This window comes from Goodfellowiella coeruleoviolacea (assembly GCF_024171785.1).
In the GTDB taxonomy this organism is placed as follows: Bacteria; Actinomycetota; Actinomycetes; order Mycobacteriales; family Pseudonocardiaceae; genus Goodfellowiella; species Goodfellowiella coeruleoviolacea.
This window is the reverse complement of record NZ_JAMTCK010000006.1, coordinates 283518-340206: the sequence shown is the minus strand read 5'-3', so window position 1 is coordinate 340206 and position 56689 is coordinate 283518. Positions and strand designations below refer to the sequence as shown.

The window sequence follows — 56689 nt, the reverse complement described above, 5'->3', positions numbered from 1 at the left end:
CGAACGAGTTCGCCTACCCCGCGATCAACGTGACCTCGTCGGAGACGCTCAACGCGGCCCTGCGCGGCTTCGCCGAGGCCGAGAGCGACGGGATCATCCAGGTCTCGACCGGCGGTGCCGAGTTCCTCTCCGGCACCAAGGTCAAGGACATGGTCACCGGCGCTGTCGCCCTGGCCGAGTTCGCCAAGGTGGTCGCCGAGAAGTACCCGGTCAACATCGCCCTGCACACCGACCACTGCCCCAAGGACAAGCTGGACGGCTTCGTCCGCCCGCTGCTGGCCATCAGCCAGGACCGGGTCGCCCGGGGCGAGAACCCGCTGTTCCAGTCGCACATGTGGGACGGCTCGGCCGTGCCGATCGACGAGAACCTCCGGATCGCCGCGGAACTGCTGGAGCAGGCCGCCAAGGCGAAGATCATCCTGGAGGTGGAGATCGGCGTGGTCGGCGGCGAGGAGGACGGCGTCGCCAACGAGATCAACGAGAAGCTGTACACCACCGGCGAGGACTACCTGAAGACCCTGGAGGCGCTGGGTTCCGGGGAGCGGGGCCGGTACCTGCTCGCCGCGACCTTCGGCAACGTGCACGGCGTGTACAAGCCGGGCAACGTCAAGCTGCGCCCCGAGGTGCTCAAGCAGGGCCAGGACGTGGTCGCCGAGAAGCTGGGCCTGCCGGCCGGCAGCAAGCCCTTCGAGCTGGTGTTCCACGGCGGCTCCGGCTCGCTGCTGGAGGAGATCCACGAGGCGGTCTCCTACGGCGTGGTGAAGATGAACATCGACACCGACACCCAGTACGCGTTCACCCGGCCCGTCGCCGGCCACATGTTCAGCAACTACGACGGCGTGCTCAAGATCGACGGCGAGGTCGGCAACAAGAAGGCCTACGACCCGCGCAGCTACCTCAAGGCCGCCGAGCAGAGCATGGCCGCCCGGGTCACCCAGGCGTGCGAGCACCTGAAGTCGGCCGGCCGCATGATCGCCGGCTGACGGCCGACAGGCACCGGACCAGTGCCCCTGGCAGCGACCCGCTGTCCAGGGGCACTGCCCGTTTCCGGGCGGTCGCTGGACGGTTCCGGTCAGGCGGCGGTTCCCGGTCAGGCGGCGGTGGCGGCCGGGCCGGGCTGGGGCGCCTCGGGCCGGGCCGGCCGCAGCGCCGCCCAGCCGCGCCGCGCCACCACCCGGTCCGCGACCAGCCACAACACGGCCAGCAGCGCGAACGCCGCGGGCAGCCAGCGGTAGTCGACCGGTGGGCCGCCCAGCAGTTGGCTCTGCACCCAGAAGCCGCCGTAGCCGGCCGCGCTCACCAGCAGCGCGCCCACCAGCGCGGTGACCGGGGCGGGTAGCCGGAGCAGGAACGCCACGTCCACGGCCACCCCCAGCAGCACCGCGAACAGCGGCACCACCGAGGGCGGGAACGCCGCGCCAACCAGCAGCGGCCAGACCAGGCACCGGTAGGCCACGTAACCGCTGATCACCGCGGTGGCCGCCCAGCGCAGCCCGGTCATCCGGCGGGCCAGCACCAGCACCAGCCCGGCCGCGGCCACCGCCCAGCCCAGGTACACCCAGTCCGGGATCGGCATGGCGAAGTGGGTGACCGCGGCCCGGTCCACCGGCCGGCCGATCTGGTCCGCGGCGAACTGCAGCAGGATCGGTTCGGCGTAGGGCTGGCCGCGCTCCCACGAGGCCAGCTCCAGCACGCCGTACTCCTGCTGCTGCTCGGCGAACCACACCCCCTCCAGGAACAGGCACCACAGCACCAGCAGGCCCAGCGGGTAGGCGCGGCCGCCGCGCGGGTGGTGCAGCACCCAGCCCCGGATCACCCCGGCGATCATGATCCCGGTGCCGACGTAGAGCAGGGCGTGCGACGGGCTCCACGCGGTCAGATCCAGCCCGTTGACCCGGTGGTTGATCACGTCCAGCGGCGCGGCCAGCACGAACACGCCCATGCCCCACTGCATCAGCCGCAGCGTGGTGCGGTCGGCGCCGTAGCCGGTGTAGGTGTGGAACAGCACCAGGGCGATGGCGATGACCGTGCCCACGGTGTTCACCAGGTGCGGTGGCGCCAGGTCGTCGCGCAGCCACCGGAAGTGCCAGGACACGTCCCAGGTGGAGCCGAGCAGCTTGAACGCGAACGCGGCCAGCCACAGCCGGTACAACCCGACCGCCAGGCCCGCCGGCGTGTCCCTGCCGGGCAGGCCACGCTCCCAGTATTGGTCTCCGAACCGCGCGAGGCGCGCCGCAACCCCCGTACGCACCGCTACATCATCCGGGTCGGCCCAGGTGAGCGGGAAAGCAGCCCGCCCGGAGCGGCCGTCGGCGGGCCGGTGGGCGGTTGTCCGGGCCCGCGGGCGGGTCGGGCACGATGGCGCCATGGCACTGGATTCCAACCTGCTCGGCCCCGAACCGACCCGGCTGCCGGAGCGGCCCGACGCGCAGGCCGCCCTGGCCGGCGGCACCGACCCGGCCGAGGTCGTGCGCGCGCACCCCGACTTCAGCGAGGCGTGGGCGGCCCTGGCCGAGCGCGCGCTGCGCGACGGCGACCCGGTCACCGGCTACGCCTTCGCCCGCACCGGCTACCACCGCGGCCTGGACCAGCTGCGCCGGGCCGGCTGGAAGGGACACGGCCCCATCCCCTGGGCGCACCGGCCCAACCAGGGCTTCCTGCGCGCGCTGGCCGCGCTGGCCAGGGCGGCCGAGCAGATCGGCGAGGTGGACGAGCAGCGGCGCTGCGCGCAGTTCCTGGCCGACAGCGACCCCGAGGCGGTGACCGCCACCGGCCTTGGCAGCGCCTGAGCCGGACTGAACACCACCGCGTCGGGGCACCACCGCGTCGGGACACCACTGAATCGAGCCTGAACCGGGAGTTCGCTCACTCGACCAGGTTTGGTCCGGCGCTATCCGGGTGAGAATTCAGCGCGTGAACGCACTGGGTGAGGTGTTGGCCGGTCGGTTGCGGCGTTGGCAGCGGACCGCGCTGCCGATCGCGCAGGCCGCGCTGGCCGCGGGGCTGGCCTGGCTGCTCGCGCACGACGTGATCGGGCACAGCCAGGCGTTCTTCGCGCCGATCGCCGCGGTGGTCTCGCTGGGCATCTCACTGGGCCAGCGGCTGCGCCGGGTGGTCGAGCTGATCGTGGGCGTGTCCCTGGGCATCGGCGTGGGCGACGTGCTCATCTCGGCGATCGGCACCGGGCCGTGGCAGGTGGCCCTGGCCGTGGCGCTGGCCATGTCCGCGGCCGTGCTGCTGGACGGCGGCACGGTGATCGCGCTCCAGTCGGCGTCCTCGGCCGTGCTGGTGGCCACGCTGCTGCCGCCCAGCTCGGCCGCGGGGCTCAACCGGATGGTGGACGCGCTGGTCGGCGGGTTGGTGGGGCTGGCGGTCGCCGCCCTGCTGCCGGCCAACCCGCTGACCGTGGCGCACCGGCAGGCCAAGGCGGTGCTCGGCGAGCTGACCACGGCACTGCGCGGGGTGGCCGACGCGGTCGCCGAGCACGACGCGGTGGCCGCCGCCGGTGTGCTGGCCAGGGTGCGCAGCAGCCAGAGCACCGTGGAGGAGTTCCGGTCGGCGCTGCAGACCGGCAGCGAGATCGCCTCGATCGCGCCGATCCGCTGGCGGCGGCGGCACGAACTGGGCGGCTACCAGGCCGCGGCCGTGCCGGTGGACTACGCGCTGCGCAACACCCGGGTGCTGGCCAGGCGGGCGCTGGCCGCGCTGCGCGACGGCGAGGAGGTGCCGGAGATCCTGCCGGACGTGCTGCGCCGCTACGCCGACGCGGTGGACCTGCTGCGCACCGAGCTGGCCGTGGGCGGCGAACCCCACCAGGCGCGCGCCGCCGTCCGGGACGCGGCCCGCCTGGCCACCACCCACCACCTGGGCAGCGGCGGCTTCTCCATGCGGGTGGTGCTGGCCCAGGTCCGGTCGATCGCCGTGGACCTGCTCCAGGCCACCGGGCTGAGCCGGAGCGAGGCCACCGCCGCGCTGCCGCCGCTGTCCCGCCAGCAGCCGGACTGAGCCGAGCGGGTTGGCGCGGACGGGCCTTGCTCACCCGCGAGCGGTCAGCCGGCGGGGCGGTTGAGCACGTTCTGCAGCAGGGAGTGCACGGCGGCGTGGTCCCGCTGGTCGGCCAGCCGGCAGGACCCACCGCGCAGCCGGTACCACTCGTCGGCGCCGGCGTAGCGGACCTTGGCCACGAGCACCCCGTCCCCGGTGACCACCGTGCGCAGTTCCAGGTCGCCGGTGATGACGCCGACCTCGTCGGTCATCACCCCGCCGGGCCCGGCGTGGAACGGAGAGGAGTACTCACGCATTGATCAACACCTACCGAGCATGTTTTCCAGGGTGGATTTCTCCGTGGGGTTCACCGTCAGCGACCAGGTGAACTTCACGTGCACCCACATTTTGGCGTACGTGCACCAGTACGTGTTAAGCGGTGGCTTCCACTGGTCGGGTGTCTGGTCACCCTTTGCCTGGTTCACCGTGTCGGTGACGGCGATCAGCTGCGGGCCGGACAGGTCGTTGGCGAACGCCTCGCGCCGCTCGGTGGTCCACCGCGCCGCGCCCGAGCGCCACGCCGCGGCCAGCGGCACCACGTGGTCGATGTCGAGATCGCTGGGGTCGGTCCAGGTCGCGCCGTCGTAGGGGCTGCGCCAGGTGCCGGACACCACCGTGCACGCCCCGTCGGTTGCCACCTGCTCGCCGTCGCGTTTCAGCACTTCCTGACGGGTGGTGCAGCCGCCGGACACGGTGTGCCAGTGCGGGAACAGCTCTCGGCTGTAGCCGGCCATGGAGCCGTCCGCGGCCACGGACAGCGCGCCCAGTTCCGACCGGGCCGAGGCCGTGCTGGTGATGCCGGGCGGGGCGGGCGCGGCGGCACCGGCCGGTGCGACCGGACCGGCCCCGGCGGCCAGCGCGGCGGCCAGCGCGGTGAGCAGGCCGACCGGTGCGCGGAGGGCCCGGCCGGCGCGAATTCTGTGCAGAACCATCGTCACTCCACCGTTGTCGGAAAAACGTTGGCGAGACGACTTTCAGTGCGGCGCGCACTGATCGCAATTCGTCTGAGTGACGATTCGCTGACGTGCTGTGCCCAATCGTGTGGACAAAATCCGATTCGGTGCCCGCTCGGGTGAATTTGACGTAACTCGGTCGGGTAAATCCGTTCTGTCACACCAGGCCGCGGACCAGCCGCAGGTCCTCGGTGTGCCGGTACCAGGTCCACCGGTTCACCAGCCGGGGGTGCCGCACGCCGTCGCTGATCGGGGTGACCGGCAGGCAGCCGAGCTGGAACGCGCGGCCGGGCGTGCTGGTGGCGCGCTGGACCAGCAGGCGCCGCCGCACCACCCGGACGACCAGGCCGGCGCCACCCGCCGGGTCCGGGGTCACCTCGATCCGGCTGGCCTGGCCGCGCAGCACGAGTTCGTCGTCGCAGTAGCCGACGCCCCGCACGGGCGCGAGCACGCCCCGACCGAGGAGCACCCCGCCCACGTCGTCCCGGATCAGCGGTACCGGATCGGGCTCCCCCGCCAGGGCGAGCCGCCACACCTGCTCCGGCCGGTCCGGCAGCCCCCACAGGCCGGCCACGGCCGAGTCCGGCTCCGCCGGCACGTAACCCACGGCCACCTCGCCCAGCCGCTCGGTGCGCAGCAGCCGCAGCGCCACCGCGGCCAGGTCCGCGTCGGTGCCCCAGACCACCAGCCGGCCCCCGGCCAGCTCCGCCAGCACCGGATCGACCTCGGCCTTGCCCGGTCGGGCGGGCAGTTGCCGCACCGCGAACTCGTCACTGTGCGCAACCGACGGCAACTGATTGTCGATCGCGGTGTTTCCGCAGGCCAACACGATTCCGCGCACCATCAGCTCCTGGTCTACCCTCGTGCACCGGCATTTGCCCGTCCGTCGAATCACCTGGGAGTTTCACATGCCGGCCATCGTGTTGATCGGGGCGCAGTGGGGCGACGAAGGCAAGGGCAAGGCCACCGACCTGCTCGGTGAGCACGTCCAGTGGGTCGTCCGCTACCAGGGCGGCAACAACGCCGGGCACACCGTGGTGCTGCCCGACGGCCAGGACTTCGCCCTCAAGCTCATCCCGTCGGGCATCCTCACCGAGGGAGTGACCAACGTCATCGGCAACGGTGTGGTGGTGGATCCGGGTGCGCTGCTGGGTGAGCTGGCCGGGCTGGAGGAGCGCGGCGTGGACACCTCGCGGCTGCTGCTCTCCGCCGACGCGCACCTGATCATGCCGTACCACGTCGCCATCGACAAAGTGACCGAGCGCTACCTCGGCAAGGCCAAGATCGGCACCACCGGCCGCGGCATCGGCCCCTGCTACCAGGACAAGGTCGCCCGGGTCGGGGTGCGCGCCCAGGACCTGCTCGACGAGAAGATCCTGCGGCAGAAGGTCGAGGCCGCGCTGGACTTCAAGAACCAGGTGCTGGTCAAGGTCTACAACCGCAAGGCGCTCTCGGCCAACGAGGTGGTGGACACCGTGCTGGCGCAGGGCAGCCACTTCGCGCACCGGATCGCCGACACCCGGCTGCTGCTCAACCAGGCCCTGGAGCGCGGCGAGACCGTGCTGCTGGAGGGCTCCCAGGGCACGCTGCTGGACGTCGACCACGGCACCTACCCGTTCGTCACCTCGTCCAACCCGACCGCCGGCGGGGCCAGCGCCGGGTCCGGCATCGGCCCGACCCGGATCACCACGGTGATCGGCATCCTCAAGGCGTACACCACGCGGGTGGGCTCCGGCCCGTTCCCGACGGAGCTGCACGACGCGTCCGGCGAGTACCTGCGCAAGACCGGCGGCGAGATCGGCGTGAACACCCGCCGGCCGCGCCGCACCGGCTGGTTCGACGCGGTGATCGCCCGCTACGCCAGCCGGGTCAACGGCATCACCGACTACTTCCTGACCAAGCTGGACGTGCTGTCCGGGCTGGAGAAGGTGCCGGTGTGCGTGGCCTACGACGTGGACGGCACCCGGGTGCACGACATGCCGATGACCCAGACCGACGTGCACCACGCCATCCCCGTCTACGAGGAGCTGCCCGGCTGGTGGGAGGACATCAGCCAGTGCCGCAGCTACGAGGAGCTGCCGGCCAACGCGCGCGCCTACGTGGACCGGCTGGAGGAGCTGTCCGGGGCGCGGATCTCCGCGATCGGCGTGGGCCCCGGCCGGGACCAGACCATCGTGCGCCACGACCTGACCGGCCGCTGAACCCAGCTGGTCGCTGAACCGATCGGTCGCTGGACTGGGCCGGCCGCTGAACCGGGCCGGCCGGTGCTCTCGGGCTGGCCGGCGCGCCGGTGCCGGCGCCCGCGTCACAGCCGGCGCTGGCCGGTGCCGGACACCGCGGCCTCGGTCAGGTCCAGTTCGTGCAGCACCTTGCGCATGACCTCGTCGTCGAGCCGGCCGGAGTCGCGCTCGTCGATCAGGGCGGCGCGCTGCGCGGCCAGCAGCTCCTGGCGCATCCGGCGGAACGCCCGGTGCTTGCGCCGCTTGGGGTCGTCCGGGTCCAGCTCCAGCCGGTCCACCGCCGCCCTGGCGTTGAGTTCGACCAGCTCGTGCAGTTGCGCGGCGATGTGCTTGGCGGCCTGCTCGGGCACGTGCGCGCTGTGCTTGGCCAGCACCTGGTCCAGCCGGGCCAGCGCCGCCTTGGCCGTGGCCCGCCTGGCCGCGACCTCGGCCCGCTGGTCGCGCTCGGCCTCGTGCGGGTCGGCCACGTGCAGCACCCGGATCAGCCAGGGCAGCGTGGTGCCCTGCAGCAGCAGGGTGCCGATGGTGACCACCACCGCGAAGAACTGGATCGGCCCCCGGGCCGGGAACGGCGCGCCCGACTCGGTCTCGAACGGGATACCGGTGGCCGCGGCCAGGGTGACCACGCCGCGCATGCCGGCCCAGGAGAGCACCCCCACGCTGCCCCACGGCCAGTGCCGGGCGTCGGACTCGCTGGACAGCATCCGGACGGGCAGCAGGCGCGCCAGGTGCACCCACAGCGCCCGCACCGCGATCACCGTGACCAGCACGGCGCCCGCGACCAGCAGCAGCTGCCAGGTCGGCTCGCCGAACTCGGGCAGCCGCTCGATCACCCACCGGGTCTGCAACCCGATCAGGCCGAACACCAGCGCTTCCAGCAGCAGGTCGGTGGCGTTCCACACCGACTGCTCCTGCAACCGCATGGAGAACCCGGCCTTGGGCGAGTGGTGGCCCAGGTACAGGCCGGCGGCCACCACCGCAAGCACGCCCGAGCCGGACAGCTCCTCGGCCAGCAGGTAGGCGGAGAACGGCACCACCAGGCCGAGCACCGACTCCATGGTCGGGTCGCTCAGCCGCACCCGGACCGCGTGCACCACCAGGCCGATGACCAGGCCCACGACCACGCCCACCACCGTGGCCAGCGCGAACACCCGCAGGCCCAGCCCGAACGAGCTGCCCGCGCTGACCACCGCGGTGATCCCCACCCGGTAGAGGGTCAGCGCGGTGGCGTCGTTGACCAGGCTCTCCCCGGACAGCACGGTCATCAGCCGGCGGGGCAGGTTGAGCTTGCGGCCGATGGCGGCGGCGGACACCGCGTCCGGCGGGGCGACCACCGCGCCGAGCACCAGGGCCGCGGCGAACGGCAGGGTGGGCATGAGCAGGCTGGCCACCAGGGCCACGGCGAACGCGGTGACCAGGACCAGGCCGACGCCCAGGCTGAGGATCGGCCGCACGCTGGCGCGGAAGCTCAGGTAGGAGCTGTCCAGCGCGGCGGAGTAGAGCAGCGGCGGCAGCACCACGGTGAGCAGCAGTTCGGGGTCGAGTTCGATGCGCGGCACGCCCGGGACGAACGAGACCGCGACGCCGACCGCGACCAGCAGCAGCGGCGCCGGCCAGTCCCGGCTGCGCGCCACCGCGCTGACCGCGAGCGAGCCGACCAGCAGCGCCACGATGTGCATCGCGTGCACGCGCCATCACCTGCCGTCCCACCTGCCGTCGGCTGCCCGACCGGGGAGTGCCCGCCCTGACCGGAATCAATCATTGTTGGTGCAACTAATCCCCCCCGTGCTGGCGCGGGGCGGTGCAGGACGGGTCCAGCCCGGGCGCGGCCCACCTGACCACCCGGCCGGCTGACCTGGCCGTGCGCCGTTCGGAGCACGTGGTTCGCGGTCTCGGGCCAGTGCCAACTAGGCTCCTTCACCGTGCGTGTCCTGGTAGTCGGGTCAGGTGCCCGGGAGCATGCCCTTGTCCTCGCGTTGTCGCGGGACCCCGAGGTCACCGCGCTGGCGTGTGCGCCCGGCAATGCCGGTACCGCCGCGCTGGCCGAGTCCTACGGGGTTGACGTGACCGATCCGGCCTCGGTGGTGGGGCTGGCCACGCAGTGGCGGGCCGACCTGGTCGTGGTCGGCCCGGAGGCCCCGCTGGTCGCCGGGGTCGCCGACGCCGTGCGCGAGGCCGGGATCGCCTGCTTCGGGCCGTCCAAGCAGGCCGCCCGCATCGAGGGGTCCAAGGCGTTCGCCAAGGACGTGATGCGGGCCGCCGGCGTGCCCACCGCCCACGCCGAGGTGGTGGACAACCCGGCCAGGCTGGACGCGGCGCTGCGCAGGTTCGGTCCCACCTTCGTGGTCAAGGACGACGGCCTGGCCGCCGGCAAGGGCGTGGTGGTCACCAGCGACCTGGCCGCGGCGCGCGCCCACGCCATGACCCTGCTCGACGGCGGCCACCCGGTGCTGCTGGAGTCCTTCCTGGACGGGCCGGAAGCCTCGCTGTTCTGCCTGGTCGACGGCAAGACCGTGGTGCCGCTGCTGCCCGCGCAGGACTTCAAGCGGGTCGGCGACGGCGACGCCGGCCCCAACACCGGCGGCATGGGCGCCTACACCCCGCTGCCGTGGGCCCCGCCCGATTTGGCCGAGCAGGTGGTGGCGCGGATCGTGCAGCCGGTGGTCGACGAGATGGCCAGGCGGGGCACCCCGTTCTCCGGCCTGCTCTACGCCGGCCTCGCGCTGACCTCCAACGGCCCGTCCGTGATCGAGTTCAACTGCCGGTTCGGCGACCCCGAGACCCAGGCCGTGCTCGCGCTGCTGCGCTCGTCCCTGTCCACCCTGCTGCTGGCCGCCGCCACCGGCACCCTGGCCGACCAGCCGCCGCTGGAGTGGGCCGAGGGCGCCGCCGTGACCGTGGTGATCGCCGCCGAGGGCTACCCGGGCCGGCCCCGGGTCGGTGACGTGATCACCGGCAGCGAGGCCGAGGGCGTGCTGCACGCCGGCACCCGCCGCCGCGAGGACGGCGCCGTGGTCTCCGCGGGCGGGCGCGTGCTGTCCGTGGTCGGCACCGGCCCCGACCTGGCCGCCGCCCGCGACGAGGTGTACCGGCGGGTCAAGGGCGTGCACCTGACCGGGTCGCACCACCGCACCGACATCGCGCTGCGCGCGGTCCAGGGCGACATCAGCACCCCACCGCTGGGCTGACGGACAACGGGTCGAGACCGGAGGGAACCGGACCTCTGGTCTCTTCGTCCAAACTCAGGTACGGCTCACACCGTCGTTGGTAGCCTGCGAGTCGAGACCGACCCGTGACCGTGACGCAGCAGGGGGTAATCGTCGTGGCGTCCGAGCAGCCGGAACAGGTAATCCAGTCCCTCACGGCCATGGCCGTGGCCAACCCGTTGGCCGCTCCCGCCGCCGCCGCCCGCCTGGCCACCGCGCTGGCCGACCAGATCCCCACCACCGGTTCGGGAAAAACGGTCAAGGTCAACCCGGACAACGTCCTCCAGGCCGGCAAGATCATCAACGAGCAGGTCGAGTCGCTGCGAACCACGTTTGACGCGGCCAGCCGCGACCTGATAATCGACGCACCTGGCGGTGACATCGTCAGTTCCGAGGTGGCCGCCGCGTGGAACTCCCGTCTGGCCCAGGCCGATGATTCCTACGCGAAGCGAGTCCAGCAGTACATCGACAGCCTGGACAAGCTGTGCGCTCAGATGCGGGAAGCCGCCAAGCAGTACGGGTACACCGAGGAAGACATCACCGGTTCATTCGGAGCGGGTAGTGCGTGATCGTGCACGACTGAGTGCGGCCATTGCCGCGTTGGCCATGATTTCCCTGGCGGGCTGTTCCACCACCGAGGACGGGCAGGCTGTGGCCGGAGGTGAGAGCACGAGCGCTGGCCGTTCGGGTTCCACAACGACTACCAGTACGACGGAGTTGAGCAGACCCCGTCCCAAGGATCTTCCCGTTACCTCAGTCGACACCTGCAGTTTGCTGACCGATGTTCAGCAGAGGGAACTCGGCATCGACAAGGCGCCATACAAGATGGAGGGCTACCAAATCCCGAGCTGCCGCTACTCGCACGGTTCCAGCGAACCCTTCTACCAGTACCGCGTGTCCGCCAACATCAACGAGAACATCTCGGCCTGGTCCAAGCGGAACGTGGACGTCGAATCGATCGATGTGGCGGGCTTTCCGGCGGCGAAGTTCACGCTCCGAGGCACTCAGGCGGACTGCGTGGTGGCCGTGGATGTCGCCGAAAACCAGTCAATTGAGGTCCAGTACACGCAGACGGGCCTCAGGAGCCCGGAGCTGTGTCCCAAGTCGCTCCAGGCGGCCGAGATGGTCATGGCGACGTTGCAGACGGGCAAGTGAGGGGGAGTTATGTACCTGAGTGGGCACCCGGAGATCAGGGACCACCGTTTTCAGGGGTATGACAACGCCGCGCTCGCCGATCTTGTGGACCGGTTCGGGCAGGGCTCCGGGGTGGAGGGGCTGGAGCGGGCCGGCGACGCGCTGCGCAACATCGCCAACAGCCTGGCCGACACCGACCGGGTGCTGCGCGAGCAGCTGGCCGCGATCGGGGTGGAGTGGGAGAGCGGCGCGTCGGACATGGCGCAGTCGATCATGCTCGGCTCGGCGGAGTACGGCGCGGACGCGGACACCAAGGTGACCATGTCGTCCAAGTCGGTCCAGCAGCAGAGCGCCGCCTACAGCCACACCAAGTACAGCCTGCCCGACTCGGAGCAGCTGCGCGGGGACACCGAGAAGAGCTGGGTGGACAAGGGCGCCAGCCTGTTCGGCTACACCACCGACCACGCCAGGGAGGTCGAGCGGACCAAGGCGGCGCGCCAGCAGGCCATCGACTCGCTGGACCAGTACACCAGCGCCAGCCGCGAGGCGTTGCACCGCTACCAGGGGCTGGAGCAGCCGCCCGCGTTCGACCTGCAGGTCAGCCCGGCCGCGGACAGCACGTCGCTGAGCGGGGTGCACGGTTCGACCGGGCAGGTCACCGGGGTCGCCAGCGCCGGTGTCGGCGGTGGTGCCGGGTTCTCCGGCGGTGGTGCCGGCGGAAGTGGCGTGGCCGGGGTCCCCGGGGGTGGCAGCGGCTCGCCCGTGCCCACGCCCGGCGCGCTGCCCGGTGGCGGTGGCAACACCGGAACGCCGGGGCAGCTGCCCGGCAGCTACAGCGGCACGCTCACCCCGGGTGGGGGTGCCAACCAGGCTCCGGCCGCCGCCAACTTCGGCACGACGGCCAAGCCGACCGGCAACTTCGGCCTGGGCATGGGCTTCGGGGTGGCGGCCGGCGCCGGGCTGGGCGCGGCAGCGGCCGGCGCGCGGGGCGGCCAGGTCGTGGGGGGCGGCCGAAGTGGTCGGACCCCGGGCATCGGCGGCTACCCGAACACGCCCGAGGGGCGGGCCGCGGCGAACCGGGCCGCGGGTGGCGCGGCCGGGGCGATGGAGGAGGAGCACCCGCTCAACCGGAACTCGGCGCAGGCCGGCCGGGGCGGCAAGGCCGGGTCGTCGTTGATGCAGCCGGCCGCGGCCGCGGGGCGGGGCGGCAAGCCGGAAGAGGACGAGGAGCACGTGCGCAAGTACGGCATCGACTCCGACGACGTGTTCGGGGATGGCCGGCTGGTGGCGCCGTCGGTGCTCGGCGACGACGACATGAAGGACAAGTAGGCAGGGTGACCTCCACCGGCAGCGTGGTGCTCTCCACGCTTGAGTTCGACGTGGTGTGGGAGAGCGAGCGCCTTCCGAACCGGCATGTGGCGTTGGACGTGCCCAGTCCCGGCATCACCCACACCGAGCGGGCCGCGCTCGTCGGCGGGGCGTGGGAGTCGCTGGAGGGGCGTGGGCTGGCCAGGTCCGGACGGGTCGTGCCGGAGCTGGCCGACCGGCTGGCGGTGCTGGCGCACCCCGCGGTCAGCGTGGACTGCTGGGTCTGGGCGGACCGCAAGATCTCCGCGCTGGCCGGGGCGGCCGGGAACGACGCGATGCTGGCGGTGGTGGACCGCGACGAGGTGTGGCTGATCGACACCAGGGCGAGTGCGCTGGCCGAGGCGGCGGTGTCGGTGGCCGGCGACATGCCGGCCGGCGGCGGGCGCTCGGTCAGCCTGCCCACCGACGAGCTGCAGCAGGCCGCGGCCGAGGTCGGGGACGACCCGGAGTTGCTGATCACCGCGCTGGCGCGGCGGGGGGTGCCGCTCAGCGAGGCGCAGACGCTGGCCGGGATGGTCAGCGGGATGGGCACCAAGGGCCAGTTCGGGGCGCAGCGGGCCGGACGGCAGGGGCCGCCGGAGCGCGCCGACCGGGTGATCGCCTTCCACGACACGCCGGCCGGGCGCTACCTGCACCAGATCCGGCCCAGCACGGACGGCCGGCGGTGGAGCACCATCACGCCAGCGGACAACCAGCGGTTGGCCAGCTGCGTGTGGGAACTCCTCGACGAAATATGAATCTTTTTCGCGAAAATCAGCGGGTGAAAACCGCGAATACCGAGGGCGAGCACGGCGGAAACAGCGGGTGAGGCGCGCCGGCCAATGCGGCTCCCCGCGCGGCCGGTGAACCGGGCCACGGGCCCGGAATCTCAAAAAATTCTGACAAAGTGCCTGGTCAGGCACAGCAACAAATAACCAGAACACTTCTCGCGCGCGGGGAACCGGCGCGAGCCGGTCGGCGTCACTCTCTTTCGACCGTACGCGCGGACGCGCGTTGCCCACGGCGAATGGAGTGACGGCCGTTGACCGTTGAGCACAGAGCGGCGGAACTCAGTGCGACCGCATACGAAGTTGCCTGGGAACATCTCAACCTGGGGGCCATGCCGATCGTGCTGCATGTGCCGAGCGAGGGAACGCAGCCGGAGGAACGCGCACTGGTGCTCGACGCGGCGTGGACCGAGTTGCGCGAGCGCGGCCTGGCCAGGGGCGAGGACCTGGCCCCGTGGCTGGTCGACCACCTCTGCCTGCTGGCGCGCGCCGAGAACGTGATCGACGCCCGCATCGGCATGGGCAGCGGCGCGGTGCGGGCCATGGCCGCGGCCAGGGTCTCCACCGGGGTGGCGCCGGCCGCCGGCGTGCTGGCCGTGCTGCGGGCCGGCACCCTGACCGTGCGGGAGGTGCCGGTGGACGGGCTGGCCGAGGCCGTGGTCGGCCTGCTGCCCGCCGGGCACCCCGGTCCCGGTCGGGCCGTGACCATCCCGTTCGGCGAGGTCGACGCGGTGCTGGGCAGCGACTCGCTGGTGGCGCTGACCGAGCAGCTGCTCGGCCGGGGCGTGCCCGCCGACCAGGCCGAGGCACTGGCCAGCATGGCCGCCGGCGCGGTGCTGCACGGCCAGTTCGGCGCCGCCGCCAGGACCCCGGCCGGTGTCCGCCGCCGGGCCTGCCGGGTGGTCAGCTGCTACGACACCGCCGCCGGTCGCTACCTGGTCGAGCAGGTGCCCTCGGCCAGTGGCCGGCCCAGGACCACGGTGGAGCCGGCCGACCAGCGACTGCTGGTCCAGCGGGTCGGCGCGCTGCTCGCCGAGGTGAGCACGCGGGGGTGAGCGCCCAGGTGCTGACCGCCCGGGTGTGATGGCGCAGGGGGAGACCGCAGCGGGGGGACTGCGCAGGCCGGGTGACTCCCGGTGAACGCCGGACCACGGGTTTCCCGCCCGGCCTAGAGTGCTGGCGGGCGGGAACCGCGTGGTTCGGTTCCGCGTCCCACGCGTGGAGCAACCGCGTTGACGCGGGTCGTTGGCAAAGGGGGATGCGGCAGTGGCAGTCGTGAAGTACAACGCCGAGGCGATGGAGCAGTGCCGGAGCACGGTCAGCAGCCAGGCGGGCCAGTTCGGTGGGATCGGGGACGGGTTCTCCGGCCAGGGCGGCAGCGGTGACATCTTCGGCAAGCTGCCCAGCTCGGCCGGGTTGTCCGGGGCGGTCGACTCGTTCAACTCGACCATGGGCGCGGAGTTCGCCGCGGCCGAGTCCGTGCTCGGCAAGGTGGAGCGGGCGCTGGACGCGGTGGAGCAGACCGTGGCCGACACCGAGCAGGCCAACACCAACTCGCTCACCGCCGTGTGATCGCGGTCAGCAGGTCAGGGCGGCACGAGCGAGGTGGGCAACATGAGCGAGTCGACGCGAGAAGAGTCGACGCGGCAAAAGTCGACGCGAGAAGAGTCGACGAGGAAACCAGTCAGCGCGGTCGCGGCGTGGGCGCGGCCGTCCCGAGCCGGTGAGGTGGGGGCATGAGTGCGAAGGACGAGGTAGCCGCGCTGCCCGGGGGGCAGGCCCTGGCCGCGCTCGCCGACCAGGTGGACAGCGCCCAGCCGGACGGCGTGCGGGAGATCGCGGCCAGGTGGAAGGAGGCGGCGGAGTCCTGCGGCAACTCGACGAACACCGTCAACCAGTCGGTCAACCAGCTCGACGGCGCCTGGGAGGGCGCCTCGGCCGACGGGTTCGTCGCCTACATGGGCAAGTTCGGCCAGGCCGGCGCGTCCACCCAGGAGGCGCTGGCCGCCGCGGCCGGCGACCTGGACAAGGCGGCCGACGCCCTGGAGTCGGCCAAGACCTCGGTCAACCGGATCTGCGAGGACCTGCTCAGCCGGGTCCGCCAGCTCCAGCAGCAGCCCAGCACCGACCCGGCGGCCGAGGCCGCCAAGATCGCGATGATCACCGCGATGTGCGCGGAGGCGGCGGCCGACGCCAAGCCCAAGGTCGACGAGGCCGACCAGGCCGTGAACGCCGCGGCCAGCGCCCTGGGCGGGCGGGGTGAGGCGGTCAACCCCAAGTTCTCCACCCTGGAGGACCCGGGCACGCAGGCGTTCACCCCGGGCAACGGCAAGCCGATCGACTGGAAGGGCACCCCGCCCAGCGACGCCACCTCGACGCAGGGCACGCACGCCGGCTCCGGCCAGACCGGCGCCCAGGGCGCTGGCGGCTCGGGTGGCGCTGGCGGGTCGGGCGGTTCCGGTTCCGGCTCCGGTGGCTACGGCGGCGGTGGCTACGGCGGCGGTGGTGGCGGCGGCACCGGTGGCGGTGGTGGCGGCGGAGGCGGGGGCGGCCTCGGGCCCAGCGGTGGCCCGCCGTCCGGCCCGGTGCCAGGCAACGTCGAGGAGTGGATCAAGGAGGCCATCAAGATCCTCCAGGCCAACGGCGTGCCGGTCACCGACGCCAACATCAAGGACATCTGGACGATCATCCAGAAGGAGTCCGGCGGCAACCCGCACGCGATCAACAACTGGGACTCCAACGCGGCCAAGGGCACCCCGTCCAAGGGCCTGATGCAGTGCATCGACCCGACGTTCCAGTCCTACAAGCTGCCCGGGCACAACGACATCTGGAACCCGGTGGACAACATCATCGCCGGGGTCCGGTACACGTTCGCCCGCTACGGCGGCTTCGCCAACCACCCGGGCCTGAAGTCGATGGCCCACGGCGGCGCCTACCAGGGCTACTGATCCCCGCCGCGGTGATCCGCCGAGGCGAGCCAGCACCGGCCGGGGAACTCTCCGGCCGGGCTGATCGTTTTAGTGACCAAGAGTCTCGCGCGAGCGGTCGAAGTCGGGCCGCTCCCGCGTGACGGGAGCACGGGACCGGGGAGAACGGCATGTGGCGGATCATCGGGGTGCTGCTGGTGGCCTGGCTGGCGCTGAGCGTGCTCGGCGCCGTGGTCAAGGGCCTGTTCTGGCTGGCGGTCATCGGCGTGGTGCTGTTCCTGGGCACGGCCGCCTACGGCGCCATCAAGAACAGCGGGCGCAAGTCCATCCGCTGACCGGGAGCGCCGGTGCGCGACCGGGCGCCCGGCCAGCGGGGCGCCCGGCGGTGGCACTCAGCCGAGCAGACCGAGTTCGACCAGGCGGGCGCGGATCGCCACCGCCGAACTCCAGCGCTCGGCCAGCAGCCCGGCCCGGATCGCGCCGTCCACGTTGACCTGCCGGTCGTCCAGGAACAGGCACTCCCCGGGCGGCACACCCAGCCGGTCGGTCAGCTCCACCCAGATCCGCGCGTCCGGCTTGGCCATGCCCAGGTCACCGGAGAACACCAGGTGCCGGAAGTACCGGGCCCACGGCTCCCGCTCGGCGGCCCGGCCGAACTCCGACGGCGCGTTGGACAACAGCGCCAGCGGCACGCCGGCGGCCTCCAGATCGGCCAGCAGGTCCAGGGCGGCCGGGTCGGTGTGCAGCCAGCCGGCCACGTCGGCGTCGGTCAGCGCCGCCGCGACCGACTCGCTCACCTCGACACCCAGCCGGGCGCCCACCGCCCGCCAGTAGTCCAGGGCGGGCCGACCCCGGTCGTAGCTGTCCCGCTCGGCCCAGTAGGCCGCCGCGAACGCCTCCGTGTTGTCAACCGTGTCGACACTCTCAGCTGGCTTCGCCAGCTGATCCGCAGTGCCGAGGCTCTCAGCTGGCTTCGCCACCTGATCCGCGCCCGCCGCGAGCAGGGCGGCCAGTTCGGGCAGCGCCTTGGTCGCCCGGCTGATCACCTCGCCGTAGTCGAACACGATCCAGCGCACGCTGTTGCTCACTGCCGGTCCAATCTGCCGTTGTGGACGGGTCGGGTCGGTTGGGCGCCGGGGCGGCCGGCTCAACCGGTCTGGCGGGTCTCGGCCCGGCTCTCCGCGGTGGCCAGCCGCCGCAGCACCTCGGCGATGTCGGCCTTGGTCACGTCCCGGTGGGTGACGAACCGCACCTGCCCGGCCATCGGCCCGGCGGCCACCCCCAGCCGGTCCAGCTCGGCCAGGGTGCCGGCCAGGTCGGGCACGGCCGCCAGCACGATGTTGGTCTGCGGCGCGCGCACGTCCCAGCCCAGCTCGGCCAGGCCGGCGGCCAGCGCCGCGGCGTTCGCGTGGTCCTCGGCCAACTCGTCGATCCGGTCCAGCGCCACCAGCCCGGCCGCGGCCAGCACGCCGCCCTGCCGGACCCCGCCGCCGAGCATCTTGCGCACCCGCCTGGCCTCGACCACGAACTCGGCGCTGCCCGCCACCACCGACCCGACCGGCGCGCCCAGGCCCTTGCTCAGGCACACCTGCACGGTGTCCACGCCCTCGGCCAGCGCGGCCGGCGGCCGGCCCAGGGCCACGGCGGCGTTCCACAGCCGCGCGCCGTCCAGGTGCACGCGCAGGCCACCGGCCCTGGCCGCGGCCACCACCTCGGCGTGCTCGGCCGGCGGGACCACGCTGCCGCCGGCCGCGTTGTGCGTGTTCTCCACGCACAGCAGGGTGGTGCGCAGCGCGTAGTACGGGCCGGCCGCACCGGGCCCGATCGCCGCCCGCACGGCCGCCGCCGACACCCGGCCGGGGCCGGCGTCCCAGTCCAGCGCCTCGGGCATGCCCCCGGCCAGCCACGCCGCCGTGCCCAGCTCCGCGCCGAGCACGTGCGCGCCGCGCGGCGCCAGGAACCGGTCACCCCGCCGCAGGTGCAGCATCAGGGCGATCAGGTTGCCCATCGACCCGCTGGGCACCCACAGCGCGGCCGGCACGCCGAGCAGGTCGGCGACCCGCTCCTCCAGCGCGCGCATGGTGGGGTCGTGGTCGAGCACGTCGTCGCCCACCTCGGCGGCGGCCATGGCCTGGCGCATGCGCTCGTCCGGGGTGGTGATCGTGTCCGACCGGAGGTCGATGACAGGGTGTCCGCTCACGGAATGGCATGACACCACAGCCCGGCCGCCAACACCACGGCTGCCCGGCCGCGCCCCGCGCGGTCCGGTCCCCGCGCCGACCCGTGCCGGTGTGCTCCGCCAGCGCCGGCCACCCGCCACTGGAACGGGCCGGCCGCGGCGAGCAAGATTGACAACCGTGGGGCGACTGAGGCGAGGACCAGGGCGGCGCACACCGCCGAGGGCGCGGGGCGCCCGCACCGAACCGGCCAGCACCAGACCGGGCTGACCAGACCGGGCTGACCAGACCGGGCTGACCAGACCGGGCAGGCTGCCCCAGGCAGGCCGCGCCCACCCAGGTGGCCGGCCCGGTCGCGCCGCGGCGGGGGTGACCGGAATCTCCCCGGCGGGACGTGCAACCGTGGAGGCCGGACATTCCGTCCGCAGACGTGTAGGCACAAAAGGAGCGGAGAGAGTCCGCGTGGACCAGCGCGACGAGCAGGAGTTCGCGGAGTACTTCGTGGCCCGGCGGGACGCCGTGCGGAGAACGGCGTTCCTGCTCTGCGGAGACTGGCACCGGGCGGACGACCTGGCCCAGACCGCGTTCGTCGCGTTGCACCGGAGGTGGCGCAAGATCAGGGACAAGGGCGCCCTGGACGCGTACGTGCGGCGCACCCTGGTGCGCGCGGTGATCGACGAGTCCCGGCGGCCGTGGCGGCGGGAGCGCTTCGTGGAGGAACTGCCCGAGGCACCGGCCGGCGACGGCGAGATCGGCGACGCCGTGGCCACCCGCGACGCCCTGCTCCAGGGGCTGCGCCGGGTGCCGAAGCGACAGCGGGCGGTGCTCGTGCTCAGGTTCCTGGAGGGCCTGGACGTCGCCGGCACCGCCGAGGCGCTGCGGTGCTCGGAGGGCACGGTGAAGAGCCAGACGGCCCGGGGGCTGGCGGCCCTGCGGGACGCGCTCGGCGACACACTGGACGACCTGCGGCCAGCGACATGAACACGATCGGCCCCGGTGCCGGCGTCAGGGAGGTGAGGTAGGTGGACGAGCACGACCTCGCGGAGCTGTTCCGCGACGCGGTGCGCGACACGCCCCCGGCGTCCTTTGACGAGCACGACGTGGCCGCCGCCGCGCGTCGGGCCACCGCCCGCCAGCGGACCCGCGTGCTGGTCGGGTCGGGCGCGGTCGTGCTGGCGCTGCTGGGCGTGGGCGTGGTCGGCTACGGCCTGACCGCCCGCCAGCACACCGCCACCAGCACGATGACCGTGGCCGAGGACCAGTCGTCAGCCGGCCGGTCGACCACCACCGCCGAGCTGGGACCGCTCAACGCTCCAGCCCCCCAAAACACCGATTCAGATGGCACCCTGGAGAACAGAAGGTCCGGACCGCCACCCAAGAGCATCCCGGAGTCCTCGTCCAAGCAGGGGGATGAGAACACCGGGAGCGCCAGCCGCTCGGCTGGCAGCACCCCCACGGGGTGCGGGCAGGTAGACCGGGAGCTCGCTGTCGCCCTCGCCAACGAGCTCCCGGTCGATCCCGCCACCGTTCCCGCGCCGGTCGCCGGCAGCTGCCCGGCCGGTGCCCGCGCCGCCAGCTACCTGGTCCGGGACGGCGGCACCACCGGAGTGGTGTCCGTCGTGGTGGTGCCGGCCACCGCCGACGCGACCGCGCCGCGCACCCCGGAGCTGCCCTCGACCAACGGCAGCGCGCGCGCCACCGTGCACACCGGCAGCGGCGGCCAGTTGACCGTGGTCAGCCAGCCACAGGCGGGCTCGACCAGCGCGCCGTTCGCCGACCGGATCGACCGGGTGGCCAGCCAGCTGGCCGGCCGGTACTGACCGCCCCCACCCGCGCCGGGCACCCGCACCGGGGGCGTGGCCGACCGGGAGCGACGCGGGCGGTGCCGGACACCCGACCGGCCAGGTGGCACCATCGCACGTCATGACCGCCGCAAGCACGCCCAAAGGCGAACGCCGACGCCAGGCCCTGGTCGAAGCCGCCGCCGCGCTGCTCGTCGAAGGCGGGTTCGACGCGATCCGCCACCGCGCGGTCGCCGAACGCGCCGGCCTGCCGCTGGCCTCGACCACCTACTACTTCGACTCGCTCGACGAGCTGATCGAGGCCGCCGCCGAACACCACGGCCGCGCCGAACTGGCCCACGGCCGCGCCAAGCTGGAGGAGCTGACCACGCTGCCGCGCGGCGTGGACGCCCTGGTCGACCTCGCCCTCGACCTGCTGCTCGGCCCCGAGTCCCGGGACCGCGACGCCGAGGCCGTGCTGCTGCGCTACGAGCGGCTGGTGGCCACCCCACGCCGCCCCTACCTGCGTCCGCTCATGCGCCAGCTCGGCGCGGACCTGCAGGCCCTGCTGCTGGAGATCTTCGCCCGCTCCGGCCGGGAGATGGACACCGCGCAGGTGGAGCGGATCATCGCGCTGGTCGACGGCACCGTGGTGAACGCGCTGGTGGAGATCCACCCCGACCCCAGGGGCGCGGCCCGGCGCGTTCTGCGGGAAGCCCTGACCTGACCGCCTGGCCCGCGCGCCGCGGAAAACCCGCGACCACCGGGCAACCTCCGCCGCCCGCCCGCGTCGTGCAGGAGGGGGCAGTGGAAGGAGACGGGATGCGCCGGACCGACGCGGACGAGTTTCGGCGGTTCACCCTTGCCAACGCGGCAGCGCTGCGACGCAGCGCCTACCTGCTCTGCGGGGACTGGCACCTGGCCGAGGACCTGATGCAGGCCACCCTGGTCAAGGTCTACCAGGCGTGGTCGCGGATCACCGAGCCGGAACTCGCCCGGTCCTACGTCCGCACGGTGCTGCTGCGCACCTGGCTGGACGAGAAACGCCGACCCTGGCGGCGCTCCGAGCGGCGCGACGGTGAACTCCCCGACGTGGCCGACGCCGACGCCGACCCGCAACAGGACGCCCAGCGCGGCTGGCGCCGGGACCTGGTGCGCAGGGCCCTGCTGAGCCTGCCACCCGGGCAGCGGGCCGTGCTGGTGCTCCGCTACTACGACGAGCTGTCGGTGGCGGAGACCGCCGCCGCACTCGGCTGCGCCGAGGGAACCGTGAAGAGCCAGTCCGCCAAGGGCCTCGCGCGGCTGCGCGCGCACATCGCGCGACTGGACGCGAGTGCCGTGCTAGAAGGTGTCCCGTGGTGAGCGAACAGGAATTCGCCGAGGCCCTGCGCGACCTCACGCGCGACGAACCACCGCTGTCCGTCGACCCGGACGAGCTGATCGCCAGGGCCCGCCACGCCCGGCACCGGCGGTGGAGCCTGGTGGGCGCGACCCTGGCCACCGCGCTGGTGGCGGTGACCGCGGTGGGCGTGGTCGTCGGCAACCGGCTCGGCCCGCCCGGCCCGGCCACGCAGGCCGCCGCACCGGTCCTGGCCACCTCGACCACACCGGCGAGTCCCCCGGCCGCGGCCACGTCGTCGCCGGCGAGCGCGACCACCACCTTCCCAAGCTTCGCCAGCATCACGCGGGTCACCTCATCGCTGCCGGAACTGCGTGCGCGGGGCGTGGGGCTGAGTGCCCACCTGACCCAGGTGTTCCCCACCGTGGTCCGGGACAGCACGGTGATCAGCGTGGGACCGTGGGACAACCGGGTCGGTGCCGAGACACCGGACAACGGCGGCGACACTGCGGCGCGGCTGGTCGGCCTACTGCGGTTCAGCGACGCGGTTGGCCCCACCGCCGTGGCCGTCGAGATCAGTGCGCCGGGTTGGGCTTCCTGGGAGGACGAGGGGGACTGCGGCGGCATCGGCACCGACGCCAGGTGCGTGTCCATAGGTCCGCTGGACGACGGTGGCGTGCTGAGCGTCGCCGAGAGCGAGTTCGACGGGGGCCGGCCGCACCGGCGGACCGTGGCGCTGGTCCGGACCGACGGCAGTGGGGTGCGGATCTCCGCGTTCGACTACGACCCCGGCGGCGATCCCGCCGCCGCCACCACCGCCGATGGGCTCAGCCGCAACGAGCCGCTGCGGGCCGAGGTGGCCCTCACCACCGACCAGCTGATCGCCCTGGTCACCGACCCGGGCCTGGTGCTGTGACGCGCGGACACCCCGGTGCCGGCCCGCGCGCCCACCATGTCGGCGATGTCGCACCACAGCCGTTACGCTGCGTGGACGTGACATCCAAGCCCCGCATCCCCAACGTGCTGGCCGCCCGCTACGCCTCCGTTGACCTGGCCACCCTGTGGTCCGCCGAGCACAAGGTCGTGCTGGAACGCCAGCTGTGGCTGGCCGTGCTGCGGGCTCAGGCCGAACTGGGCGTCGCCGTGCCCGACGGGGTGATCGCCGACTACGAGCGGGTGATCGACCAGGTCGACCTCGACTCGATCGCCGAGCGGGAACAGGTCACCCGGCACGACGTGAAGGCCCGCATCGAGGAGTTCAACGCGCTGGCCGGGCACGAGCACGTGCACAAGGGCATGACCTCGCGCGACCTCACCGAGAACGTCGAGCAGCTGCAGGTCCTGCGCTCGCTGGAGCACGTGCGGGACCGGGCCGTCGCCGTGCTGGCCCGCCTGGCCCGGCTGGCCGCGCAGCACACCGACCTGGTGATGGCGGGCCGCTCGCACAACGTGGCCGCGCAGGCCACCACCCTGGGCAAGCGGTTCGCCACCGCCGCCGACGAGCTGCTGGTGGCCTTCGACCGGCTCACCGACCTGATCGGCCGCTACCCGTTGCGCGGCGTCAAGGGCCCGGTGGGCACCGCCCAGGACATGCTCGACCTGCTCGACGGGGACACCGACCGGCTGGCCGAACTGGAGCGCCGCGTCGCCGCGCACCTCGGGTTCGAGCGGGTGCTCACCAGCGTCGGCCAGGTCTACCCGAGGTCGCTGGACTTCGACGTGGTGTCCGCCCTGGTGCAGTTGGCCGCCGCCCCGTCCAGCCTGGCCCTCACCATCCGGCTGATGGCCGGCAACGAGCTGGTGACCGAGGGCTTCAAGCCGGGCCAGGTGGGGTCCAGCGCCATGCCGCACAAGATGAACACCCGCTCCTGCGAGCGGGTCAACGGCCTGGCCGTGGTGCTGCGCGGCTACCTGTCCATGGTCGGCGAACTCGCCGGTGACCAGTGGAACGAGGGTGACGTGTCCTGCTCGGTGGTGCGCCGGGTGGCGCTGCCGGACGCGTTCTTCGCGCTGGACGGGCTGTTCGAGACCCTGCTGACCGTGCTGGACGAGTTCGGCGCCTACCCGGCGGTGGTGGCCCGCGAACTCGACCGGTACCTGCCGTTCCTGGCCACCACCAAGGTGCTGATGGCGGCGGTGCGGGCCGGGGTGGGCCGGGAGACCGCGCACGAGGCCATCAAGGAGAACGCGGTGGCCGTGGCCCTGGCCATGCGCGAGCAGGGCGCGGCCGGCAACGACCTGATGGCCCGGCTGGCCGACGACGAGCGGCTGCCCCTGGACCGGGCCGAGCTGGACGCGCTGCTGGCCGACCGGCTGTCGTTCACCGGCACGGCCGGCGCGCAGGTCGAGGCCGTGGTGGCGCGGGTCGAGCGGCTGCTGGCCGACTACCCGGCGGCGGCCGGGTACGTGCCGGAGCCGATCCTCTGAACGGAGTGCCGGTGTGTCCCGCCGCACCCGGGCCCGGCGTCCCTCGGGTTGACCTTCACACCGGTGGCAGGGCTTAGCGTGTGGCCGCTTCGACCGGCGGTTCACCTGGCCGGCCTCGGTGTTCTCCCGGAGAACAGGGGGAGCGCCGGGCCGGGGGTGGACCGCCCGAGGGACGACCACGCAGGAGGATGCTCATGCCGAAGGAATCAGTGGCCGTGGTGCTCGGCGGCGGCGGGCTCGCCGGCATCGGCTGGACCACCGGGGCGCTCGCCGCGCTCGAGGAGTGCGGGACGCTCCGGTTGGCCGCCGTCGACCAGGTGATCGGCACGTCCGCCGGTGCCGCCGTGGCGGCCGTCGTGCTGCAGGCCGGCTCGGCGGGCGTCGAGTACGACAGGGTGCGCAAGACGCGCCGCAACGACGAACTCGTCCCGGCGGTGGCCCTCGCCGACGTGCTGCCGGACGTGCTGGCCATCCACGACAGCGACGAGCCCCTCGCGGTGAAGGCCGCGCGGCTGGCGGAGCTGTCCCGGCAGCGCTCCGGAACCGACCCGGCCCGACGCCGCGCCGCGATCGCCGGTCGGGTGGCGGCGGACACCTGGCCGGACGGCCGGTTCGGCATCACCGCCGTGCGGGCCGACGGCAGCCGCACCGTCTTCACCCGGGACTCCGGTGTCGGCCTGGTGGACGCGCTCACCGCCAGCTGCGCCGTTCCCGGACTGTGGCCGGTGGCGCGGGTCAACGGCGTCGACCACCTCGACGGCGGCACGTTCTCGCTCACCAACGCCGATCTCGCCGCTGCCGCCGACCGCGTGGTCGTGCTCCAGCCGATGCCGGATCCACCGGCGTACACGACCGCGGAGCACCGGGCGGTGCTGGACCGCGCCGTGGTGGTCGAGCCATCCGAGCGGAGCCGCGCCGGGTTCGGCGCCGACCCGTTCGACCCGGACGTGCGGGGCATCGCCGCCGTGCTCGGGTACGAGGACGGCCTGGCCGCCGCACCAGCCGTGGCAGCGCTGGTCGAGAACGGGCTGACGGGAAAGCACTGATCAGCGCGGGAAGCACGGACGGGAAGCGCGGACGGGAAAGGGTTGGCGGGAGGGCGTTGACGGGAAAGGGTTGCGGGAAAGTGCTGGTCAGGGCGGGGATTCCGGCCTGGGGCAGGCCCCCACCCTTCCCAGGGGGGCGACCCCGGCTCCAGCCTACCCACACCCCACCCGAAAAAGATCTTGCGGCGGCAAGTTGTGGACAACTGCGGGGGTTGTGGACAACTCGGCCCCCACAAGCAGGAAAAAGCGGCCCGCCGGGGCAGCTCGCGCTAGACTCCCGCGCTCACTCCACCCGTTGCCGTCTCGCGCCCCGCCTGCGTCGAAGCCGCGCCAACGGCTGAGCAGCCGAGCAGCAGCCGAGCAGCAGCCGGTCAGTGGCTGGTTCATCACGCTCCGCAGTTCCCGCCATCTGGGAGCACGCGCACGCGTGCTGGGATTTTTCTAGTCTGCGCGAGGCGGCGGCTGATCTGCCCCGCTCCCGTGCGTGACCACGTGGGCACCCGCCCCCGTGTGCCACGCCGGCGATCCCGTTGAGCAAGGAAGAGCAATGCGAAAGACACTGCTGCGTGCGTTGGCCCTCGCCACATCCGGTCTGGCGGCCTGCGTGATGGCGGCGTGCGGGACGGGGACGCCAGCGGCGAACTCGTCGGGCACGCAGCAGGAGGGCGTGCTGCGCATCGGCACCCTCACCGACGCGCCGCCAGCCATCTACCAGCAGGACGGCGAGTTCACCGGGTACGACAACGAACTGCTCAAGGTCATCGCCGCCAAGGAGGGGCTGAAGACCGAGTTCGTCGGCACCGAGTTCTCCTCGCTGCTCTCCCAGGTCAACAACGGCCAGTTCGACGTGGGCAGCTCGTCGATCTCCAGCACGGCGGCCAGGAAGAAGACCGTCGACTTCAGCAACGGCTACAGCACCGGGTTCACCTCGATCATCACCCGAACCGGCGCCGGCTCGGCCGAGGTGGGCGGCTACGCGGGCAAGCGGCTCGGCGTGGTGCAGGCGTCCATCCAGGACGACTTCGCCAGCTCCAAGGTGCCGGGCGCCGAGGTCGTCCGGTTCCCCGGCTACAACGAGGGGTTCGCGGCGCTGCGCAACGGCGGCGTGGACGGCTGGGTGGTGCCCAAGGAGATCGGGCAGAAGTACATCGACCAGAACCCGGACATCGCGCTGGAGCACGCGTTCACCGTCGAGACCAAGGACACCCCGTCGGCGTACGCGGTCCGCAAGGGCAACACCGCGCTGCTGGACAAGCTGAACCACGGCCTGGCCGAGGCGATCAAGGACGGCACCCTGGAGCAGCTCTACACCCGGTTCTACCCGAACCAGCCGCTGCCCGACGAGCTGAAGAAGGGCGGCGCCGGCCTGCCGGTGACCAACTCGTGAGCACCGTCCACTTCGGACATCCGAATCGGACGACGACAGGAGGCTGCCCGCCGTGGACGTGCTGACCACGCTGGCGCGGACGTTCTTCGACTGGGACTACATCCGGGCGGTCCTGCCCGACCTGCTGGGCACCGGGCTGTGGAACACGCTGGTCCTCGCGTTGTCCTCGGCCGTGCTGGGCACCGTGCTCGGCATGGGGCTGGCCGTCATGGGCCTGTCCCGCAGCCGGTGGCTGCGCTTTCCCGCCCGCGTCTACATCGACGTCTTCCGCGGCCTGCCGGCCATCCTGACCATCCTGCTGGTCGGGCAGGGACTGGCCCAGGTGACCCGGCCGCTGTTCGGCTACAACCCCTACCCGCTGGGCATCCTCGCGCTCGGGCTGATCGCCGCCGCCTACATCGGCGAGATCTTCCGGTCCGGCATCCAGAGCGTGGACCGGGGCCAGTTGGAGGCCAGCCGGGCACTGGGCATGAGCTACGCCGGCGGCATGCGCCTGGTGGTGATCCCGCAGGGCGTGCGCCGGGTGCTGCCCGCGCTGGTCAACCAGTTCATCGCGCTGATCAAGGAATCCAGCCTGGTCTACTTCCTGGGCCTGCTGGCCAGCCAGCGCGAGCTGTTCCGGATCGGCCAGGACGAGGCGGCCACCACCGGCAACCTGTCCCCGCTGGTCGCCACCGGCATCTGCTACCTGGTGATCACCGTGCCACTGACCCACCTGGTCAACCACATCGACCGGCGGCTGCGCAGCGGCCGGCGGGTCGCGGCCCCGAACGACCCCGACGGCCCCGACGGACCCGGTGACCCCGACGGTCGGGGCGGGCCGGACGCGTTGGCCAAGCTCAACCTCACCGTGGCGAAGGAGCCGGCATGACCAGTTCGGCCACCCAGGGCCCGCCGCGCGACGGCGCCACGTTCACCTCGGTCAGCGTGGAAGTGCGCGACCTGCGGGTGTCCTTCGGCACCAGCGAGGTGCTGCGCGGCGTGGACCTGCGCGTGGAGCGGGGCCAGACCGCGTGCGTGATCGGCCCGTCCGGCTCGGGCAAGTCCACCCTGCTGCGCTGCGTGAACCGGTTGCAGGAGCCCGACTCCGGGGACGTGCTGCTGGCCGGCGAGAGCGTGATCGCCACCGACCCGGACGCCCTGCGCCAGCGCGTCGGCATGGTGTTCCAGCACTTCAACCTGTTCCCGCACCGAACCGTGCTGGACAACATCACGCTGCCGCTGCGCAAGGTCAGGAAGCTGGCCAGGGACCGCGCCGAGGAGACCGCCCGCACCTGGCTGGCCGAGGTCGGCCTGGCCGACAAGGCCCCCTACCGGCCGGCGCAGCTCTCCGGCGGCCAGCAGCAGCGGGTGGCGATCGCCCGCGCACTGGCCATGGACCCGGAGGTGATGCTGTTCGACGAGGTCACCAGCGCCCTGGACCCCGAACTGGTCAAGGGCGTGCTCGGGCTGATGGCCGAACTCGGCGAGCGCGGCATGACCATGCTCGTGGTCACCCACGAGATGGGCTTCGCCCGCCAGGTCTCGGACACGGTCGCGTTCATGGACCGGGGTCGGGTGGTCGAGGCGGGACCACCCGAGCAGGTCTTCGAGCAGCCGGAAAGCCCCAGGCTGCGCACCTTCCTGTCGCAGGTGCTGTGACCCCAGCGGCCGGTGCCTGGTGGGCCGGGGGATGACCCGTGCCCCAGCCCACCAGGCAACCCCCAGCGGAGTGGTCAGACCTGGTAGGCGGGGTCGCTGACCAGGGCGACCAACTGGTCGGCGGTCAGCGGGATGCTGCTGCGCACCGCGCCGTCCGGGCTGCCGTCCCCCGGGATCGGCAGGTAGTTGCGGGCCGTCGCGAGCACCCGGGTGCCGTCGGCCCGGATGTGCGTGGCGGTCCTGGTGGTGGCGGGCAGGTCCTGGCCCACGTCGCTGTCCCGCTCGGCCACCGCAACGGCGGACCCGTCCGGCAGGTGGCGCACCTCGCACCTGGTCGGCGTGTTGGCCGGGTTGTCCGGCTGGCAGATCCGCTCCGCAGTCAGGCCGTCCCGGTGCGGCCCGGACACCTGGAGGTAGACCTCCTGCTGGCCGGCCGCGTCGGTGAAGCCGACGTTGCCGCTCAGGTAGCTGGCGCCGCCGAACTGGCCGACCCGGTCGTCGCCGAAGTCGGACAGGTCCAGGTGCCGCGCGGTCGGCACCAGGGTCGGCCAGATCGCCTCGGTGTGCAGGCGGTTGCGCTCCTGCTGCGCGTACAGCTCCGCCCAGGTGGGCAGTTCACCACTGGCGGTCGCGGCCGGCCGGGCGGCAGCCGCCGCACCCGCCGCGGCTGGCAGGCCCGGAGCGGCGGGCGCGGCCGAAGCGAGCGCGCCCGCGCCGGCCAGCGTGGTGAACAGGGCGGCGGCCGCCACGGTTCCGGCCCGGCGAAGCGCCCGCGCGGCGGGCGTCCGCTGCTTCGCCGCGGTGGGGGAAACACTCATCTGCGATCAACTCCAAGCTCGAAGCTGTGTGCCCGTGCGGGCCTTGTGGCAGTAAGCACGCCCATCCCGGCCCACGGGTTGCCCGCCGCACCAGCGGATGGGGTTGATCACCCGGGCACAACCCGAGCACCGGCCGCGCGTCGGCCCGCGCCCCGGCGGTGCCGGTTGGATGGCGCGGACGACCCCCGTGACCGGTTACGTTGGTGCCATGGAACAACCGCTGGGCGTGGTGCACTCACTGGTCTACTACCCGGTCAAGGGGTGCGCCGGGACGTCCGTCACCCGCCACCGGGTGACCGCAACCGGTCTGGTCGGCGACCGCTCGTTCATGCTGGTCGACTCGGACGGCGTGTTCCTCAGCCAGCGCAAGGTCGCCGCCATGGCGACGGTCCGGCCGACCCTGGCCGACGACGGCGGCCGGCTGACCCTGGCCGCGCCAGGCACCAGCGAGTTCGTGCTGGAGCCGACCACCGACGGGCCGCGCCGCGCCGTGTCCGTGTTCACCTGGCACGGCGTTGGCGTCGACCAGGGCGACGACGTGGCCGCGTGGGCGAGCGACGTGCTCGGCCAGCCGTGCCGGCTGGTGCGGGTGCCGCCCGAGCACGACCGGGACACCAGCGGGGAAACACCGGGCAAGACCGGGTTCGCCGACGGCCACGCCCTGCTGATCGCCTCCCAGGCCTCACTGGACGAACTGAACGAGCGGATCGTGGCCAGGGGTGCCGCGCCCGTGCCGGTCAACCGGTTCCGGCCCAACGTGGTCGTCGCCGGCTGGACCGTGCCGCGCACCGAGGACCGGGTCCGCGAGATGACCGTGGGCGACGTGACCCTCGGCTACGCCAAGGTGTGCATCCGCTGCGCCGTGCCCACCGTGGACCAGGCCACCGGCCGCAAGGCCGGGCCGGAACCCATCCGCACCCTGGCCGACTACCGCAGGGAACCCGACGGCGGGGTGAGCTTCGGGATGAAGGCCGCCGTGCTCCAGCCCGGCGAGATCGCCGTGGGCGACAAGATCGACGTGCACCGCTGGGCGCACTGAGAGGCGGCGCGGGCTGTCGGGCGCGTGGACGTGCCGGACCCCACGAACCAGGCCGGGCCGGGCCCGTGCTGGTGTTGCCCACCGACCGGTGGACGGCTTTTCTGGTCAGGACGAGGCAGTCCTGACCAGAACGGGGAACCTACAGCCGGCCGGCGTCGATGATGCGGCGCAGGAACTGGCGGGTGCGCTCGTGCACGGGGTCGCCGAGCACCTGCTCCGGCGGGCCCGACTCCACCAGCACCCCACCGTCCAGAAAGCACACCCGGTCAGCGACCTGCCTGGCGAAACCCATCTCGTGGGTGGCCATCAGAATGGTGCGGCCCTGGCCGGCCAGTTCCCGGACCAGCGCCAGCACCTCGCCGACCAGCTCCGGGTCCAGCGCGCTGGTGATCTCGTCGAACAGCAGCAGCCTCGGGTCGTAGGCCAGCGCCCGCACGATCGCCACCCGCTGCTGCTGGCCGCCGGACAACCGGTCCGGATAGGACCTGGCCCGGTTGGCGAGGCCGACCCGGTCCAGCAGCTCCAGGGCGCGCGCCTCGGCCAGTTCCCGGGACACCCCGTGCACCACGCGCGGCGCCAGGGTCACGTTGTCCACCACGGACAGGTGCGGGAACAGGTTGAACGCCTGGAACACCACGCCCATGGCGCGCCGCGCCACGTCCGCGTCCACCCGGGGGTCGGAGATGTCCACGCCGTCCAGGAACACCTGGCCGTCGTCCAGCTCCTCCAACAGGTTCACGCAGCGCAGCAGCGTCGACTTGCCCGAACCGGACGCGCCGATCAGCACCACCACCTCGTGCTCGGCCACGTCCAGGTCGATGCCGGACAGCACGGGCTGCCCGGCGTAGCGCTTGACCAGGTTGCGCACGCTCAGCACGCTCGCCGCGGTCGACACGTCCGCGTTGGTCGTCATGCCAGTCCTTGTCTGCGGGCCAGTCGCCGGGCGGCCCAGTCGGCCAGGCGGGCCGACGGCACCGCCAGCAGCACGAACAACAGGCCGGCCAGCACGTACGGGGTGAAGTTGTAGGAGGTCGCCGAGGCGATCTGCGCGGCGCGCACCGCGTCCACCGCGCCCAGCACCGAGATCAGCCCGCAGTCCTTCTGCAACGCGACGAAGTCGTTGAGCAGCGCGGGCAGCACCCGGCGCACCGCCTGCGGCAGCACCACGATGCGCATGGTCCGGCGGTGGTTCAGCCCGAGCGAGCGGGCCGCGGCCAACTGCGAGGGGTGCACCGACTCGATGCCGGCCCGGAACACCTCGGCCACGTACGCGGAGTAGACCAGCACCAGGGCGATGCCGCCGAGCAGCACCGGATCGTTCGGGATGCCGGTCAGGCGCAGCCCGGGCAGACCGAAACCGATCAGGTACAGGCAGATGATCAGCGGCAGGCCGCGGAACAGGTCGACGTAGCCGGTGGCCAGCGCGCGCACCGGAAACCACACCGGCCCGCGCAGCGTGCGCAGCGCGGCGATCAGCACGCCCAGCACCAGGATCAGCGCCTCGCACACCACCAGCACCCGCACGTTGAGCCAGAGCCCCTCCAGCACGGCCGGCAGTGCCCTGACGGCCGCGTCCAGGCTGAAGAACGACTGCCGGACCCGGGGCCAGCCGGGCGCGCTGGTCACGCCGAACCACGCCACGGCCGCGAAGACCAGGGTGGACACCAGCGCGACCGCGGTGGACCGGCGCGACCGGGAGCGGCGGAACGCCAGCCGCTCCCGCTGCACCGCGCTGACCTCCGCCGGCCCGACCGGCCGTCGTGGCCCCGGCCCGCGCTCCGGCCTGCCGACGGGGCCGTCCCCACCGGCAGGCTGGGGCTGGTCGAGCTGGGTCACTTCAGCTCCGGCACGTTGCCGGCCTGGGTCAGCCACTCCTGCTGGATCCGCTCCAGGCTGCCGTCCGCGCGCAGCTCGTCCACGGCCGCGGACACGCACCGGGTGAGCGGGCTGCCCTTGTCCAGCACGATCCCGAACTGCTCGGTGGCCGCGCCGGCGGTGGCCGGGATCTGGCCGACGATCGTGGCGTCCCGCAGCTCGGTCGAGGTCATGAAGAACGCGGTGGGCAGGTCCACCACCAGGGCCTGGATCTGGTTGTTGGCCAGCGCGGCCTTGGCGTCGTCGTTGGTGTTGTAGACGGCCACGTCCTGGGTGGGCGCGAGCTGGCTGGCCGCGGTGTAGCTGGTGGTGCCCACCTGCGCGCCGAGCTTGACCGACTTCAGCTCGGCCAGGGACTTCACCTGGGCGGCCGGCGAGGACTTCGGCGCGATCACCACCTGGGCGACCTCGTAGTACGGCGTGGAGAAGTCCACGGCCTGCTTGCGCTCGTCGGTGATGGAGAACTGGTTCAGGTCGGCGTCGTAGGTCTTGGCGCCCGGCTGGATGGCCGCGGTGAACGGCACCCGCGTCCACGCCACGTCCGCCTTGGCGTAGCCGAGCTTCTCGGCGACCGCGTAGGCCACGGCCGACTCGAAGCCCTTGCCGTTGCTCGGGTCGTCATCCACGTACCAGGGCTGGTAGGCCGGCTGGTCGGTGCCGAAGGTGAGCTTGCCCGGGCTGAGCGTGGTGAGCTTGTCCTTGGTGCAGTCGGCCGCGGTGTTGGCGGCGGCCGTGCCGGCGGCGCCGGTGGTGGCACCGGCCGAGGGGGAGCCGGTCGAGGATGAGCCGGTGGACGGCTGGTCCATGGGCGTGCACGCGGCCGCGCCTAACGCGGCGGCCAGCGCGACGGCGGAACTGAGCAGCACGGAGTTTCTGCGCATGGCCGCATCCTGCCTCAGCCGTTGTGGCCGCTCACTGTGTGGGAGCACCCGGCGGGGCCCGGCGTTGCCCAGGTCACGGTGCTGGGCGACAGTGACGGGGTGACCATGGACGCGGTCGAGGCCAGGGCCCGGTTCTCCCGCGCGCGCGTGGCCGGACTGGCCACGGTGGACGCGGGCGGCGCGCCGCACCTGGTGCCGGTCACCTTCGCGGTCGCCGGCGAGGTGGTGGTGACCGCGGTCGACCACAAGCCCAAGCGGACCACCGCGCTGCGGCGGTTGCGCGACATCGCCGCGAACGCGCGGGTGTCGCTGCTGGTCGACGAGTACGACGACGAGGACTGGACGCGGCTGTGGTGGGTGCGCGCGGACGGCAGGGCCCGGGTGCTCACCGACGAGCGGGACCGGGCCGACCCGGTGCGCTGGCTGTGCCAGAAGTACCCGCAGTACCGGGACACCCCACCGGCCGGACCGGTGATCTGGATCGCCGTGCGCACCTGGCGCGGCTGGTCCTACCGGTCGGGCGCGGCACCCGACCGGCCGCCGGGATGACCAGCGGTGGTGTTGGTGCGGCCCGCGCCGGGCAGGACGTAGGCTGCGCGTCGTGTCCAGCCTCTCCGATTACCAGCAGGTCGCCGCGGGCAAGGTGCGTCAGCTGTACGCCGTGGACGACCAGCACCTGCTGTTGGTGGCCTCCGACCGGATCTCCGCCTACGACCACGTGCTGGACACCGAGATCCCGGACAAGGGCCGGGTGCTGACCGCGATGAGCGTGTTCTGGTTCGAACTGCTCGCCGACCTGGTGCCCAACCACCTGGTCGCGCACGACGACCCGCGGATCCCGGCCGAGGTGCGGGGCCGGGCGCTGCTGGTGCGGCGGCTGGACATGCTGCCGGTGGAGTGCGTGGCGCGCGGCTACCTGACCGGGTCGGGCCTGGCCGACTACCGGCGCACCGGCGCGGTGTGCGGGGTGGAGCTGCCGCCCGGGCTGACCGAGGCGTCCGAACTGGACGAACCGATCTTCACGCCGGCGACCAAGGCGGCCATCGGCGAGCACGACGAGAACGTCACGTTCGCCGCGGTCGCCGCCACCGTGGGGCAGCGGCGGGCCGAGCAGCTGCGGGACACGACGCTCACCGTCTACGGCCGGGCCAGGGACTACGCCAGGCAGCGGGGTGTGCTGCTGGCGGACACCAAGTTCGAGTTCGGTGTGGACACCTCGGGTGAGCTGGTGCTCGCCGACGAGGTGCTGACCCCGGACTCGTCCCGGTACTGGCCGGCCCAGGGCTACCAGCCCGGCCGGGTGCAGCCCTCGTTCGACAAGCAGTACGTGCGGGACTGGCTGACCGCACCGGCGTCCGGTTGGGACCGCTCCTCGGGCGAACAACCGCCGGCCCTGCCCGCCGACGTGGTGGCGGCCACCCGCGACCGCTACGTCGAGGCCTACGAGCGGATCACCGGCCGCAGCTTCGCCGACTGGCCGTGACCGCCGGCCGGCAGCGCCGACCAGAACCCGACCAGGCCACCGGCTGACGGCGCCGGCCAGGCCGCGACGCCCCTCGGCCCCGGCCACGAGCGGACGATCCCGGCCGAACCACGGGCTGCCGGGCGCCGGCCGGATCAGGGGTTGCCGACGCGGGGTTGCCGGCGCCGGCCGAACCACGGGCCGACAGCCGCGACCAGATCACGGGCCGACAGCCGCGACCAGATCACGGGCCGCCTGCGGACACCACCGCCGACCAGCGGAAACACCCGGCCCAGCCGTGCTGGACCGTCCACTTCGGCTGTCCACTCCGGCCGGTGCCCAGCCCCCACCCACCACCGGGGGGCGAGCCCTGCGCCAGCCTATCCGGGCACACCGCGCGGGTACCCGGTGTCGGCCGCGACTGTGGACAACCCCGGTGGGTGTGGACAACTGCGGCCTCGACCGGGTGAACCTGGCAGAGATCCGGGGATGGGCGGCTACACTCACCCGCTTCCCACGCACGTCCCGCCACGCGCAGCGGTGTCCCCGCTAGCCGTGTTCAGGACCGGTCAGACCTCGACGGTTTCGCCGCGCGGCAGCACCCGGACCTGGGTGCCCTCGGGGGCGAGGTTCTCGAACAGGCCGTGGTGCATGGCCGGGTTGGCCAGCACCGCCTCGTGGATCGGCACGGCCACCCTGGGGGCGACGGCCCGCAGGTAGTCCACTGCCTCGCCGGCCTTGAGCCACGGCGCGCCCGTGGGCAGGGCCAGCACGTCCACCGGCTCGGCGGGCACGAAGAACGAGTCCCCGGGGTGGTAGAAGGCGCCACCGTCCACGTAGTAGCCCACGTTGGGGATCTGCGGGAGGTCCCGGTGGATGACGGCGTGGTCACCGCCCAGCACGTCAACGGTGCTGCCGCCCACGGTCAGCCGGTCGCCGGGGCGCGCGGTCTCCGCGGTCAGCCCCAGGTCGCTGACCTGCCGCGCCGACCCCGGGTCCACGATCAACCGGGCGTCCGGGTTCGCCGCGACCAGGGCGGGCAGCCGGTCGCCGTCCAGGTGGTCGAAGTGCTGGTGGGTGATCAGGATGGCGTCCAGGTCCCGCACACCCTCGAAGTCCGTGGAGAACACGCCCGGATCGACCAGCAGCCGGGCCGAGCCGGTGTCGAGCAGCACGCACGCATGTCCGAAATGGACTATCTGCATTGGACTCTCCTGGGGTGGTGGAGAACAGTTGGTCTGCCGGGGAAAGACTACGCGCGTGCGAGATCGGAGTCGGTTGTCCGTAACCCCGAAGGGGGTGTGCAACAGTCGCCCATTGGGTGGCCAGGACTACCCAGGGCTGCTCATCACGCGCCGCTGATGAGCGAAAACCTTCCAATGGCGGCGTGACAGTCACACCCCGCCGACCGCACAATCACTGATTGTGATGACCCTGCTGGTGTCGTGAGGTGATCAAATGGGGAGAATCGCGTTGCTCGCAGTCACACTGCTGGCCACACCCGTGGTGCTGGCCACGCCCGCCGCCGCTGACTCGTCCGGGTTCCCCGGCGCCCGCCCCTACGGGGTGGCGCGGTCGCAGGTGGACGTGCTCGATTTCCCGGGGGCGCGACCGTACGGGGAAGACGGGTCCGACGGTCGGGCGGACGCCCTGCTCTTCCCGGGGGCCCGTCCCTACCGCGCGTCCTGAGCCGCCGCCGGAAAGCGTTTGCAGGACCCCGCTCCCGGTCGGGCCGGGACGCACCGCGCTGAACGAACCACCGGACCTGGACCGGCCAGGCGGCACGGCTGGCGATCCCGGCGTTCGGTCGGGGCGGGGTGAACGCGCAGCGTGCGCGGGGTGGGCCGGGCGGGTCACCGGACCACGCGACGACGGTCACACCGATTGGCCAGGTAGGCTCCTGGGGTACCGCCGACCTGCAAACCGGGAGCATCCTGTCGTGGCCCGAGTCGTCGTCGACGTCATGCCCAAGCCCGAGATCCTCGATCCCCAGGGACAGGCGGTAGCCAACGCGCTACCCCGTCTCGGCTTCGAGGGAATCGCCAGCGTGCGTCAGGGCAAGCACTTCGAGCTGGAGGTCGACGACTCCGTCGACGACGCCACGCTCGCCAAGATCGCGGAAACCTTCCTGGCCAACCCCGTCATCGAGGACTGGGTGATCCGGCGGGTGGAGCCGTGACCGCCCGGATCGGGGTGATCACCTTCCCCGGAACCCTGGACGACGTGGACGCCGCCCGCGCGGTGCGCCGCGCCGACGCCGAGGCCGTGCCGCTCTGGCACGGTGACGCCGACCTGCGCGGCGTGGACGCCGTGGTGGTGCCCGGCGGCTTCTCCTACGGCGACTACCTCCGGGCCGGCGCCATCGCCCGGTTCGCGCCGGTGATGGGGCTGGTGATCGAGGCGGCCGGCAAGGGTATGCCGGTGCTGGGCATCTGCAACGGCTTCCAGATCCTCTGCGAGGCCGGGCTGCTGCCGGGTGCGCTGGTGCGCAACTCCGGCCTGCACTTCGTCTGCCGGGACCAGTGGCTGCGGGTGGAGAACACCAGCAGCGCGTGGACCACCCGCTACGAGCCGGGCGCCGAGATCCTGGTGCCGCTGAAGTCCGGGGAGGGCGGCTACATGGCCGACCGGTCGACCCTGGCCGAGCTGGAGGGCGAGGGCCGCGTGGTGATGCGCTACGTCGGCGGCAACCCGAACGGCTCGCTCAACGACATCGCCGGCGTCACCGACGCGCGCGGCCGGGTGGTGGGGCTGATGCCGCACCCCGAGCACGCCATCGACGGGCTGACCGGGCCGACCGACGACGGGCTGGGCATGTTCCTGTCCGTGCTGGACACCATCCTCGGCGCCGCCCCCGGCACCGGGGCGACGGCGACGGAGGTGCCGGCATGACCACCACCGCCCCCCACCCGGCCGACACGGTGGAGCAGGCCCTGGCCACCCCGGAGCACCCGCAGCCCTACCGCGAGCTGGGCCTCAAGGACGACGAGTACCAGCGGATCAGGGAGATCCTGGGCCGCCGGCCCACCGAGGCCGAGCTGGCCATGTACTCGGTGATGTGGAGCGAGCACTGCTCCTACAAGTCCTCCAAGGTGCACCTGCGCTACTTCGGCGAGACCACCACCGACGAGATGCGCGCCAGGATGCTCGCCGGCATCGGCGAGAACGCCGGCGTGGTCGACATCGGCGACGGCTGGGCCGTCACCTTCAAGGCGGAGAGCCACAACCACCCGTCCTACGTGGAGCCCTACCAGGGCGCGGCCACCGGCGTCGGCGGCATCGTCCGGGACATCCTGGCCATGGGCGCCCGCCCGCTGGCGGTGCTGGACTCGCTGCGGTTCGGTCCGGCCGACGCGCCGGACACCCGGCGGGTGCTGCCCGGCGTGGTGGCCGGGGTCGGCGGCTACGGCAACTGCCTGGGCCTGCCCAACGTCGGCGGTGAAGTGGTCTTCGACCCGACCTACGCGGGAAACCCGCTGGTCAACGCGTTGTGCGTGGGCGCGATGCGGGTGGAGGACCTGCACCTGGCGCACGCCTCGGGCGTGGGCAACAAGATCATCCTGTTCGGCGCGCGCACCGGCCTGGACGGCATCGGCGGCGTGTCCGTGCTGGCCAGCGACACCTTCGCCGGCGAGGAGGGCGGGACCGGGCGCAAGAAGCTGCCCAGCGTCCAGGTCGGCGACCCGTTCACCGAGAAGGTGCTGATCGAGTGCTGCCTGGAGCTGTTCGGCCAGGGCCTGGTCGTGGGCATCCAGGACCTCGGTGGCGCCGGACTGGCCTGCGCCACCAGTGAGCTGGCCAGCGCCGGTGACGGCGGCATGCGGGTGTGGCTGGACCGGGTGCCGCTGCGCGCCACCGGCATGACCCCGGCCGAGATCCTGTCCAGCGAGTCGCAGGAGCGGATGTGCGCGGTGGTGCGCCCCGCCGACGTGGCCGCGTTCCTGGCGGTCTGCGCCAAGTGGGACGTGACCGCCACCGAGATCGGTGAGGTCACCGAGGGCGACCGGCTGGTCATCACCTGGCACGACCAGGTCGTGGTGGACGTGCCGCCGCGCACCGTGGCGCACGAGGGGCCGGTCTACCACCGGCCGATCAGCCGGCCGGCCGACCAGGACGCGCTGCTGGCCAACGGCCCGGAGACGCTGCCCAGGCCGAGCACGCCCGACGAGCTGCGGGACACCCTGCTGCGGCTGGTCGCCTCGCCCAACCTGGCGTCCCGGCGCTGGGTGACCCAGCAGTACGACCGGTACGTGCGGGGCGGCACCGTGCTGGCCCAGCCCGCCGACACCGGCATGATCCGCATCGACGAGGAGACCGGGCGCGGGGTGGCGCTGGCCACCGACGCCAACGGCCGCTACTGCCGGCTCGACCCGTACACCGGGGCGCAGCTGGCCCTGGCCGAGGCCTACCGGAACGTGGCGGTCAGCGGGGCCACCCCGGTCGCGGTGACCGACTGCCTGAACTTCGGCTCGCCCGAGGACCCCGGCGTGATGTGGCAGTTCGAGCAGGCCGTGCGCGGCCTGGCCGACGGCTGCCGCGAGCTGGGCATCCCGGTCACCGGCGGCAACGTCAGCTTCTACAACCAGACCGGGGACACCGCGATCCTGCCCACCCCGGTGGTGGGTGTGCTCGGCGTGATCGACGACGTGCGGCGGCGCATCCCGATGGGCATCGGTGCCGAGGCCGGCGAGACCCTGCTGCTGCTGGGCGAGACCCGCGACGAGTTCGGCGGCTCGGAGTGGGCGCACGTGGTGCACAACCACCTCGGCGGCCAGCCGCCTCGGGTGGACCTGGCCAGGGAGAAGCTGCTCGCCGAGGTGCTGGTGGCCGGCTCCCGGGACGGCATGGTGTCGGCCGCGCACGACCTGTCCGAGGGCGGTCTGGCCCAGGCGCTGGTGGAGTCCGCGCTGGTCGGCGAGACCGGCGCCAGGATCGTGCTCGACCCGGACGCCGACCCGTTCGTCCAGCTGTTCGCCGAGTCGGCCGGCCGGGTGCTGGTCGCGGTGCCGCGCACCGAGGAGCCGCGGTTCACCGACATGTGCACCGCGCGCGGCCTGCCGTGGCGCAAGATCGGCGTGGTGGACCCGGCCTCGCGGGCCCTGGAGATCCAGGGCGTGGCCACGTTCGGCCTCGACGAGCTGCGCGAGGCCTGGGAGGGCACGCTGCCCGCGCTGTTCGACTGACCCGCCGGTGCGCCGGCCCCGCCCTGGACCGGGCCGGGGCCGGCGCACCACCCGGGCCTCGTGGTCGTTGTCGGTGCGGGTCGGTTGACTGTCGGCATGTCGATGACACCGCCGGACTTCACCCGGCTCCTGGTTCCCGGCGCCCGCGTCACCACCGTGTGCGGGCCGGCCACCGTCGCCGAACCACTGCGTGCCGAACTGTCGCTGCCGTCCGGGGAACTGGTCGCCTCGGCGTGGCGGTGGGAGCCGGTCGGGTTCACCGAGACCGCGCCGCCGGGTCGCTACCCCGTGCTGCTCCACCCGGTGGTGCTCGACCGCGGTGACCCGGAGCGGCCGGTGTCCGTCGCGGTGCAGCTGGTCATCCGCGACGAGCCGGCCGTCTCCTGGACCCTGGCGCTGCTGCCCGGCCAGGACCCCGCTGACCTGAGCGAGACCGGTTTCTTCGGCTTCCCGGTGGACGGCGGCGAGGCGAGCCTGATCGACGCGCGGTACCTGCGCGAGCTGTCCGAGTCCGGCACGCTCGACGAGTTCATCGCGGACGCCACGGCCGACCTGGGCTTCGGTGGGCTGATGGAGTCCACCGAGGACGAGGACGGCCGCGACGCCGTGATGTTCAAGACCGGCGACGGTGACGGTGTCTACCCGACCTGGATCGGCCGCACGGCCGGCGGTGACCTCGCCTGCTTCGTGGTCGACTTCCTGCTGCTCGACGAGCCCGGCCAGCCCGACGAGTCCGACGAGTCCGACCAGCCTCGGCCCAGCCGTCAGACCAGCACGTTCTTGTAGAACAGGTTGCTGCGGCGGTCGCCGGCCGCCCCCGAGGCGAAGCCGAGGAACAGCCGGACCTCACCCGCCGAGGTGCGGTAGACAGCCATGCCCTCGGGCTCGCGGAAGGTCAGCGTGGAGCCGGCCCCGGTGCGGAAGCTCTGCACTTCCGCACCGGTGTTCACGTCCACACTGGACACGTGGGTGTTGCCCTCGGGGGCCTCGTCGTAGGACTGGCCGCGCAGCTGGTACACGTACGAGCCGTAGAGCGTGTAGCCCTGGAAGGACACGCCCGGCCCGGGCGGCTGGGCGAAGTCGGCCAGGCGGTTGGCGTAGTTGCCGGCGGCCACCTCGGCCAGGTTGAAGATCGCGTACCGGTGGCCGCCGCCGGCGACCGCGTAGCGCACCGCCATCCGGTTGAACACCGGGTCGATCGCGGCGGTCATCGCCGTGCCCTCGGGGACCGGCTTGTGCTTGGTCAACGCCGACGAGGTGTTGCTCAGCGTCTTCCCGCTCTGCCAGGCGAACCGGGCCAGCCGCACGCCCCGCTCGGACTCCGCGTCGATGTCCACCTCGGTCCACAGGTAGGTGGTGGAGCCGACCGGCTGGGCGGCGATGGACACCCCGTGGCCGAACCCGTTCAGGTGCATGTAGCCGCGGTAGTTGCCGTCGAAGTCCAGCTCGGTGACGCACAGCTGGCCGTTGACCCAGTCGGTGCTGTTCTGCCGCTGCGCCACGAACAGCCGCTTGTTGACGATGTCGTAGCAGAAGGACTGCTGGACGGTGTCGTCGTGCAGGGTCGCGTGGCGGAACAGGTCGTGGGACGGCTCGGTCAGGTCGAAGCGCTTGCTGACCGGCACGCCAGGCAGTGCGGCCGCGGTCGGGGCCGCCGTGTTCGGGGCCGCCGTGTTCGTGACTGGCGCGGTCGGGGCCGCCGGGCTGGCCGCGGCTGCCGTGCCCTGGCCGAGCCCGAGCGCGCCGCCCACGGCCGTGCCCAGGGCGAGCCCACCGCCGAGCCGGAGCAGGTGGCGCCGGTTCCAGGCGCCGGCCTCGTCCGGTCCGCCGGCGGTCGAACGGTCGTCTGTCATGGTCTCCCGCTTCTGTTCGCTGGGCCCTGCCCAGTGAGTTCTGCCGGTGAGTTCTGCCCGGTGAGTTCTGCCCAGCGGGTTCCGCCCCGGTGGGCTGCGCCGCACCTGGTGGTTTGGGGGAGAGGCTGGTGGCGGGTGCACCGGCGGCCGCTCGGCCACCGGTGCGCGCCAGGAGTCGGGGCAGGGGTGGGGGATCAGCCGTTGGCGAGTGCCTGCAGGCGGTCGTAGGCGCCGTTGAAGCTGTTCTGGTCACCCGGGAAGGTGCCGGAGTCGGCGTACTGCCAGATGGTGTGGTAGCCCCAGTTGTAGGGCAGGGTGCCCACGCTGGACGCGTACCGGGCCACCCACAGCGGGTTGGTGCTGCTGAAGTCGCCGGAGGTGCCCACGCACGTGGTCCACCAGCTGGTCGAGGTGTAGATCACCGGGTAGACGCCGGTGGCCGCGCGGTAGGTGTCGCTGAACGCCTTGATCCAGGACACCATGGCCGCCTTGCTCAGCCCGTAGCAGGTGGCGCCGTAGGGGTTGTACTCCATGTCCAGCGCGCCGGGCAGGGTCTTGCCGTCCTTGGACCAGCGGCCCCCGTTGGCCAGGAAGTAGTTGGCCTGGGCGGCGCCGCTGGAGTTGCCTGGCAGGGCGAAGTGGTAGGCGCCGCGGATCATGCCCACGTTGTAGGAGCCGTTGTACTGCTGGGCGAAGTACGGGTTGGTGTAGCCGGTGCCCTCGGTGGCCTTGACGTAGGCGAACCTCGCGCCGTTGTTCCACGCGCCGGCCCAGTTGACGTTGCCCTGGTGGCTGCTGACGTCCATGCCGGGAACGGTGGCCAGGGTGCCCACGTCGGCGGGCCTGGCGTTGGGCGTGACCGCCTCGTGCTTGCGGATCTGCGAGCCCAGGCTGTGGTTCTCCGCCTCGGCGATGACCAGCGGCCCCGCCTGTCCCTCGGCGGTCGCGGCGGTGCCGGTGCTGGCGGTGCCGGTGCTGGCGATGTCGCTGGCGGCGGTGTCGGTGGGTGCGGCGCTGGCCGGGGGCAGTGCGCCCACCACCAGAGCGGCCGCGCACAGGCCAACAAGAGCACCGAATCGGCGGCCTAAGTTCACGCGGATGGACGGTCTCATGGTGAACCCTTTCGACAATCCTGCAGGGAGATGATCACTGGAGGTGACCACCTGACCCGGAAGTGTTATCGATCGGCTAACCGATTGACCAGAGTTTTCGTGAATTAGTCACGAGGACGGAGTAAAGCGGACAACCCGGACCAAGATCACCGGTCGCGGGGAGCGCGCAATGCCCGACCAGCCGGTCTCAGCCGTTGGCGAGGGCGATCAGCCGGTCGTAGGACCCGTTGAAGTAGTTCTGGTCGCCGGGCACCGCGCCGGCGTTGGCGTACTGCCAGATGGTGTGGAACTCCCAGTCGAACGGCAGCGCGCCCACCGACGAGGCGTACCGGGCGATCCACAGCGGGTTGGTCGTGCCGAACCGACCGCTGCCGCCCACGCACTGGTTCCACCAGTTCGTGCTGGTGTAGATCGTCGGCCAGCGCCCGGTCCGCTCGTGCACCTGGTCGCTGAACTCCCTGATCCAGTCCGCCATCTCCTCGTCGTCCATGCCGTAGCAGATGTCGCCGTACGGGTTGTACTCGATGTCCAGCGCCGGCGGCAGGGTCCGGCCGTCCGGCGACCAGCCGCCGCCGTGGTCCACGAAGAAGTCGGCCTGGGTCCCGCCGTCGGAGCGGTCCGGCAGGGCGAAGTGGTAGGCGCCGTGCACCAGCCCGGCGTAGTAGGAACCCTCGTACTGCTGCACGAAGTAGGGGTTCTTGTAGCCGGTGCCCTCGGTGGCCTTGACGTAGGCGAACCGCGCGCCCTTGGCGGCCACCGTGGTCCAGTTGACGTTGCCCTGGTGGCTGCTCACGTCAATGCCGTGCACCCGTTCCCGGCTCCCGCGGTCGGTTGACCCGCCGGGCGTGCCCGGCGCCGGCGGTGCGCCCGAGACCCCCTCGTGCTTGGCGATCTGCGAGCCGGCCGGGTGGTCGGCCTCGCTGGCCAGCGCCGGCATCGGCTCGTTGGGCAGCCCGCCGGCCGGGGTGCCGCCGACGTGGCCGCCGCTGCCCTGCGCGGTCACGGCGGTGCTGGTGACCAGGGACAGTGTTGCGAGGGTTGCCACGCAGAGTCGAGTGGTCCACGGGCGCTGGCGACGGTGAGCGGTCACGGATCTCCCCAATCGTGTCGGAGGGCAGCACGGTGAGTGGGCCCGGGCCGGCCGGTGCGCCGGTGGCCGGAGGTGTCGTGCCGAGACGGTGGTCGACCGAGTTGATGAGCCGTTCGGACTGAATGTTCACTCCCACCGCGACTGATCGCACGTCGTGACCATGGGGAAGCAGTGAGCGACACGCCTGGCAGGGCACGGATTGCTGTCCACCGACGGAGTGATTTCTCGACCAGGGCGTGATGTCCGGCGGCCCCGGCCGCGACCAGGCCGTTCGCCGATCGGGCGAACCACGACCCGGTCACCGGGCCGGGTCCGTCGGGGCGGTGGTCCATGATGGGCGGGGGAGGACGTGGTCCGGCCGCCAGCCAGCCGGACCGGGCAGGGGGGAGCGCGGTGGAGCGACCGACGTGGGCGCCCGGCGAGGTCGACCTGAGTCGACCCAGCATCGCCCGGGTGTACGACTACTTCCTGGGCGGTGCGCACAACTTCGCGGTGGACCGGGACGCCGCCGAGCGCGTTGTCGCGGTGATGCCGCAACTGCCCGACGTGCTGCGGCGCAACCGGGCGTTCCTCGGCCGGGCCGTGCGCTACCTGGTCGACCAGGGTGTGCGCCAGTTCCTCGACCTGGGCTCGGGCATCCCCACCGCGGGCAACGTGCACGAGATCGCGCACCGCGCGGCCGCGCGGTCCCGGGTGGTCTACGTGGACAGCGACCCGGTGGCCGTGGCGCACGGCCGCTCCATCCTGGCCGGTGACGACCGGGTGGCGGTGCTGCGCGCCGACGCCGCCGACCCGGCCTCGGTGCTGGACTCGGCGGAGGTCACGACCCTGCTCGACCTCGAACAGCCGGTGGCCGTGCTGCTGATCGCGGTGCTGCACTTCGTGCCGGACACCGACGACCCGGTCGGCATCGTGGCCGGCTACCGGGACCGGTTGCCGTCGGGCAGCTTCCTGGTGATCACCCACGCCGGTTTCGAGGCGGGCGAGGAACAGCCGGAGTGGGCCAGGGCCCGGGACATCTACGACAGCGCGGTCACCCCGATGACCTATCGCGACCGGGCCCGGTTCGCCCGCCTGTTCACCGGGTTCGACCTGGTCGAGCCCGGGGCGGTGCGGATCCCGCTGTGGCGGCCCGATTCGCCCGACGACGTCGACGACATCGCCAGGCACTACCCGGGTTACGCGGCGGTGGGTCGCAAGCCATGAGGTTCGACGGCTCGGACCAACCGCCGTATGCTCCGGATGTCCCGTTCGGGGATCCGTTCCAGCGACGAGAGGTGCAGTGGTGGAACGCCCGACTTGGGCGCCAGGCGAGGTGGATCTGAACCGGCCGAGCGCGGCCCGGGTGTACGACTACTACCTCGGTGGGGCGCACAACTTCGCCGCGGACCGCGAGTTCGCCCACCGGGCGATGGCGGTCATGCCGGACATCGCCCAGGTGATGCGCACCTACCGCGCCGCACTGCACCGCGCGGTGTGGTTCCTGCTCGACCAGGGCATCCGCCAGTTCCTCGACCTGGGCTCGGGCATCCCGACCGTGGGCAACGTGCACGAGGTCGCCCAGCGGGTCGACCCGGCCGCCCGCGTGGTCTACGTGGACAACGAGCCGGTCGCGGTGGCGCACAGCAGGGCCCTGCTCGCCGACAACCCCAACGCCGCGGTCATCGGCGCGGACGTGCGCGACCCGGCGGCCATCTTCGCCGCCCCCGAGACCCGCCGATTACTGGACCTGGACCGCCCACTGGGCGTCCTGATGTCGGCCGTACTGCACTTCGTGCCCGATTCCGCCGATCCACAGGGGCTGGTCAGCCAGTATCGGGAGCGGATGGCCCCGGGAAGTTACCTGATGATCTCGCACGCCACCAACGACCACGACTTCGACCAGGGACCGCGAGTCACCCAGATGTACCGACGCGACTCCGACCCGGTCACCATGCGCACCCGCGCGCAGGTCAGCGCCCTGTTCGAGGGCTTCGAACTGGTCAGCCCCGGCCTGGTCTACCTGCCGCTGTGGCGACCCGACGCGCTGGAGGACGTGCCCGAGCGCCCCGAGCTGAGCCGGGGCTACGTGGCGGTCGGTCGGCGGATATGACCGAGCAGGTGGGACAGCGCGTGCCCACGGCCAGAGCCGGCAGCGAACCGATGGTGCGGGCGAACGTGGCGGCGTTCGCGCGCGTGTGGGCGAGCACCGTCATGGGCAGCAGCTACGTGCCCATGACCAGAGCCGAGGTCCGGCAGCACCTGGAGGCGCTCACCGAAGTCCTGGTCGACACCCTGCGAGCCACGCCGTTCCGCACCGAACCGGGCTACGAGATCGGCACCCGGCTGGTGGAGGCGCACTTCACCGGCACCGACACCCTGGGCCGCACCGTCCAGCTGCTCGGCGACGACCTGCTGTCCATCCTGGGACTGCCCGAGGACGAGGTGACCCGCTCCCGGCTGGCCGCGCTGCAGGGCGCGGTGAGCGCCGGGTACGCCCGGGCGCTGCGCGAGCGCACCCTGGCCGAGCAGGAGGCGATCCGGGCCGCCGTGCTGGACGCGCGCGACGGGGCCGAGGCCAGGCTGCGCGCGAGCGAGGCGCGGTTCCGGGCGATGTTCACCGAAGCCGCCATCGGCATCGGCATGGCCGACCTTGGCGGCCGGATCCTCGACGTCAACCAGGCGTTCCAGGAGATCCTCGGGTTCACCGCCGAGGAGATGAAGTCCCGCAACGTGCGCGAGCTGATGCACCCCGAGGACGCGGCCAGCGTGTGGCGGCTCTACGAGCAGCTGGTGCGCGGCGAGTGCGACCACTACCGGTCCGAGAAGCGCTTCTACACCCGCAGCGGCGAACAGGTGTGGACCAACCTCACGCTGTCGCTGGTGCGCGACGAGCACGGCGAACCGCAGTACCAGGTCGCCATGGTCGAGGACGTGACCGACCGGCACCTGCTGCAGAACCGGCTGCGCTACCAGGCACTGCACGACCCGCTGACCGAACTGCCCAACCGGGCGCTGTTCCTCGAACGCCTCAACCGGGCCTTCAGCAGCAAGGAGAAGCACACCAGGCTGGGCCTGTGCTACCTGGACCTGGACGGCTTCAAGATGATCAACGACAGCCTCGGCCACGAAACCGGGGACCTGCTGCTGGTCGAGGTGGGCCGGCGGCTCAAGGAGTCGGTGGACGGCAACGGCCGGATGGTCGCCAGGATGGGCGGTGACGAGTTCGTCATCCTGGTCGAGGACACGACCGGCACCGAGGACGTCATCACCGTCGCCGACCGCGTGCTGGCCGAGTTCCGCCAGCCGGTCCGGATCGGCGGCCACGAACTGTCCGTCTCGGCCAGCATCGGCATCGTGGAGCGGGCCGTGGTCGGCACCACCGCCGCCGACCTGATGCGCGACGCGGACATCACCCTGTACTGGGCCAAGGCCGACGGCAAGAGCCGGTGGGCGCTGTACGACCCGGAGCGCAACGCGCGCGAGGTCGCCAGGTTCACGCTGTCCGCGACCATGCCCGCGGCACTGGAACGCGACGAGTTCTACGTGGACTACCAGCCGCTGGTCGGCCTGCACGACGGCACCGTGCTGGGCGTGGAGGCCCTGGTGCGCTGGCAGCACCCGGAGTTCGGGCGGCTGGCCCCGGACCGGTTCATCGAACTGGCCGAGGAGACCGGGCTGATCGTGGCGCTCGGCCGGTGGGTGCTGCGCACCGCCTGCCAGCAGGCCAGGCGCTGGCTGGACGAGTTCGGCAAGCACGCGCCGTTCGTCAGCGTCAACCTCGCGGTCCGCCAGTCCCGCGACCCGGACCTGGTCTCGGACGTGCGGCGGATCCTGGACGAGGTGGGCCTGTCCCCGCACCACCTCCAGCTGGAGCTGACCGAGAGCGCGATCATGGGCACGGCGGACGAGCCGCTGGAGGCGCTGCGCGCGCTGTCGGACATGGGCGTGCGGATCGCCATCGACGACTTCGGCACCGGCTACTCCAACCTGGCCTACCTGCGCCACCTGCCGGTGCACGAGCTGAAGGTGGCCGGGTCGTTCATGGAGGGGCTGCGCGCCGAGGAGGGCGCCGACCCGGTGGACGAGCAGATCGTGTCCACCCTGGTCTCGCTGGCGCACGCGCTCGGACTGACCGTGACCGCCGAGGGCGTGGAAACCCCGGCGCAGGCGGAACGGCTGCGCACGATCGGCTGCGACGCCGGCCAGGGCTGGTTCTTCGCCCGCCCCGGCCCCCCCGACGCCGTGGAACGCCTGCTGCGCGACCAGCTCTGACCCCCGCGCGCACGTCCACTGTGGACACCCTGGGGCGCGCGTTCTCGTGCTGTTTCCCCAGGTCACACCCCCACCCTCCCTGGGGGGCGACCCCGCTCCAGCCTACCCAGACCAGCGCCGAGGGGACAGGTCTGCGCGTGCGGCTGTGGATAACCCGGTGGCCTGTGGACAACCGCGCACCCGATCGGGGGTACCGCTGGACAGGGCAGCGGTCAACGGCTCCCAGCTGTGACGGGCCACCCACGTGCACCGCCGCCACCGCCTCGGCGCGAGCACCCGGCGGACCAACCGGTCCGCCGGCAGCCCACCAGGTCCGCTTTCCCGAGGCCGGGCCCCGGGCCCGGGACCGACGCGACCCGACGGCGTCGGCCCCCGGGTCAGGTCAGGTCAGGTCGACGACGACCTTGACGTCGTCGGGCTCGCGCCGCAGCGAGTCAGGCCAGTCCGCCAGCGGCACCCGCCGGGTGATCAGCTGCCGCAGCCACCGCGGATCCGCCGCGGCCAGCGCCTGGCTGCCCTGCCGGTAGTTGGCCAGACTGCCGTTGACACAGCCGACAACAGCGTTGTTGGCCAACACCGTGCGGTCGTTGATCACCCCGGCCGGCACGGGCAGGTTCGCGGTCGACCCGGACAGGCCGATCAGCACGGTCACCGAGTTGCGCGCGGTGCGCCGCAGCAGGTCGAACACCAGCGAGGCCGCGCCCGTGCACTCGATCACCACGTCCGGCTCGGGCACCGTGTCCAGGTCCTGGTGGTAGCTGGCGCCGAGCATGCGGACCAGATCCGGCTTGGGCCCGGTGCTGACCCGGTCCAGCACGTGCACGGCCAGCCCGCGCTGCACCCCGAACAGGGCCGCGAGCAGCCCCATCGACCCCGCGCCGGTGACCAGCGCGGTGCGCGGGGCGAAGTACCCGCGTCGGCCGACCAGCTCGGCCTGTTCCCACGCCTTGGCCACGGTCGACGCCGGCTCGGTGAGCACCCCGAGTTCACCCAGTGCCGGGTCGATCCGGATCGCGTACTTCGGCTCGATCGTCCACCGCTGGGCGCCGTAGCCGTCCAGTTCCTTGATGCCGCGCTCGGTGTACCGGCCGTTGCGGCAGAAGTCCCACTGGTCGGCGGCGCAGGCCGCACACGGTTCCGGATCGGGCCGGCGCACCACCCCGGCCACCAGGTCGCCCGCGACGAACCCGCTGCCCGCCGGCGCCGACCGCACCCGGCCGAGGGACTCGTGGAACAGCACCATCCGGTCCCGTCCGGGCGGCAACTCGCCGAAGCCCTCCTTGACGATCTCCACGTCCGTGCCGCACGCCCCGACCAGCAGTCCGTCCACCAGCAACTCGCCTGGGGCGGCAACGGGTTCGGCCAGGTCGGTGACATCGGCCAGCTCAGGTCTGCCAGGCACCACGGTCGCTGCTCTCATTACCGTTTCCTCCCATTGATCCGGGTCCGGCGCGAGGCTAGAGGCAGTCGGCGCTCCCCCACCGGGTGACGTGTCCAGTTCACACAGGGGTAACCACACACAGCCCGATCGTGTGAAGATCGCGCTGACCTCGACGGATACCCCGCAACGCTGCCGCCACCACCGCGCAACGTCAACCGCGCCCGTCGCCGGCTCCGACCGGAGCACCTGGTGGACCGGGTTGTCACGTCGCTGATTCGCTCCTCGCGGTGCGCGGGCATTCGGTACGTTGACCTCCATGCGGAGCCCCTGGCAGCGTCTTGCGATCAGCCTTGCCACCGTCGCGGTGCCGGCCCTGGTCATCGCCGGTTGTTCGAGTGGAACGGGCGGTACCCCCTCAGCCGAGGGCGGCTCGACGTCGACGGCGTCCTCGGGCACGACCAAGTCGTCGGGTTCGACGTCGTCGTCGGGCAAGTCCACGCCGACCAGCGGCAAGTCGAGCGTGTCCCGGCCCAAGAACATCGACCTGACCGGCGTCGACCCCTGCTCGCTGGTCACCCCGGAGTTCAAGACGGTGACCGGTTCGGACCGCGAGCCCAAGGCATCCACGAACCCCGACCAGGACAACGCGCCGACGTGCGGCGTGACCGCTGGGACGAGCGGCACCGCGAACGCGTCCGTCGCCCTGCTGGCCAAGGGGATCGGCCAACTCGGTGCTCCTGGGACGAAGACCGAGATCGCGGGCTTCCCCGCGGAACTGCGCAAGCCGACCAACGGCGTGCCCGGATGCGCCATCGTCGTGGACGTTGCCGACGCCCAGGCTCTCCTGGTCAACATGACGTCCTTCGACGCGCCCCAGGACGAGTTGTGCCAGAAGGTTCCCCAACTGGCGGAGAGCGCGATGGGAGCGCTCGTCAACCGGTGATCGGCCGCTGGCCTCGCCCAACGGTGAGAGCTATAACAAAACCACGTAGAACTGCTCATCTGAGGTGGGAACCAGCCCTGGCCGTCCGGCGTCAGAGCTACAGTCGTTCCGAATGTAAACAGGGGCAGGCACAGAACATCTTGGAGGGTGTGCCGTGTTCATCAACGAGGGCGTTGGCGCAGGCGTGGGGAGCGTGCCGCCGAGCTACGCGGGCAAGCAGCAGAAGCTGCAGGTCGATCCCTCTGCCATCCCCGAAACTCGGAAGCTCTTCGAGTCAGCGCTGGACAAGCTCAACGAGCAGCTTGAGCTTCTCGGACAGAACGCGGCGATCAGTAGTGAGTGGGCCGGCGACCCGGTGAGCGCGGAGACCCAGAAGAAGTTCAACGAGAGCATGTTCGGGTCCGCCAGCGACTCCGCCATGCAGGCGCTGATCGGCTACCGCCAGCAGTTGAAGGACGCGGCCGACGCCCTCAGGGGCTTGGAGGAGCAGTACCGCGCCATCGAAGGCGACAACACCGCGCTCTGGGGCAAGTACCACAACTCCTGACCGAGCACCAGCCTTTTCCGTGATCACAAGACTTTCTCACCTCGCCGGACATGTCACTCCTAGGGGGCGGCGCGCATGAGCGACCTTCGTTGGCAGGGTCACACACACGAGCAGCTGTACAACTGGATTCACGCTGGTCAGGGGCCGCAGGCCCTGGTTCCCCTGCAGGACGGCTGGGGGAAGATGGCGGAAACCCTGGCCCAGATCGACTCCGAGCTGCAGAGTGGGCTGGAGAAGCTCAACGCGAGCTGGGAAGGTGACGCGGCCGACTCGGCGCAGGCCGCGCTGTCCCCGTTGACGCAGTGGGCCCAGGACGCGCAGACCGGCTCCGACGTGATGAAGAGTTCGGCTGAGCTGCAGGCCGACTACATCTCGACCGCGCGCAAGGAGATGCCCGAGCCGGTCCAGGTGACCACCGAGGCGCCGTCCACCATGGACATGGTCCTGGGGGCGATGGGCGGCGGGCTGGGCATCGCGCACGTCGTGGCGCAGCAGGCCGACCACGAGGCCCAGGAGTCCGCGCAGAACGAGGCGCAGCAGAAGGCCATCGCGGTCATGAACACCTACTCGTCCAACAGCGAGTGGAACAGCAGCACGCTGGGTGAGTTCGTGGAGCCGCCGAAGGTCGTCATCGACACGCCGGCACCGGTGCGCAACGACAACTCCAGCGTGGTCGGGCCGGACAGCAGCTCGTCGAACTACTCGTCGAACAGCGTCGGCACCCACTCCAGCTACGCCCACTCGGCGCCCTCGGTCAGCGGCAGCGGGGTTCCCTCGGCGCTGTCCGGTGGTGGCGGCGGGGTGTCCGGCGTCCCGACCCCGCAGGGCGGCTCGGTCGTCACGCCGCCCAACACCCACCTGTCCGGCGCGACCACGCTGCCGAACCTGACCAACCCGAACCTGAACAACAACAAGATCACGCTGCCGAACAACCCGGTCAACAACCCCAACCTGCCGTTGACCGGCGGCGGCTCGTTCTACGGCAACACCAACAACCCGCTGAACCGTCCCGGCACGCTGCCCGGGCTCGGCGGCGGGCGCGGCGGCGCCGGTGGTCCTGGCGGCTTCGGCGCCGGCAAGACCGGCGTCAACCCGTTCGCCAGCGCCAAGGGCAGCCTGCTCGGCGGGCCCGGCTCCGGTGGGCTCGGCTCCGGTGGCCTGGGCACGGGTGGGCTCAGCGCCGAGGAGATCGCGGCGCGCAAGGGCGGCGCCGGCAACGCCGGCCTCGGCCGCGCCGGGGCCGCCGCCGGCATCGGCGCGTTCGGTGACGAGCCGCACGCCAACCGGGGTGTGGCCGCGGCGGGTGCGGCCGGCCGGGGTGGCGCCGCCGGTGCCGGCGCGGGTGCGGCCGGTGGCCGAGGCAACGCCAACGGCGAGGAGGACCTGGAGCACAAGGCAGCCGACTACCTGGTCGAGACCGAGGACGTGTTCGGCGACGAGCGGCTGGTCGCTCCGCCGGTCATCGGCGAGACCAACTAGCCGTGACGCTGTTCGGTGGCCCGGCCGAGCGCCCGCCGATCACCCTGTCGGCCCTGGAGTTCGACGTGCTCTGGGAGCACCTGGACCTGGGGTCGATGCCGCTGGTGATCAAGGTGCCCTCGCCGGGCAAGACCCATCAGGAACGCGCTGACCTGGTGCGCCAGGCGTGGCACTCGATGGAGAGCCGGGGTCTGGGGCGCACCGTCGACCTGGACCCCGAACTCGACCACCTGGTGCGGCTGCTGGCGCGCCCGGAGCGCGAGGTGGACGGCCGGATCTGGGTCGGGCGCAGCGTGCGGGTGCTGGCCGTGGCCAACGGCGACGCGGGGGCGGTCGCCACCCTCAGCGAGGACCAGATCAGCCTGCAGCGGACGTCCGGCAGCGGCCTGCACCACGCGGTGCTGCGGCAACTGCCCGCGCACCCGGCCGGCTCCGGGCACTCGGTGACGCTGCCCAGCGGCGACCTGGACGCGGCCGTGCGCTCCGCTGACGGCAGCCCGGAGAGCCTGGAGAAGGCCCTGCGCGCGCAGGGCGTCCGCCAGGACGACGCCAGCACGCTGGTGAAGATGCTGACCGGGCTGATCCGCACCGGCAACTTCGGCGCGGCGGCCAGGGACCGCTACGGCAAACGGCACCGGCCCGACCGGGTGGTGGCGTTCTTCGACACCGAGGAAGGCCGCTACCTGCAACAACGTCGATCCTCACCGGGATCGCCACCGTGGAGCACGTTCAGCCCGGCCGACCCGAGGCGGCTCGCGCACCAGGTGGAGGAGTTACTGGGCGACGCGGTTCGGCTCGCCCAGGGCTGAGCCACCCGCACACACACCGGCTCGGCGGCAGCGCCCCGGCCGGGGAGTCGATCCCCGGTCGGGGCGTTCGTCGTGTTCCGGGGGGAATGATCAGGGTGACGATCGACGAGCCGGGGAGAGCGGTGTTGACCTTCGGGGACGTGGTGTTCGTGGGGTTTCTGGTGGCGGTCGAGGCAGGGCGGTTCGACAGGTGAGGGCGGGCGTGTCACGGGCCGACGCGGTGCGGTACGCGGCCGAGTACTTCGACTCCGGGGCGTTCCTGGCCGAGCTGAGTCGTCGGGTCGCCTACCGCACCGAGAGCCAGGACCCGGAGCGGCTGCCGGAGCTGCGCGCCTACCTGGACGAGGAACTGGTGCCGGCGGTGGCGCGGCTGGGGTGCACCGCGCGGATCGTGGACAATCCGGTGGCCGGTCGGGGACCGCTGCTCGTCGCCCGCCGGCACGAGGACGACCGGCTGCCCACCGTGCTCACCTACGGCCACGCCGACGTGGTGCTCGGTGAGGAGCGGCGGTGGCGGGCCGGGCTGCACCCGTGGCGGGTGGTGGTGGAGCAGGACCGCTGGTACGGGCGGGGCACCGCGGACAACAAGGGGCAGCACACCATCAACCTGGCCGCGCTGGAACAGGTGCTGCGCGCCAGGAACGGGCGGCTGGGGTTCAACCTCGCGGTGCTGGTGGAGACCGGGGAGGAGGCGGGCTCACCCGGGCTGCGCCAGGTCTGCGCCGACCTGCGCGACGAACTCGCCGCCGACCTGCTGGTCGCGTCGGACGGCCCGCGCCTGGCGGCCGAGCGGCCCACGCTGTTCCTGGGGTCGCGCGGCTCCGTCCTGTTCACCCTGCGGCTGCGGCTGCGCGACGGCGCCCACCACTCCGGCAACTGGGGTGGGCTGCTGCGCAACCCCGCCACCGTGCTGGCCTCGGCACTGGCCAGCCTGGTCGACGCGCACGGCCGCATCCTGGTGCCCGGGCTGCGGCCACCGTCCATTCCGGACAACGTCCGGCGGGCGCTGGCCGAGCTGAGCGTCGGTGGCGGGCCGGACGACCCCGTCATCGACGAGGACTGGGGTGAACCGGGGCTGAGCCCGGCGGAGCGGCTGGTCGGCTGGAACACCCTGGAGGTGCTGTCGCTGGCCGCGGGCAACCCGGACACGCCGATCAACGCGATCCCCGGTGCGGCGCACGCGCACTGCCAGCTCCGCTACGTCGTCGGCACCGACGTGACCGAGTTGGGCCGGGTGCTGCGCGAACACCTGGACGCCCGCGGTTTCCCCACGGTCGAGGTGGCGGTGGGGCGGAGCATGCCGGCCACCCGCACCGACCCGGACAACCGGTGGGTGCGCTGGGCGGTGGAGTCGGTGGCGCGGACGACCGGTGCGGCGCCGGCGCTGCTGCCCAACCTCGGCGGCACCATCCCCAACGACGCGTTCGCCGACGAGTTGGGCCTGCCCACCATCTGGCTGCCGCACTCCTACCCGGCGTGCGCGCAGCACGCGCCCGACGAGCACCTGCTCGGCTCCGTGGCCAGGCAGTCGCTGCGCATCATGGCCGGGCTGTTCTGGGACCTCGGTGAGGTCGGGCCGGTTCGCCGGTGACCTGGTCGGGAACCCGCCGGGTGTGCTCTCCTGGATCTTCCCGCGAGGTCCTGGAGGTTGCGCCGTGTCCGTCCTCACCCAGTTCGAGCGGTATCCGCTGTTGTTCGGCCCGTCCCCGGTGCACCGGCTGGACCGGTTGACCCAGCACCTCGGCGGCGCCCAGGTGTGGGCCAAGCGGGAGGACTGCAACTCCGGCATCGCCTTCGGCGGCAACAAGACCCGCAAGCTGGAGTACCTGGTCGCGGACGCGCTGGCCCAGGGCTGCGACACCCTGGTGTCCATCGGCGGGGTCCAGTCCAACCACACCCGGCAGGTGGCGGCGGTGGCCGCGCGGGCCGGTCTGCGCTGCGTGCTGGTGCAGGAGAGCTGGGTGGACTGGCCGGACCCGGTTTACGACCGGGTCGGCAACATCCTGCTGTCCCGCCTGGCCGGCGCGGACGTGCGGCTGGTCGAGGCCGGGTTCGACATCGGCGTCCGGGAGAGCTGGGCGCGCGTGGTGGCCGAGATCGAGGCGGCCGGCGGCAAGCCCTACCCGATCCCGGCCGGGGCCAGTGACCACCGGCTCGGCGGGCTCGGCTTCGCCAACTGGGCGTTCGAGGTCGCCGAGCAGGAACACCAGCTCGGCGTCCACTTCGACACCATCGTGGTCTGCTCGGTCACCGGCAGCACCCAGGCCGGCATGGTCGCCGGGTTCGCGGCGCTGGCCGAACTGGCCGAGCAGGACGGGCGCACCGCGCGGCCCAGGCGGGTCATCGGGATCGACGGCTCGGCCACCCCGGCGCGGACCAGGGAGCAGATCGCCCGGATCGCCCGGGCCACCGCGGCACTCGTCGGCGTGCGGCGGGAGCTGGCCGACGCGGAGATCGTGCTGGACGAGCGCTACCACGCCGGCACCTACGGCATCCCGGACGAGGCCACCCTGGCGGCCATGCGGCTGGCCGCCCGCACCGAGGGGATGATCACCGACCCGGTCTACGAGGGCAAGTCCATGGCCGGACTGATCGACCTGGTCAGCAGCGGGGAGATCGACCGGGACGCCACCGTGCTCTACGCGCACCTGGGCGGGCAGCCCGCGCTCAACGGCTACAGCGCGCTGTTCCGCTGACGGTGGCGCTTCTTCCCGTTGGCGGTGGCGCTTCTTCCCGTTGGCGGCGGGCCCTGTTCGGCTGAGCTGGCTGGCGCGGGCGGCCTATCCTGGGCCGGTGCCGCGACAGACGGTTGATCCCCACGAACTGCGGGCCGCGGTGACGGCGGTGCTGCCCTGGCTGGCCGATCCCGGTCAGCAACAGCCGGACCGGGCCACCCTGGCCGCCGCCGTCCGGCTCAGCCTGCGCACCCTGGCCCAGGACGCGCCCGGCCGCAGCGTGGAGGTGCGGGTGCCGCCGTTCGCCGCGGTGCAGTGCGTCGCCGGACCCCGGCACACCAGGGGCACCCCGCCCAACGTGGTCGAGACCGATCCGCGCACCTGGCTGGAACTCGCCACCGGCCGTCTGGAGTGGACGGACGCGGTGGCGCAGGACCGGGTGAGCGCGTCGGGCAGCCGCGCCGACCTGGGCGAGCTGCTGCCGCTGCTGCGGATCGGGCTGGACGGGTGAGCGCGCGGCCACGCCGCCGACTGGCGCCGGCCGCGCTGTGCCTGGGACTGGGTGTGGGGCTCGGCCCGCTGGTGGTGGCGTGCGGCGGGGACGGGACGCTCGGCGAGGTGCTCGCCGACGGCCGGGCCAGGATCCGGGTGACGGCCCTGATCGACGACAACCGGATGGAGGTCACCGCGCTCACCCAGTTCGAGCAGCGGCCGGAGGGCTCCCGCTGGTTCGTCGACGGCCGCTACACGGTGGACCGGGGCGAGGCACCGGCGTCGGCCGTGGTGGACACCGAACTGGACTGCCGGGTGCGGGAGATCAGGCAGCCGGTCACCGGGCTGGTGGACGAGCC

58 protein-coding genes (2 of these 58 only partly in view) are annotated in these 56689 nt (G+C 72.5%); 42 read left to right on the top strand and 16 right to left on the bottom strand.

Features of this window, described 5'->3' with window-relative positions; genetic code table 11:
* On the top strand, positions 1-983 hold the 3' portion of the coding sequence (gene fbaA / locus LX83_RS15410) for a class II fructose-bisphosphate aldolase (RefSeq protein WP_253771792.1). 52 nt of this gene lie to the left of the window's left edge; the window shows 983 of its 1035 coding nt (coding positions 53-1035); the start codon falls outside the window, past its left edge; it ends in the stop codon at positions 981-983.
* Between the two features lie 107 nt (positions 984-1090).
* Here the strand turns inward: fbaA and LX83_RS15405 are convergent, their stop codons facing one another.
* Positions 1091-2251: a hypothetical protein gene (locus tag LX83_RS15405; protein WP_253771790.1), complete on the bottom strand. Its 1161-nt coding sequence runs from the start codon at positions 2249-2251 to the stop codon at positions 1091-1093.
* Positions 2252-2366: 115 nt separating this feature from the next.
* Here LX83_RS15405 and LX83_RS15400 point away from each other — a divergent pair, with 115 nt between their 5' ends.
* Positions 2367-2789 carry a DUF3151 domain-containing protein gene (locus LX83_RS15400; protein ID WP_253771788.1) on the top strand — a complete coding sequence of 141 codons (423 nt, stop codon included), beginning with the start codon at positions 2367-2369 and terminating at the stop codon, positions 2787-2789.
* Between the two features lie 124 nt (positions 2790-2913).
* Positions 2914-4005: an FUSC family protein gene (locus tag LX83_RS15395; protein WP_253771786.1), complete on the top strand. Its 1092-nt coding sequence runs from the start codon at positions 2914-2916 to the stop codon at positions 4003-4005.
* A 44-nt stretch (positions 4006-4049) separates the two neighbouring features.
* Here the strand turns inward: LX83_RS15395 and LX83_RS15390 are convergent, their stop codons facing one another.
* From LX83_RS15390 to LX83_RS15380, 3 genes are all read right to left on the bottom strand, one after another.
* Positions 4050-4301 carry a hypothetical protein gene (locus LX83_RS15390; protein ID WP_253771784.1) on the bottom strand — a complete coding sequence of 84 codons (252 nt, stop codon included), beginning with the start codon at positions 4299-4301 and terminating at the stop codon, positions 4050-4052.
* A gap of 3 nt (positions 4302-4304) precedes the next feature.
* Positions 4305-4976: an HNH endonuclease family protein gene (locus LX83_RS15385; RefSeq protein ID WP_253771782.1), complete on the bottom strand. Its 672-nt coding sequence runs from the start codon at positions 4974-4976 to the stop codon at positions 4305-4307.
* A gap of 178 nt (positions 4977-5154) precedes the next feature.
* Positions 5155-5838 (bottom strand): hypothetical protein, encoded by a 684-nt coding sequence (locus LX83_RS15380; RefSeq protein ID WP_253771780.1) that lies wholly within the window; start codon positions 5836-5838, stop codon positions 5155-5157.
* A 67-nt stretch (positions 5839-5905) separates the two neighbouring features.
* Here LX83_RS15380 and LX83_RS15375 point away from each other — a divergent pair, with 67 nt between their 5' ends.
* Complete coding sequence (locus tag LX83_RS15375; RefSeq protein ID WP_253771778.1) at positions 5906-7198, top strand: adenylosuccinate synthase; 1293 nt, start codon at positions 5906-5908, stop codon at positions 7196-7198.
* A gap of 104 nt (positions 7199-7302) precedes the next feature.
* Here LX83_RS15375 and LX83_RS15370 read toward each other — a convergent pair whose 3' ends face one another.
* Positions 7303-8916 carry a Na+/H+ antiporter gene (locus LX83_RS15370; protein WP_253772045.1) on the bottom strand — a complete coding sequence of 538 codons (1614 nt, stop codon included), beginning with the start codon at positions 8914-8916 and terminating at the stop codon, positions 7303-7305.
* Between the two features lie 243 nt (positions 8917-9159).
* On the opposite strand from LX83_RS15370, the gene purD reads away from it, so the two are divergent.
* The 9 genes from purD (at position 9160) to LX83_RS15325 (ending at position 16974) form a co-directional block, all read left to right on the top strand.
* Positions 9160-10425: a phosphoribosylamine--glycine ligase gene (gene purD / locus LX83_RS15365; protein WP_253771776.1), complete on the top strand. Its 1266-nt coding sequence runs from the start codon at positions 9160-9162 to the stop codon at positions 10423-10425.
* Between the two features lie 104 nt (positions 10426-10529).
* Entirely contained in the window at positions 10530-11012 is a 483-nt protein-coding gene (locus LX83_RS15360; protein ID WP_253771774.1) for a PE domain-containing protein, read from the top strand.
* Positions 11005-11598 (top strand): DUF3558 domain-containing protein, encoded by a 594-nt coding sequence (locus LX83_RS15355; RefSeq protein WP_253771772.1) that lies wholly within the window; start codon positions 11005-11007, stop codon positions 11596-11598. The genes LX83_RS15360 and LX83_RS15355 overlap by 8 nt, the downstream gene beginning before the upstream one ends.
* A 9-nt stretch (positions 11599-11607) precedes the next feature.
* A complete protein-coding gene (locus tag LX83_RS15350) occupies positions 11608-12906 on the top strand; it encodes a hypothetical protein (protein WP_253771770.1) in 1299 nt (432 codons plus the stop codon).
* 5 nt (positions 12907-12911) lie between these two features.
* On the top strand, positions 12912-13682 hold the full coding sequence (locus LX83_RS15345; RefSeq protein ID WP_253771768.1) for an ESX secretion-associated protein EspG: 771 nt from the start codon (positions 12912-12914) through the stop codon (positions 13680-13682).
* Positions 13683-13966: 284 nt separating this feature from the next.
* Entirely contained in the window at positions 13967-14767 is an 801-nt protein-coding gene (locus tag LX83_RS15340; protein WP_301328247.1) for an ESX secretion-associated protein EspG, read from the top strand.
* A gap of 211 nt (positions 14768-14978) precedes the next feature.
* The gene (locus LX83_RS15335) at positions 14979-15284 is read left to right on the top strand and encodes a hypothetical protein (RefSeq protein WP_253771764.1); all 306 of its coding nucleotides are present in this window, start codon (positions 14979-14981) and stop codon (positions 15282-15284) included.
* Between the two features lie 164 nt (positions 15285-15448).
* A complete protein-coding gene (locus LX83_RS15330; protein ID WP_253771762.1) occupies positions 15449-16660 on the top strand; it encodes a transglycosylase SLT domain-containing protein in 1212 nt (403 codons plus the stop codon).
* A 149-nt stretch (positions 16661-16809) separates the two neighbouring features.
* Positions 16810-16974 carry a hypothetical protein gene (locus tag LX83_RS15325; protein ID WP_253771760.1) on the top strand — a complete coding sequence of 55 codons (165 nt, stop codon included), beginning with the start codon at positions 16810-16812 and terminating at the stop codon, positions 16972-16974.
* Positions 16975-17031: 57 nt separating this feature from the next.
* Here the strand turns inward: LX83_RS15325 and LX83_RS15320 are convergent, their stop codons facing one another.
* On the bottom strand, positions 17032-17727 hold the full coding sequence (locus LX83_RS15320) for an HAD family hydrolase (RefSeq protein ID WP_253771758.1): 696 nt from the start codon (positions 17725-17727) through the stop codon (positions 17032-17034).
* Positions 17728-17786: 59 nt separating this feature from the next.
* A complete protein-coding gene (locus tag LX83_RS15315; protein ID WP_253772043.1) occupies positions 17787-18779 on the bottom strand; it encodes a threonine aldolase family protein in 993 nt (330 codons plus the stop codon).
* A 499-nt stretch (positions 18780-19278) separates the two neighbouring features.
* Between LX83_RS15315 and LX83_RS15310 the strand changes: the two genes are divergently transcribed.
* The 10 genes from LX83_RS15310 to LX83_RS15265 all read left to right on the top strand — a co-directional run bounded on the left by LX83_RS15310 (position 19279) and on the right by LX83_RS15265 (position 28437).
* Positions 19279-19797: a SigE family RNA polymerase sigma factor gene (locus tag LX83_RS15310; RefSeq protein WP_253771756.1), complete on the top strand. Its 519-nt coding sequence runs from the start codon at positions 19279-19281 to the stop codon at positions 19795-19797.
* 41 nt (positions 19798-19838) lie between these two features.
* Entirely contained in the window at positions 19839-20636 is a 798-nt protein-coding gene (locus tag LX83_RS15305; protein ID WP_253771754.1) for a hypothetical protein, read from the top strand.
* A 103-nt stretch (positions 20637-20739) separates the two neighbouring features.
* Positions 20740-21324 (top strand): TetR/AcrR family transcriptional regulator, encoded by a 585-nt coding sequence (locus LX83_RS15300; protein ID WP_253771752.1) that lies wholly within the window; start codon positions 20740-20742, stop codon positions 21322-21324.
* Positions 21325-21419: 95 nt separating this feature from the next.
* Positions 21420-21959: an RNA polymerase sigma factor gene (locus tag LX83_RS15295; RefSeq protein ID WP_253771750.1), complete on the top strand. Its 540-nt coding sequence runs from the start codon at positions 21420-21422 to the stop codon at positions 21957-21959.
* A complete protein-coding gene (locus LX83_RS15290) occupies positions 21956-22852 on the top strand; it encodes a hypothetical protein (protein ID WP_253771748.1) in 897 nt (298 codons plus the stop codon). Before LX83_RS15295 ends, LX83_RS15290 begins: the two co-directional genes overlap by 4 nt.
* A 77-nt stretch (positions 22853-22929) precedes the next feature.
* On the top strand, positions 22930-24363 hold the full coding sequence (purB, locus tag LX83_RS15285; protein ID WP_253771746.1) for an adenylosuccinate lyase: 1434 nt from the start codon (positions 22930-22932) through the stop codon (positions 24361-24363).
* Positions 24364-24557: 194 nt separating this feature from the next.
* On the top strand, positions 24558-25409 hold the full coding sequence (locus LX83_RS15280) for a patatin-like phospholipase family protein (protein WP_253771744.1): 852 nt from the start codon (positions 24558-24560) through the stop codon (positions 25407-25409).
* 547 nt (positions 25410-25956) lie between these two features.
* Positions 25957-26796 (top strand): substrate-binding periplasmic protein, encoded by an 840-nt coding sequence (locus LX83_RS15275; RefSeq protein WP_253771742.1) that lies wholly within the window; start codon positions 25957-25959, stop codon positions 26794-26796.
* 61 nt (positions 26797-26857) lie between these two features.
* Complete coding sequence (locus LX83_RS15270) at positions 26858-27667, top strand: amino acid ABC transporter permease (protein WP_253772041.1); 810 nt, start codon at positions 26858-26860, stop codon at positions 27665-27667.
* Complete coding sequence (locus LX83_RS15265) at positions 27664-28437, top strand: amino acid ABC transporter ATP-binding protein (protein WP_253771740.1); 774 nt, start codon at positions 27664-27666, stop codon at positions 28435-28437. The genes LX83_RS15270 and LX83_RS15265 overlap by 4 nt, the downstream gene beginning before the upstream one ends.
* A 74-nt stretch (positions 28438-28511) precedes the next feature.
* Here LX83_RS15265 and LX83_RS15260 read toward each other — a convergent pair whose 3' ends face one another.
* Positions 28512-29255 carry a hypothetical protein gene (locus LX83_RS15260; RefSeq protein WP_253771738.1) on the bottom strand — a complete coding sequence of 248 codons (744 nt, stop codon included), beginning with the start codon at positions 29253-29255 and terminating at the stop codon, positions 28512-28514.
* Positions 29256-29463: 208 nt separating this feature from the next.
* On the opposite strand from LX83_RS15260, the gene LX83_RS15255 reads away from it, so the two are divergent.
* Positions 29464-30294 (top strand): MOSC domain-containing protein, encoded by an 831-nt coding sequence (locus tag LX83_RS15255; RefSeq protein WP_253771736.1) that lies wholly within the window; start codon positions 29464-29466, stop codon positions 30292-30294.
* A 139-nt stretch (positions 30295-30433) separates the two neighbouring features.
* Here LX83_RS15255 and LX83_RS15250 read toward each other — a convergent pair whose 3' ends face one another.
* Genes LX83_RS15250 through LX83_RS15240 form a run of 3 tightly spaced genes read right to left on the bottom strand, consistent with a single transcriptional unit; the run spans position 30434 to position 33050 of the window.
* Positions 30434-31207 carry an amino acid ABC transporter ATP-binding protein gene (locus tag LX83_RS15250; protein WP_253771734.1) on the bottom strand — a complete coding sequence of 258 codons (774 nt, stop codon included), beginning with the start codon at positions 31205-31207 and terminating at the stop codon, positions 30434-30436.
* Positions 31204-32130: an amino acid ABC transporter permease gene (locus LX83_RS15245; RefSeq protein WP_253771732.1), complete on the bottom strand. Its 927-nt coding sequence runs from the start codon at positions 32128-32130 to the stop codon at positions 31204-31206. The genes LX83_RS15250 and LX83_RS15245 overlap by 4 nt, the downstream gene beginning before the upstream one ends.
* Positions 32127-33050 (bottom strand): ABC transporter substrate-binding protein, encoded by a 924-nt coding sequence (locus LX83_RS15240; RefSeq protein ID WP_253771730.1) that lies wholly within the window; start codon positions 33048-33050, stop codon positions 32127-32129. Before LX83_RS15240 ends, LX83_RS15245 begins: the two co-directional genes overlap by 4 nt.
* Before the next feature lie 99 nt (positions 33051-33149).
* Between LX83_RS15240 and LX83_RS15235 the strand changes: the two genes are divergently transcribed.
* Together LX83_RS15235 and LX83_RS15230 are read left to right on the top strand one after the other, a co-directional pair.
* Positions 33150-33599: a TIGR03668 family PPOX class F420-dependent oxidoreductase gene (locus tag LX83_RS15235; protein WP_407649580.1), complete on the top strand. Its 450-nt coding sequence runs from the start codon at positions 33150-33152 to the stop codon at positions 33597-33599.
* A 52-nt stretch (positions 33600-33651) separates the two neighbouring features.
* Complete coding sequence (locus LX83_RS15230) at positions 33652-34533, top strand: phosphoribosylaminoimidazolesuccinocarboxamide synthase (RefSeq protein WP_253771727.1); 882 nt, start codon at positions 33652-33654, stop codon at positions 34531-34533.
* Positions 34534-35081: 548 nt separating this feature from the next.
* Here the strand turns inward: LX83_RS15230 and LX83_RS15225 are convergent.
* The gene (locus tag LX83_RS15225) at positions 35082-35717 is read right to left on the bottom strand and encodes an MBL fold metallo-hydrolase (protein WP_253771725.1); all 636 of its coding nucleotides are present in this window, start codon (positions 35715-35717) and stop codon (positions 35082-35084) included.
* 268 nt (positions 35718-35985) lie between these two features.
* On the opposite strand from LX83_RS15225, the gene LX83_RS15220 reads away from it, so the two are divergent.
* The 5 genes from LX83_RS15220 (at position 35986) to LX83_RS15200 (ending at position 40481) form a co-directional block, all read left to right on the top strand.
* Positions 35986-36201 (top strand): hypothetical protein, encoded by a 216-nt coding sequence (locus LX83_RS15220; RefSeq protein WP_253771723.1) that lies wholly within the window; start codon positions 35986-35988, stop codon positions 36199-36201.
* A gap of 250 nt (positions 36202-36451) precedes the next feature.
* Positions 36452-36691, top strand: coding sequence for a phosphoribosylformylglycinamidine synthase subunit PurS (gene purS, locus LX83_RS15215; RefSeq protein ID WP_253771721.1), 240 nt, complete (start codon positions 36452-36454; stop codon positions 36689-36691).
* Positions 36688-37404 carry a phosphoribosylformylglycinamidine synthase subunit PurQ gene (gene purQ / locus LX83_RS15210; RefSeq protein ID WP_253771718.1) on the top strand — a complete coding sequence of 239 codons (717 nt, stop codon included), beginning with the start codon at positions 36688-36690 and terminating at the stop codon, positions 37402-37404. Before purS ends, purQ begins: the two co-directional genes overlap by 4 nt.
* Positions 37401-39695, top strand: coding sequence for a phosphoribosylformylglycinamidine synthase subunit PurL (gene purL / locus LX83_RS15205; protein WP_253771716.1), 2295 nt, complete (start codon positions 37401-37403; stop codon positions 39693-39695). Before purQ ends, purL begins: the two co-directional genes overlap by 4 nt.
* Before the next feature lie 96 nt (positions 39696-39791).
* Positions 39792-40481 (top strand): DUF4241 domain-containing protein, encoded by a 690-nt coding sequence (locus tag LX83_RS15200; RefSeq protein ID WP_253771714.1) that lies wholly within the window; start codon positions 39792-39794, stop codon positions 40479-40481.
* Here the strand turns inward: LX83_RS15200 and LX83_RS15195 are convergent.
* From LX83_RS15195 to LX83_RS15185, 3 genes are all read right to left on the bottom strand, one after another.
* Positions 40460-41548, bottom strand: coding sequence for a phage baseplate protein (locus LX83_RS15195; RefSeq protein ID WP_253771712.1), 1089 nt, complete (start codon positions 41546-41548; stop codon positions 40460-40462). The two genes, LX83_RS15200 and LX83_RS15195, sit on opposite strands and share 22 nt — an antisense overlap.
* Positions 41549-41742: 194 nt before the next feature.
* The gene (locus LX83_RS15190) at positions 41743-42642 is read right to left on the bottom strand and encodes a lysozyme (protein ID WP_253771710.1); all 900 of its coding nucleotides are present in this window, start codon (positions 42640-42642) and stop codon (positions 41743-41745) included.
* A 205-nt stretch (positions 42643-42847) separates the two neighbouring features.
* Positions 42848-43597 carry a lysozyme gene (locus LX83_RS15185; protein ID WP_253772037.1) on the bottom strand — a complete coding sequence of 250 codons (750 nt, stop codon included), beginning with the start codon at positions 43595-43597 and terminating at the stop codon, positions 42848-42850.
* Between the two features lie 546 nt (positions 43598-44143).
* Here LX83_RS15185 and LX83_RS15180 point away from each other — a divergent pair.
* From LX83_RS15180 to LX83_RS15170, 3 genes are all read left to right on the top strand, one after another.
* A complete protein-coding gene (locus LX83_RS15180; RefSeq protein WP_253771708.1) occupies positions 44144-44956 on the top strand; it encodes an SAM-dependent methyltransferase in 813 nt (270 codons plus the stop codon).
* Positions 44957-45035: 79 nt separating this feature from the next.
* The gene (locus LX83_RS15175) at positions 45036-45842 is read left to right on the top strand and encodes an SAM-dependent methyltransferase (protein WP_253771706.1); all 807 of its coding nucleotides are present in this window, start codon (positions 45036-45038) and stop codon (positions 45840-45842) included.
* Positions 45839-48004 (top strand): putative bifunctional diguanylate cyclase/phosphodiesterase, encoded by a 2166-nt coding sequence (locus tag LX83_RS15170; protein ID WP_253771704.1) that lies wholly within the window; start codon positions 45839-45841, stop codon positions 48002-48004. Before LX83_RS15175 ends, LX83_RS15170 begins: the two co-directional genes overlap by 4 nt.
* A gap of 382 nt (positions 48005-48386) precedes the next feature.
* On the opposite strand, the gene LX83_RS15165 is transcribed toward LX83_RS15170, so the two are convergent.
* Positions 48387-49424, bottom strand: a complete 1038-nt coding sequence (locus tag LX83_RS15165) for a glucose 1-dehydrogenase (protein ID WP_253771702.1) — start codon at positions 49422-49424, stop codon at positions 48387-48389.
* A gap of 277 nt (positions 49425-49701) precedes the next feature.
* On the opposite strand from LX83_RS15165, the gene LX83_RS15160 reads away from it, so the two are divergent.
* The 8 genes from LX83_RS15160 to LX83_RS15125 form a co-directional block, all read left to right on the top strand.
* The gene (locus LX83_RS15160; protein WP_253771700.1) at positions 49702-50328 is read left to right on the top strand and encodes a DUF3558 domain-containing protein; all 627 of its coding nucleotides are present in this window, start codon (positions 49702-49704) and stop codon (positions 50326-50328) included.
* Positions 50329-50482: 154 nt separating this feature from the next.
* The gene (locus LX83_RS15155) at positions 50483-50875 is read left to right on the top strand and encodes a WXG100 family type VII secretion target (protein ID WP_253771698.1); all 393 of its coding nucleotides are present in this window, start codon (positions 50483-50485) and stop codon (positions 50873-50875) included.
* A 75-nt stretch (positions 50876-50950) separates the two neighbouring features.
* Complete coding sequence (locus tag LX83_RS15150) at positions 50951-52354, top strand: PPE domain-containing protein (protein ID WP_253771696.1); 1404 nt, start codon at positions 50951-50953, stop codon at positions 52352-52354.
* A gap of 2 nt (positions 52355-52356) precedes the next feature.
* Positions 52357-53163 carry an ESX secretion-associated protein EspG gene (locus tag LX83_RS15145; RefSeq protein WP_253771694.1) on the top strand — a complete coding sequence of 269 codons (807 nt, stop codon included), beginning with the start codon at positions 52357-52359 and terminating at the stop codon, positions 53161-53163.
* A 202-nt stretch (positions 53164-53365) separates the two neighbouring features.
* Positions 53366-54754, top strand: coding sequence for a M20 family metallopeptidase (locus tag LX83_RS15140; RefSeq protein ID WP_253771692.1), 1389 nt, complete (start codon positions 53366-53368; stop codon positions 54752-54754).
* A gap of 64 nt (positions 54755-54818) precedes the next feature.
* Positions 54819-55859 (top strand): 1-aminocyclopropane-1-carboxylate deaminase, encoded by a 1041-nt coding sequence (locus LX83_RS15135; protein ID WP_253771690.1) that lies wholly within the window; start codon positions 54819-54821, stop codon positions 55857-55859.
* A 97-nt stretch (positions 55860-55956) separates the two neighbouring features.
* Positions 55957-56349: a sterol carrier family protein gene (locus LX83_RS15130; RefSeq protein ID WP_253771688.1), complete on the top strand. Its 393-nt coding sequence runs from the start codon at positions 55957-55959 to the stop codon at positions 56347-56349.
* On the top strand, positions 56346-56689 hold the 5' portion of the coding sequence (locus LX83_RS15125) for a hypothetical protein (protein WP_253771686.1). Its footprint extends 31 nt past the window's final position; only the first 344 of its 375 coding nucleotides appear in the window; it begins with the start codon at positions 56346-56348; its stop codon lies off the right edge, out of view. The genes LX83_RS15130 and LX83_RS15125 overlap by 4 nt, the downstream gene beginning before the upstream one ends.

Coding starts and splice junctions, on each gene's coding strand:
- LX83_RS15400 (WP_253771788.1), top strand. CDS start 2,367: ATGGCACTGGATTCCAACCTGCTCGGCCCCGAACCGACCCGGCTGCCG.
- LX83_RS15390 (WP_253771784.1), bottom strand. CDS start 4,301: ATGCGTGAGTACTCCTCTCCGTTCCACGCCGGGCCCGGCGGGGTGATG.
- LX83_RS15385 (WP_253771782.1), bottom strand. CDS start 4,976: ATGGTTCTGCACAGAATTCGCGCCGGCCGGGCCCTCCGCGCACCGGTC.
- LX83_RS15375 (WP_253771778.1), top strand. CDS start 5,906: ATGCCGGCCATCGTGTTGATCGGGGCGCAGTGGGGCGACGAAGGCAAG.
- LX83_RS15370 (WP_253772045.1), bottom strand. CDS start 8,916: ATGCACATCGTGGCGCTGCTGGTCGGCTCGCTCGCGGTCAGCGCGGTG.
- LX83_RS15350 (WP_253771770.1), top strand. CDS start 11,608: ATGTACCTGAGTGGGCACCCGGAGATCAGGGACCACCGTTTTCAGGGG.
- LX83_RS15330 (WP_253771762.1), top strand. CDS start 15,449: ATGAGTGCGAAGGACGAGGTAGCCGCGCTGCCCGGGGGGCAGGCCCTG.
- LX83_RS15325 (WP_253771760.1), top strand. CDS start 16,810: ATGTGGCGGATCATCGGGGTGCTGCTGGTGGCCTGGCTGGCGCTGAGC.
- LX83_RS15315 (WP_253772043.1), bottom strand. CDS start 18,779: ATGCGCCAGGCCATGGCCGCCGCCGAGGTGGGCGACGACGTGCTCGAC.
- LX83_RS15300 (WP_253771752.1), top strand. CDS start 20,740: ATGACCGCCGCAAGCACGCCCAAAGGCGAACGCCGACGCCAGGCCCTG.
- LX83_RS15295 (WP_253771750.1), top strand. CDS start 21,420: ATGCGCCGGACCGACGCGGACGAGTTTCGGCGGTTCACCCTTGCCAAC.
- LX83_RS15280 (WP_253771744.1), top strand. CDS start 24,558: ATGCCGAAGGAATCAGTGGCCGTGGTGCTCGGCGGCGGCGGGCTCGCC.
- LX83_RS15275 (WP_253771742.1), top strand. CDS start 25,957: ATGCGAAAGACACTGCTGCGTGCGTTGGCCCTCGCCACATCCGGTCTG.
- LX83_RS15265 (WP_253771740.1), top strand. CDS start 27,664: ATGACCAGTTCGGCCACCCAGGGCCCGCCGCGCGACGGCGCCACGTTC.
- LX83_RS15260 (WP_253771738.1), bottom strand. CDS start 29,255: ATGAGTGTTTCCCCCACCGCGGCGAAGCAGCGGACGCCCGCCGCGCGG.
- LX83_RS15255 (WP_253771736.1), top strand. CDS start 29,464: ATGGAACAACCGCTGGGCGTGGTGCACTCACTGGTCTACTACCCGGTC.
- LX83_RS15250 (WP_253771734.1), bottom strand. CDS start 31,207: ATGACGACCAACGCGGACGTGTCGACCGCGGCGAGCGTGCTGAGCGTG.
- LX83_RS15240 (WP_253771730.1), bottom strand. CDS start 33,050: ATGCGCAGAAACTCCGTGCTGCTCAGTTCCGCCGTCGCGCTGGCCGCC.
- LX83_RS15225 (WP_253771725.1), bottom strand. CDS start 35,717: ATGCAGATAGTCCATTTCGGACATGCGTGCGTGCTGCTCGACACCGGC.
- purL (WP_253771716.1), top strand. CDS start 37,401: ATGACCACCACCGCCCCCCACCCGGCCGACACGGTGGAGCAGGCCCTG.
- LX83_RS15200 (WP_253771714.1), top strand. CDS start 39,792: ATGTCGATGACACCGCCGGACTTCACCCGGCTCCTGGTTCCCGGCGCC.
- LX83_RS15195 (WP_253771712.1), bottom strand. CDS start 41,548: ATGACAGACGACCGTTCGACCGCCGGCGGACCGGACGAGGCCGGCGCC.
- LX83_RS15185 (WP_253772037.1), bottom strand. CDS start 43,597: ATGCCGGCGCTGGCCAGCGAGGCCGACCACCCGGCCGGCTCGCAGATC.
- LX83_RS15170 (WP_253771704.1), top strand. CDS start 45,839: ATGACCGAGCAGGTGGGACAGCGCGTGCCCACGGCCAGAGCCGGCAGC.
- LX83_RS15165 (WP_253771702.1), bottom strand. CDS start 49,424: ATGAGAGCAGCGACCGTGGTGCCTGGCAGACCTGAGCTGGCCGATGTC.
- LX83_RS15160 (WP_253771700.1), top strand. CDS start 49,702: ATGCGGAGCCCCTGGCAGCGTCTTGCGATCAGCCTTGCCACCGTCGCG.
- LX83_RS15150 (WP_253771696.1), top strand. CDS start 50,951: ATGAGCGACCTTCGTTGGCAGGGTCACACACACGAGCAGCTGTACAAC.